The following is a 55,380-nucleotide window of genomic DNA, read 5'->3' on the forward strand; positions in this document are numbered from 1 at the left end:
AGGAGCGGCTCGACCTCGCGCCAGGCGTCGACGAACGGGCGCCGGAAGTTCCGGGTCGCGGCCCAGTCCAGTGCCCGCCGAAGGGACTCGAAGGCGCGCGTCGGGTTGTCCTGGCCGGAATCCACCACCGCCGCGAGCACGTTCGCCGCCACGATCGTCGACTCCTGATGGACGGTGAGGTCAGCCTGCAGCGCGGTGGTCAGCAGGCGACGCGCCTCGGTCGCCCGGCCCCGGGCGTACAGGAGGTGCGCGCGCATGGTGAGTGCTTCGGCGCTGTCCGGGACGAGGCGCGCCGCCCTCTCGACGGCGTCCGTCGCCCAGTCGTTCTCCCCCACGGCCAGCGCGAGCCGGATCTCCTGCGGGGTCGCGTAACCAACCATCGCCGGGGACACCTGATCGGCCATCGGGCTCGACCAGACCTCGCGGAAGTCGGCGACGGCCTGTCTGCGGGCCTCACCGGTCGACGCCTCGAACCTGGCCAGCGCATGCATGCTCCGAACACCGACCTCGACCTCGACGTTGCCGGCATCCGGGAGAGCGTGGATGGCTCGCCCGGCGTATTCGGCCTGGGTCTGGTCGTCACAGGTCTGGAACGCGGTCCACGCGGCGAGCAGGTAGGCGTAGGCGAGTCTCGGGGAGTCGGCCCAACCACGCGGGCTCGCGTACTCGATCGCCTGGCTGGTCCAGGACTGCGTGGCCGGGAAGTCACATGCGGCGCCGGTGATGCCCGACAGCTGGGCGAGGGTGGTGAGGACAGCCTCGTCGTAGCCCTGGGCACGGGCCAGTTCGAGGGCGTGCTCGAGGTCGGCGATCGCCCGGGTGTAGTCGCCGCCACGCATCCGAGCGGGTCCCCGCTGGATGAGAACGATCAGGTCGACATCGGGATCGCCCGAGAGCGACAGGTCGAGGATCCCGGTCGCTCGCAGTGCCTTGGCCACGTCGCCACCGAGCAGGGCCCGGCTGACGACGGCGGCGGCTCGCATGGCGGCCAGTCGTGCGTCCTCCGGTGGGCCGAGTCTGGTCAGCGCGGCCAGTTGCTCGTCCGCGGCCACGGGGTCCGAGAGGTCCAGCATGGCCAGCGCAGCGATCGTCACAACGCCTGGGTCCCGGCGGGCCGCAGTTCCGGCCCTGGTGATCGCGTCCCGAACCGTGGGCGCGTGACCCGAGAGGATGAGACGCAGTCCACGTGCGCGCAGCATGCGGACGAGGTAGTCGTCGTCGCCGGCCTGCAGGGCGTGCTCGATCGCGACGAGTGGCTGGTCGGCTGCATCGAACCAGCGTGCCGCAGCGGCGTGCTGGTGGCGCGGGGCCTCGACGTCCTCGCGGGCGAGCGCCGCAGTGAGGTAACTGCGCATCAGGCTGTGGTAGCGGTACCAGGACGTGTCGCCGGACTGGACCACCAGGGCGTTCTGTCGGCAGAGTCGGTCGAGGATCTTGCCGGCGTCGGCCTGTCCGGACAGTTCGGCCGCCAGGTCGACCGACAACTGCTCGGGTGTGCACGTCCGGAGCAGGAACTCGTAGGTGTGCTCGGGCAGGTGCTGGACCACCTCCGTGAAGAGGTAGTCGGCCACCTCGCGACGATCACCCTCGAACTGTGCCAGGAAGCCGCTCGGGTCACTCGACCCGGAGAGGGAGACGGCGGCCAGCCGCAGCCCGGCCGCCCAGCCCTCGGTGCGGCCGACCACCCGGGCGAGGTCCAGCGGTGACAGCGAACTGCCGACCCGCTCGAACAGTTCCGACGCCTCGGCCTCGGTGAACGCGAGATCGTCGGTGCGGATGTCGCGAAGCGTGCCGGTCAGCCGAAGGCGGTGCAGGTTCAGCTCCGGCTCGTGTCGGCTGATCAGAACGACGCCGAGGCCCGGCGGAAGGTCGTTGAGGAGTGACTCCAGTCCGGCCAGGACGTCGGCCGAACGGATCCGGTGCAGGTCGTCGAGGACGAGCCATCGCACCGGTTGGGTCGCGTCCAGCACCTCGGTCAGCGCGGTGATGAACCGTGGCTCGACGCGGTCTCGCGGCGGACTCAGCTGGTCGAGCTCGTCGGCGGCGTCCGCCGGTGCGGCTTCGATCAGGGCGTCGATGAGAGCAGACCAGAACTCGTAGGGACGATCATCGCTCTCGTCGAGGCCGACCCACGCCACCCTCTCACCCCGCTCGGCGGCGCGGCGGGCCCAGTCGACCACGAGGATGGTCTTGCCTGATCCGGCGGGCGCGCAGACCAAGGACACGGGGGTGGCGCCGAGGTGCAGGGCGGTGAGGCGCTCCCGCACGACGAGGCCGTCGGATACTCGTGGGACGCGAACGCGGGTGCGGGAGACGAACGCCCGGGCGCCGGCGTGGCGCTGCGCCGGGTGGTTGCGCGGCGCAGCGCGGCGTACGCCCCGCCCGCGCGTCGCAGGGCGCGACCCGGTAGACCCAGCCTGCATGTGGCGGAGCCTATCGCCACCGGGTCCGCGACGGGGTGACCGCCGCCGAGTGTCCAGTTGCTTGCCGCCATTCTGCCGCCGCCATGCCGCGCGGCGAATCACCCGCCGGGGGTGACGCGGCCGACCCGCCCGCGTCGAATCATTGCCGTGGACGTTTCCGGTCTCGCAGGGAAAGGGCATGGGCCATGACAGCCAAGGAATTCAACGGGGTCATCAACCTCGACGTGCGCGACTCGGTTCCGGACTGGTCGCCGTACGAGCTGACGAAGGCGCCGGATGGGGCGCCGAACGTGCTCGTCGTGCTCTACGACGACACCGGGCTCGCGTCGTGGTCGCCGTACGGCGGTCGGATTGCGATGCCGACGCTGGACCGATTGGCGCAGAACGGGCTGACCTACACGCAGTGGCACACCACCGCGCTGTGTTCCCCGACCCGCTCGTGCTTCCTGACCGGCCGCAACCACACCACGAACCGGGTCGCCGCCATCATGGAGGCCACCAACGGCTTTCCCGGTGCCGCCGGCCGGATCCCGGATGAGTGCGCCACGGTCGGTCAGGTCCTCCAGGACAACGGCTACTCCACGTTCTGGGTGGGCAAGAACCACAACGTGCCCGAGGAGGACAACTCCAGCGGTGGCAGCAGGTCCCAATGGCCCTTGGCGAAGGGATTCGACCGGTTCTACGGGTTCCTGGGCGGGGAGACGAACAACTGGTATCCGGACCTGTGCGAGGACAACCACTTCATCGAGCAGCCGTACACCCCGGAGGAGGGGTACCACCTGTCCAAGGACCTCGCGGACCAGAGCATCAAGATGATCCGCGACCAGCAGGCGTCGAACCCGTCACGGCCCTGGTACCTCTGGTTCTGCCCGGGCGCGAACCACGCACCGCACCACGCGCCGGAGGAGTACATCGAGAAGTACAAGGGGATGTTCGACGACGGCTACGACGCCTACCGGGACTGGGTCCTGGGTCGGATGGTCGAACGCGGCGTGATGCCGGAGGGCACCGAACTCACGCCGACGAACCCGTTGGCCGAGGAGGTCGCCAACGCGGCCGACGCAGTGCGGCCCTGGGACTCGCTCAGCGAGGACGAACAACGGTTGTTCGCCAGGATGGCCGAAGTGTTCGCCGGATTCTCGGAGTACACGGACGCTCAGGTGGGCCGGATCGTCGACTACCTCGAGGCGAGCGGCCAGCTCGACAACACCTTGATCTTCTACTGCGCGGACAACGGGGCGTCCGGTGAGGGGTCGCCGGACGGGTCGGTGAACGAGAACAAGTTCTTCAACAACTACCCGGACGACATCACCGAGAACCTCGCTCAGTTGGGCAACTTGGGCAGCCCGGAGACCTACAACCACTACCCCACGGGCTGGGCGGTCGCCTTCAGCACGCCCTTCCAGATGTTCAAGCGCTACTCGCAGTACTCCGGTGGTACGTGCGATCCGATGGTCATCCACTGGCCGAAGGGCATCAAGGCCAAGGGTGAGATCCGGCACCAGTACCACCACGCCACCGACGTGGTCTCCACGATCTTGGACGTGGCCGGCCTTGAGATGCCGGAGACCTACCGAGGAGTCAAGCAGGAGCCGCTGGCCGGCGTCTCGATGCGGTACAGCTTCGACTCCGCCGACGCACCGACGCAGAAGCACCGCCAGTACTACAACATGCTCGGAACCCGGGGGGTCTGGCAGGACGGCTGGAAGGCCGCGGCCACACATGCACCACTGACCGGCAACGGCCGGTTCGACGAGGACTCCTGGGAGCTCTATCACGTCGACGCCGACCGCTCGGAGTCCAGGAACCTTGCCGACCAGGAGCCGGAGCGACTGCGCGAACTGATCGCCGCCTGGTTCGAGGAGGCGGAGGCGAATCACGGGCTGCCGCTCGACGACCGGACCGCGATGGAGTTGCTGACGATCTCGCGGCCGCAGGCGGAACCACCGCGGACCCGGTACGTGTACTACCCGGGATCCTCGGCGGTTCCGGAGGGCGTCGCGGTCAACGTCCGGGGCCGCTCGTACAAGATCATCGCGGACGTCGATCTCAGTGCGGATGCCGAGGGCGTCCTGTTCGCCCACGGCTCGAGGTTCGGCGGGCACGCCCTGTTCCTCAAGGACCGCAGGCTCCACTACGTGTACAACTTCCTGGGCATCCCACCCGAGCAGACCTTCACCTCGGAGATCCTCACGCCCGGCCCGCACGCGCTCGGGATGGAGTTCGTCCGCGAGGGCGCCGGTCCGAACAAGGAGTCGGTCGGCACCACGAGGCTCTACGTCGACGACCAGGTCGTGGCCGAGGGACCGATGCGAGCCCAGGTCGGCAAGTTCACGCTCTGCGGTGACGGACTCTGTGTGGGCTTCGACAGCGCGGACTCGGTCAGCAGGTCCTATCGGGCGCCGTTCGCCTTCACGGGCGGCAAGATCCTCGGGGTCGCGGTGGACGTGAGCGAGGAGAGCTACCTCGACCTTGAGACCGAGGCGCTCGGGGCGCTCGCGCGGGACTGACACCTGCGCCCGTCAGGCCGGTTCAGAGCAGGCCGGCCTGACGGGCCAGATCCACCGCCTCACGGCGAGTCGCGACGCCGAACTTGCGGTAGACGGACCGCACGTGGGTCTTCACGGTGTTGATGCTCACCACATGGGCGTCGGCGATCTCCCGCATGGACAGCATCGACGGCAGATCCCGAAGCACCTCCAGCTCCTTGCCCGTGAGCACCAGGCCGGAGCCGCCGTCGGGCTGGGTACGGGAGTCCGCGAAGGCGAGAGTCTCGCTCACGAAGGTCTCGTACCGGCCGAATCGGCCCCGACCACGGCGGAGCAGGCTCGGTATCGAGGGCGCGGCGTCCAGGAGGCACCGCATCATCTGGTTCCGCTCGGCGAGGCCGAGCGCCTCCAGGAGCGCCTCGTGGCTGCGCGCCGGCCGCCCCGCGGCGTCGGCGAGGTGCGCGGTGATCGCCGCGGCGATCACCGCGGTCCTGGACGTGAGGAACCGGGTGTTGCGCACCCGGTCCAGGTCATCCCGGGCCGCGGCGTCGTGCCCCTGGTACACGTGCCGCAGCGCCCTGAACACCTCCACATCCGCAGCCCCGACGAGGACCGCTTCGACGCGGCTGACGATGGCCCCGGCCAGTTCGACCTGATGGCAGCGCAGTGTCACGAGCAGCTCGAAGCACGCGAACATCGAGACCGCCGCGGGCGGCAGGGATGGCCAGAGGCTGTTGAAGTCCTGGACGTGCGCGATCGCGGTGACGTCCAGGCCGGGGTCGGTCGCGCCCACGGTCAGGTCGTGGATGCAGAGGGTCGCGGCGGCGGTGAGCCGGTCGATGTCCGGGTCGGCGACCTCCATCGCCGCCCGGGCGTGCTCCGCCGCCATGGCGGTATCACCGTGCTGCCACGCCGCCAGGGCCAACTCGCTGTGCAACTGGCCCAGGCGCGGGTGCCGGTACCAGCTGCGCCGGTTCGCGAGTTCGATCGCTTCGGCCGCCACCGCCCGAACGGCGCGCAGGTCGGACCGGAACAGGGCGACGGCACTGAGCGCGCCCAGGGCCCGGAACAGCAGGAAGTCCAGGCCCCGGGTGCGGCTGATCCGGGCCAGGGACCGCGCCATCGTCTCGGCGGTGTCCAGCTCGCCGAGCATGGCCAGCGCCATGCTGCCGAGCGATCTGCCCACGAGCACCAGGTCGGGATCGACTCCGGTGGCGGCCTCGAGCGCCGTGAGCGCCCCGGACACCTCCTCCCGGCCGAGCGATCGGGTCCGGGCCGAGGCGAGCAGGGCGACCGCCCGGTACGCCTCGCGCCGGGGCACGTCGTCCGCGGCCGCATCCAGGACCGCGAGATCGAGGTGGGCAGCAGCGAGGTCCTCCTCGAGTACTGCGGTGAGCGCGGCGGCGCCGGCGACGGCCGGACGAGCCTGCATCCAGGTCGGCAGCGACCCGAGGATCTCGCGCATGGCCTGCGGCCCGTCGGTCGCGGTGATACGCACGCACGTCGCCGCGATCATCGACTCCACTCGGGACCAGTCCGACGCCGCGACGGCGTGCCGGACCGCACCTCGGACGTCACCCGCCGACTCGAACCAGTCGATCGCAGCCGCCTGGTGACGGCGGTGCCGGTCCTCGTCGCGACGCTGGGACTCGGCCCGGAGGTAGGTCCGCAACAGGGGATGGAGCTCGTAGCAGTCCGGCTCGTCGCGTACGGGGCCAACCAGCGCATTGGCCCGGACGAGGTCCTCGAGGAGCACACCGGCGTCGCAGCGACCGGTCAGGACCCGGGCGAGATCGAGGCTGATCCGATCGGCCACGGACACGTCGAGGAGCAGGTCGATCTGACCCTGCTCGAGGCTCGAGAGCACCTCTGAGACGAGGTAGTCCGCCACGGCCCGGTCGGTGCCCGCGAAGTTCCGGACGAACACCGAGCGATCGGCCCGACGTCCCAGGGCGAGCGCGGCCAGCCGCAGACCGGCCGCCCAGCCCTTGGTCCGACCGAGCAGGCTCTCGAGATCGGAATCGCTCAGGTCGATACCCTCGGCCCCCAACAGTGCCCGTGCCTCGTCGCGGTCGAACGCCAGCTCGGCGGACCGGTACTCGTTCGCCGAACCGTCCAGCAGGGCCGGGGACAGGAGTCCGTGCGGGCTGTGCCGGGCGGCGATCACGAGCCGCAGCCCGGGCCCCGCGAGGGACACCAGCGCACGGAGTTGGCGGCGCGCCTCGGTGTCGGTCCACTGATGGGCGTCGTCGAGGCCGACCCAGACCGGCGTCGGCAGTGCCGGCATCGGCGCCAGGGCCCGAGGACCCGACTCCTCCAGTGCGGCCCGCAATCGCTCGGTCAGCCCGACCTCCACGTCGGCCGGCATGGTTCCGGCCCGGATCGCACCAACGAGACTCGGCAGTAGAGTCCCCGCCACCCCCGAACCCGGCGCGGACAGACTCAGCACGAGCTCGCCGGCTGCCCGCCGGGACTCGAGCCACTGGTCGAGCACGGTGGTCTTGCCCGCGCCGGCGGGCGCCGTGAGCGCGATGATGTCCGCCCCGCCCGCGACCCCGGCCGCGAGCATCGAGAGCAGTCGGGTGCGTTCGACCCGTGCCGGGCCCCGGGCGCTGCGCGCCGACGGCGCGTGCCCAGCGTCGCTGGGCGTTCCGGTGGTCGTGTCGATCGTGGTCACAGGCTGGATTCCCTCCGCGTGACGAGCGTTCTCCCCGGTCACATCAGACCGCTGTCGCGGGCGCGGGGCCAGCAGTTGTGCGGTGTCAGAGGGGTCTTTCACCCCCGAGGGGTGAGGGAGGGACTGCGCGGACTTGGGACCGTGTGGTGTCAGTTCAGAGAGGAGGCCGCACGTGAGGTACGAGTTCCTGATCGCGGGCACGGTCTCCAAGACGGTCGAGGCCGCATTCCCGGAGCTGGCGGTGACGAGGGCGCCGGCGGGCGGCACGTCGCTGTACGGCCCGGTCGACGACGACGCCAGGGTCCGCGAACTGCTGGACCGGTTCGACGACCTCGGCATACCGGTCGTGGAGATGCGGCGCCTCCCGGACTGAGCCCGGCCGCCGCGAGCGCGCTGCCGATGCGTTCAGCGGGTCGGCGGAACCCCACCGGTCGGAGGCATCCCCGCAGGCGGCGTGCCACCGGGACGGCGCAGCGCCATGGCCACGGCGCTGCGTGCCACGGATGCCACCAGCGTCCCGATCGCGATTCCGATGACCGCGTTGATGACCGCCGTGGCGATCTTCGTGTCGAGTCCGGTGTCCGGGACGAACGGCATCACCACGGCGATCACGGTGGCCAGGCCGATGACCCAGCCGAAGAAGCGCTGGGGTTGCGGCGTGGTCAGGATCAGGACGTGCATCAGGCCCGTGGCGAGCAGGGCTGCGACGGCGGCGGCCCCGGCGTACCAGAACGTGCTCGCGTTCCCCCAGGCTCCATCGCCCTCGGGGGCCAGGATCGCGATGCCGAGGACGCCCCGGCAGATCACGATCCCGGCGACCGCGATCAGCGCGGCGACCAGTGCGGTGGCGCCGCCACCGGCCCAGAGCCGGCCGGCATCCACGGGTGGGTGGGACGGCGGTGTCGCGTTCGCCTGGGTCATGTCTGGGACCTCCCGATCCATGCAGGGACAACGGTCTGCCGCAAGACTGCCGGTGCCGGCGCGCGCTGGAATCATCCGAGCCGGGTGACTGACGCTCGGAACCAGCCCGCATCGCGCTCGCCGGGTCAGGTCCGCGCTCGGGCGATATCCTCGACGGTATGTCCTTCCTCGCGCGCCTCAAGGAGATGTTCGCCCGACCGGAGCCGGCTCCGGGACCGGGGGCGCGGCGCCCCAGCCACGCCCCGCTGCCGGCCGACGCCGGCCAGGAGGACCGCCTGCGGGAGAAGCTGGCGGGGGACCCGAACGACGTCGACGCGTTCAACGAACTTGCCGAACTCGTCCGGCGCCGGGCCGCCGAGGTCGAGCAGCCGGACCCGCTCACCGCCGAGACCGGCCCGATCCGGGCTCAGGCCGCGGACACCGCGCACTGGGCGCTCGCCGAGGAGCTGGCCGGCCGACCCACGGCCTGGTACCCGCTCGTCGAGCTCGCTCGACTGTCCCTCCTGGATGACAAGGAGGGTGCGATGCGCCGCCTCGGGGCCGCCTGCGAGCGGGACCCGAGCGGGCGGGCGCTCGTCGCGGGCGTCCGGATGCTCCGGGACGCGCACATGCCCGCGGACGCGCTCGGGCTGGGTGTGGGGCACTGGTCGCCCGCCGATCAGGACGCGGAGGCCGGCCGTCAGGTGATCCGGGCCGCGCTCGACGCCGGCCGCCCGACAGACGCCCGACGGCACCTGAGTGCCCTCGCCGAATACGGGGCGGACCGCCCCGGCACCGCCGGAGTGGTCGCCGAGCTGGAACCCTTCGTCGCCGCCGCGGAGGCGAGCACGCAGACCTCCTGAGCCCCCGCCGTCGGCCCTCTTCGACCTCAGCCGACCGGGTCGCCCCGCACGCCGAAACGGACCACCTCGACCGTGGCGGTCGGGGCCAGGTCCGGATAGTGGCCTCGGAGGCCCTCGCGCAGGCGCTCCAGCGACTCGGGGGAGTCGACCCCGGCCTCCTCCGGCCGGAGGAGATCGAGCCGGTGGGAAGCCACCGAGTGCACCTCTCCCGCGAGCGTGCGCGGCGGGTCGTCCTCGAAGACGAGGAGCGCAGGCCCGACGGCGACCGGATCGTCATGCCGGACGGTCACGGTCTTGCGGCCGGTCGCCACGTCGTCGTAGTAGCGCTTGTTGAAGCGCACCAGGCGCGCGGGTCGGGCGTCGCGGTGGTTGTAGGTCTGCGGTAGGAGTGCCCGGAGGGTGCGTAGCTCCGGCCCGTTCGCAGCGGGCACGGCCACCAGGATGTCCGGGTGGAGCTCGACCAGGACCTGTCGGCACCGGCCACACGGCTCGATGACGCCACGGCCGCCGTCGCCCGCTGCGGCGATGGTCAGCAGCGGGCCGGCGTCCGCTGCGGCCGCCACCCCGAGCGCGACCAGTTCGGCGCACGGGCCGCCGGTGAAGTGGTACACGTTGACGCCGGTGTGGATCCGCCCCCGGGTGTCCATCACGGCGGCCGCAACGGTGTGGTTCAGGTCGGCGCCGAGCCGCCCGGCCAGGGCCACGGCCGCGTCGACCACGCGGCGTTCGGGCTCGAGGAGGTCCATGCGGCCATCCTGCCGCACGGGGCCGATGCCCCACGTTCGGCGGCGTACCGCCGACCAGGGCGCCGTCGACGACGAACGCCGACCCCCGCCGTCGGGCGGCAGGGATCGGCGTCCGAAGAACGGAACCCGTCAGGCGATCAGGAGTCGCCCCCGGCGGTGCCGGTGGTGCCGGCGTTGACGTCCAGGAGCCGGTAGCGCTCCACGGCCTGGGCCGGCGCGGAGGCGTCGACCTCGCCGCGCTTGGCCAGCGCCTGCAGCGTGCGGGCCACGATCGAGTGGGTGTCGATCAGGAAGTGGCGGCGCACCGCGGGCCGGGTGTCGGAGAAGCCGAAGCCGTCCGCACCGAGCGTCCAGTAGTCGCCCGGCACCCACGCCCGGATCTGGTCCGGGAGCTGGAAGTCGTAGTCGGTGGAGGCGATGTACGGGCCACCGGCGTCCTTCAGCTTGGCGGTCACGTACGGCTCGCGCTGCTCGCCGTTCGGGTCGACGAACGCCTGCCGGTCCGCGGCGAGGCCGTCGCGACGCAACTCGGTCCAGCTGGTCACCGACCACACGTCCGCCTGCACGCCCCACTCGTTGGCGAGGATCTCCTTGGCCTCCAGTGCCCACGGCACCGAGACCCCGGAGGCGAGCAGCTGGGCCCGGGGGCCCTCGCCGTCCGCGGTGGCGACCTTGTGGATCCCGCGCAGGATGCCGTCGACGTCCACGTCCTCCGGCTCGGCCGGCTGGATCATCGGCTCGTTGTACACGGTGAGGTAGTACATGACGTTCGGGTCGCGAGGGTCGCCCTTGCCATACATCCGCTGCAGACCGTCCTTGACGATGTGCCGGATCTCGTACCCGTACGCCGGGTCGTAGGAGACCACCGCGGTGTTCGTCGAGGCGAGGATCGGGGAGTGCCCGTCCGCGTGCTGCAGGCCCTCGCCGGTCAGCGTGGTCCGGCCCGCCGTGGCGGCGATGAGGAAGCCGCGGGTGAGCTGGTCCCCGGCGGCCCAGAACTGGTCACCGGTGCGCTGGAAGCCGAACATCGAGTAGTAGAAGTAGAACGGCACCAGGACCTCGCCGTGGGTGGCGTAGGACGTCCCCACGGACTGGAACGCGGCCGCCGAACCGGCCTCGTTGATCCCGGTGTGCAGCAGGCCACCGGCCTCGGACTCCTTGTAGGAGAGCAGCAGGTCGCGGTCCACGGACAGGTAGTGCTGACCGTTGGTGTTGAAGATCTTCAAGGACGGGAAGATCGCGTCCAGGCCGAACGTGCGGGCCTCGTCCGGGATGATCGGGACGATCCGCTTGCCGAACTCCTTGTCCCGGAGCAGGTCCTTGAACAGCTGGACGAGCGCCATCGTGGTGGCGACCTCCTGCTGCCCGGAGCCCTTCGCGAGCCGCTCGTAGGACTTGTCCGCCGGCAGGGTCACCTCGGTGTACTTGCTGCGGCGCTCCGGCAGGAACCCGCCGAGCTGGCGGCGCCGGTCGATCATGTACTCGATCTCCGGAGCATCCGCGCCCGGGTGGTAGTACGGCGGCAGGTACGGGTCCTCCTCGATCTGGGCGTCCGTGATCGGGATCCGCAGCGAGTCGCGCAGGAGCTTGAGGTCGTTCTCCTTGAGCTTCTTCATCTGGTGCGTGGCGTTGCGGGCCGCGAACGAGGAGCCCAGGCCGTAGCCCTTGATGGTGTGCGCCAGGATCACGGTCGGCTGACCGGTGTGGTTGACCGCCGCGTTGTAGGCCGCGTACAGCTTGCGGTAGTCGTGACCACCGCGCTTGAGGGCCCAGATGTCGTCATCGGTCATCTTCGCGACCAGGTCCTTGGTGCGCGGGTCGCGCCCGAAGAAGTGCTCCCGGATGAACGCACCGTTCTCGGCGCGATACGTCTGGTAGTCGCCGTCGGGGGTGTTGTTCATCAGGTTCACCAGGGCGCGGTCCTTGTCCGCCTCCAGCAGCGGGTCCCACTCCCGGCCCCAGATGGTCTTGATGACGTTCCAGCCGGCGCCCCGGAAGAAGCCCTCGAGCTCCTGGATGATCTTGCCGTTGCCGCGCACCGGACCGTCGAGACGCTGCAGGTTGCAGTTGATCACGAAGGTCAGGTTGTCCAGGTTCTGCTGGGCCGCGAGCTGCAGCATCCCGCGGGACTCGGGCTCGTCCATCTCGCCGTCGCCGAGGAACGCCCAGACGTGCTGCTGCGAGGTGTCCTTGATGCCGCGGTACTGCATGAACCGGTTGACCCAGGCCTGGTAGATCGCCGACGCCGGGCCCAGACCCATCGACACGGTCGGGAACTCCCAGAAGTCGGGCATGTTCCGCGGGTGCGGGTAGGAGGACAGGCCGCCGCCCTCGTGCGAGAGCTCCTGGCGGAACCCGTCGAGCTGGTGCTCGGACAGTCGGCCCTCGAGGAACGCGCGGGCGTACATGCCCGGGGCCGCGTGCCCCTGGAAGTAGATCTGGTCGCCGCCGCCGGGGTGGTCCTTGCCGCGGAAGAAGTGGTTCAGGCCGACCTCGTACAGGGTGGCCACGGAGGCGTAGGAGGAGATGTGACCGCCGACGGCGACGCCCGGCCGCTGCGCCCGCGTCACCATCACCGCGGAGTTCCACCGCAGGTAGGAGCGGTAGCGGCGTTCGACGGCCTCGTCGCCGGGGAAGTACGGCTCGTCGTGCACGCCGATCGTGTTCACGTACGGGGTGGTGATCGAGGAGGGAACGCTCACGTCCCGCTCCCGCGCGCGCTTGAGCATGTTCAGGAGCACGTAGCGAGCCCGCGGCCCGCCACGTTCGTCGATCAGACCGTCCAAGGATTCCAGCCACTCGCTGGTCTCGTCGGGATCGATGTCAGGGACCTGGCTGAGAAGACCGTTGATAAGCGGTCCGGCCTCGTTGCGTGACGTCACGACTCTCTTCTCTCCGGCGCCTGGGTCGGCGCCACAGTTACAGCTGCCGCCCCCGACGGGCGGGCGGCACGTGTGGTGCGGTACTGACGATCCTATGGGGGACGCTTGGGTAAGTGGAGTCCGAAGCAGCAGATGTGACGCGACCGACAGTGGCCCACCATAGGATCGGGTCACCGCTCGGCCTTGCGCCGAGACCCGCCGTGCGGTGGGGTAGGACCTCAACCGCCGGAAGCGGCGGGAACGATGAGTAGTCGAGCAAACGAAGGAGTACCAGACGTGGAAGCGACCGCGGGTTCCGTGGGCAGTCCCTCCGGCAACCAGTCGACCTCGAAATTCGGGGTGGGCAGCGGGCAGGTCATCCAGGAGTTCGGTTACGACGACGACGTCGACGAGGACCTCCGCGCGGACCTCGAGCAGGCGTCCGGTCACGAACTCGTCGACGAGTACTACGACGACGTCACCGACGCCGCCATCCTGTGGTGGCGCGAGGACGACGGCGACGTCCAGGACCTCACCGACCTGATGATCAACGCCCAGGAGATGCTCGAGGGCGCCGGCCTCATCTGGGTGTTCACGCCCAAGTCCGGCCGGGACGGGCACGTGCCGCCCGGCGAGATCGACGAGGCCGCGAGCACCGCCGGCCTGCACGCCACCAGCGCCATCTCGGCGGCCGTGAACTGGTCCGGGATCCGGCTGACCGCGCGCGGACGCGGCAAGTGACCAACGTGCCGGAACCGGGCGACCTCGCTCCGGACTTCACGGCCGAGGACACCCACGGCACCCCGGTCTCGCTGTCCGCGCTGCGTGGTACGCCGGTGGCGCTGGTGTTCTTCCCGTTCGCGTTCTCGGGGATCTGCACCGGCGAACTCTGCGAACTTCGGGACAACCTCTCCTCGTTCGAGCGCGCCGGGGTGCGCCTGCTCGGGATCAGTTGCGACTCGAAGTTCGCGCTGCGGGCCTGGGGCGAGCAGGAACGGTTCGGCTTCGACCTGATCAGCGACTTCTGGCCGCACGGGCAGATCGCGCGCTCCTACGGGGTCTTCGACTCCGGGTCCGGCCTGGCCCTGCGCGGCAGCCTGCTCCTCGACGCCGACGGCGTGGTGCGCTGGTCCGTGCTCAACCCCCGCGGGCAGGCCCGCCCGCTGGCGGCCTACCTGCAGGCCCTCGACGACCTCGCCGCATGAGGCAGACGCGGCGACAACGACAGGTCGCCGCCGGTGCGGGCGGGGCGTACCTGCGCCCCGGGCCGCTCGCGCTGGCCCACCGCGGCGGCGCCGGCCTCGAACTGAACGTCGGGATCGAGAACTCCCTGCGGGCCGTGCGCAACGCCGTCGACCTCGGCTTCACCTATGTCGAGACGGACGTGCGCGCAAGCGCCGACGGCGTCCCATTCGTCGTGCATGACCCGGACCTCTCCCGGGTGGTGGGGTCCGCCGTCGACGTGCATGCGCTGAGCGCGGCCGACCTGCGGTCGGCCACGCTCGCCGGCGGCGAGTCCATCCCGACGCTGGCGGAGCTCCTCGAGGAGTTCGGCGACACCCGGTTCAACATCGACGTCAAGTCCGACGATGTGGTGGCGCCCGCGCTCGCGGTGATCGAGGCGCAGCGGGCGTTCGACCGGGTCCTGGTCGCCGCGTTCGACCACCGGCGGCTGCAGCGGGTCCGACGTGCGTACCCGGAGGCGGCCACCTCGGCCTCGCCGCTGGAGACGGCGTCCCTGCGGTGGGGCGTCGGCGGCACCCGGGCGCTCGCGGCCCGCAACGGCGTCGTGTGCCTGCAGGTGCCGACGACGTTCCGCGGCCGGCCGCTGGTGACGCCGGGGTTCATCGCGAACGCGCACCGGTATGGGCTGCAGGTGCATGTGTGGACCATCGACGACGCGGCCACCATGATCACCCTCCTCGACCTCGGCGTGGACGGCATCGTCGCCGACCGCATCGACGTGCTCAAGGACGTCCTCGTCGCTCGAGGCCAGTGGCCATGACGGCGGTGGAATCGGCCGGGGGCCTCGAGGCGGACGCACTGGACCTGTACTACGCCAGGATGTCCGCCTCGATCGGCGACAAGGCCGAGATGGTGCGGCACGTGCGGCCGGGCCGGGCCCTCGACGTCGGATGCGGCTCGGGGGAGCTGCTGGACGTGCTCGCCGCCGCCGGGCACGAGGTGGTCGGGCTGGACCCGGCGCCGGAGTCCGTGCGCCGGGCCGGAGCCCGCAACGTCCACCTGGCCTACGCCGACGAGGCCGCGGAGGTCTGCGGGCCGCACAGCCTGGACACCGTGGTCTGCTCCTCGGTGCTGCACGAGGTGTTCTCCTACGGCAATGCGGACGCGGTGGTCGGTCGAGAGTCCTCGGTCTCCGCGGCCCTGGTGGCGTTCCGACGGGCGTTGGTGCCGGGCGGCCGGCTGATCGTGCGGGACGGCGTGATGCCGGCGCCGGGGCCCGCGCGGATCCGCGTCGACGAGCCGGGCGCCGTGGAGCGGTTCCTACGGCACTCGCCGTTCCGGCGCGGCCACGGCACAGACCGTGAGATCCACCTCGAGCAGGTCGGCCCGGACGCGTTCGAGGGCGAGTTCTCCTCCGCGATGGAGTTCGCGTTCACCTACACCTGGGGCGAGCGGTCCTTCGCCCGGGAGGTGCGCGAGTTCTACGGGGTGTTCCGGCTCGCCGAGTATGCCCGCTTCGTGCAGGCCCACGGCTTCCGGCTCGTCTGCGCCCGCGAGTACGTGCAGCCCGGTTACCGCGATCATCTGGCCGGACGGGTGTCCTTCGACCGGGACTTCCCGGCGTCGAACGGGCTGTGGGTCTACGAGGTCGACGGCGGCGCGGGCCGGGAGCGGACGGTTGCTAGGATTGGTCCCCGCCAGGGCCTATAGCTCAGTTGGTTAGAGCGTCGCGTTTACACCGCGGATGTCGGGGGTTCGAGTCCCTCTGGGCCCACCGGTACCCGATCCTTGCCCGTCCTGGGGTCACGGCACGGGTCGGCGGAGGTCGGGCGATGGCGCCGAGCGAGCCGACGCAAGAGACATCACCCGGATCTGGCAGCAGGGCTGGGCCGACGCCCACCTCGCTCACGTTCCGGCCACCTTGGTGACGGCCCGGACCTCCGCCTCGCGGGCCGCCGCTGCCCAGCAGCGACCGACCGGCCGGCCGGTGATGACCTCCCAGGTCATTGCCCGGGTCCGCTGCGCCCGTGCACCCTGGGTCCTCCAGGCGGCCGCACAGGCCGCCGTCCCCTGAGGAGGCCGACATGTTGCTGATCGAGATCGCCCATCCGGCCGGCCGGCTGACGCCCGCGGACCACGACCTGCTCGGCGAGGCCGTTGTGGGGCTGTTCCTCGCTCCCGAGGGCCACGCCGAGGAGACGTCGGTCCGGGCGCGGGGCGCCACGCACATCGCGTTTCGGGAACTGAGCGGCTGGCGCACCGGGCACGGTGTACCCGCCGCCGACGCCGCGCCGCCGCTGATCATCACCGTGACGGTTCCGCGCTCGTGGCGCGACGAGGCCGGGGGCACGTTCATCGGTCTGCTGCGGCACGCCGTCAGGCGGTTGGACGACGCCCGCGGCTGGCACCGCACCGAGGGGAGCCTGTGGGTCCGGGTGGTCGGCGTGGCCGACGGTGACATCGGCCTGGACGGGCGGCCCGCCACCGGCGCGGACGTCGTGGACTTCCTCACCGAGGACTTCAGGTCCGCCCTCGCGAACGGGTCCGTGGCGCCGCCGCCCGCGGGAAAACTGCTCGACCCGGTCTGCGGGATGACGGTGCCCGACGGCCGGGGTGCCATCGTGCTCGAGCACGACGGGCGGCGGTGGGGGTTCTGCGCCGCCGGCTGCCGAGATGCGTACCTGCGCGAGCACCCGGCGGCCGTGGCCTGACCGACCGGCGCGTCGTCAGGAGCTGGCCCGGGTGCTCGACCCGGAGGTGGCCGTCGCGGACGGCGTGGTGGACCTCGAGGGCGATCCCGCGCTCCTGGCGCACTTCGTCGCCACCGTCACCGTTCCCTATTCCGCGGCCGTGGTCGGCTGAACGGAGCCCCGGCCGCGCTCGGGCCTGGCGGCCTGGAGGCGCGCCTTCTTCTGACGATTACCGCACGTGTTCATGTCGCACCACCTGCGGGTGCGGCTCTGGCTGGTGTCGAAGAAGGCAGCCCGGCAGGTCGGCGATGTGCAGAGGGCCAGCCGGCCATCCCGTGCACCCGAGAGAATGCCGATCGCGTCGGCGGCGATCACGACCAGGGCATCCTCAACGGACGGTGTCGAGCCGAGTTGCCAGCGCCGATGGCCCTCGGGTGTCAGAACGGCCGCGGCCCGGCCCTGGGTGCTGCAGTCATTGATGATCCGGACGGCGGGCGCGGGGAGTGGCTCTCGGCGCGCGCCCGCGGTGGCGGCGGCGTGGATCGACTCCCTGAGTTCCCGCGCGCGGTCGAGCTGGGCGTGGCTGCAGGACTCCACGGGCAGGCCGCTCACCGCCAGCCAGTCGCGGAGCCGGCTCGGCGTCGGAATGCGCTCCACGGCGACGCCACGTCGCTCGGTCAGGGTTGCCGTGAAGCTCGTCGCCAGCACCTTGCCGAGCCGGAAGTCGGGGAACCGAGCGGACATGGAACCACCTTAGCCGGTTGCGGTCTATGATCGCCCACTGGTAGAACCGTCTTAGCCGGTTCGCAGATTCCACCGGCTCACCGATGGCGAGGAGCAGTTCATGGACCGCCGAACCAGCGACGTCCAACCATTCGAAGCACACGCGAGCGACGCCGATCTCGCCGACCTGCGCGCGCGACTGGCCGCCGCGCGGCTGCCCGAGGCCGAGACCGTGCACGGGGCCGCGCCCGGTCGGCGCCGATGGGACCAGGGAGTACCGCTGGCCGACCTGGTGGACGTCGTGGAGTACTGGCGCACCGGGTACGACTGGCGCTCGTTCGAGACACGCCTCAACCGTCTCGGCCAGTTCCGCACGAGCATCGACGATCTGGGAATCCACTTCCTGCACCGCAGATCCACCCGAGCGGACGCCACTCCACTGCTCCTGACGCACGGATGGCCCGGCAGCATCGCCGAGTTCACCGACGTGATCGACGAACTCGCGGATCCGACGCACGCGGACGCGCCGGCCTTCCACGTCGTCGCCCCGTCGCTGCCGGGATTCGGCTACAGCGACAGGCCGGCAACCACCGGCTGGGGGACCGAGAAGATCGCGGCCGCCTGGGTCGAACTCATGGGACGGCTCGGCTATGACCGGTTCGCCGCCCACGGTGGCGACTGGGGAGGCAACATCACCACGGTCCTCGGCGGCCGGTTCCCGGAGCACGTGCTCGGCATCCACACCACGTTCGCGGAAGCGCCGCCCGGGTTGAGCACCGACGGACTGACTACCCTCGAACGCCAGTGGACCGAGGACACCCGCGACTTCTGGCTCCACCGCGCGGCGTACGCGAAACAGCAGGCGACCCGGCCGCAGACCATCGGCTACTCGCTCGTCGACTCGCCGGTCGGACTGCTCGCCTGGATCCTGGACAAGTTCGCCGAGTGGACGGATACCGAGGACAGCCCGTTCGAGACGATCCCCAGGGACCGGATCCTCGACGATGTCACCCTGTACTGGCTCACGCGCACCGGCGCGTCGGCGGCCCGGATCTACTACGAGAGCCACAACTCGTTGGACCCCGAACTGCGGGTCGACGTCCCGTCCGCGATCACCATGTATCCCCGCGACATCGAGAAGTGCCCGCGCCCCTGGGCGCGGGAACGGTACCGACAGATCGTCCGATGGAGTGCGCCCGACGCCGGTGGACACTTCCCGTCGCTGGAGGTTCCCGAGGACTTCGTCAACGACCTGCAGGGGGGTCTCGCGGCCGTGCTGGCGGCCGGCGGACGCCGGTCATGAGGTCGGCGACGTTCGTTCCTGCCCGCTCAAGCCCCGGGTTCGGCTCGGGAGCCGATCGCGTCTCCTCGATGGTCTGGACGTAGGTGAACTTCGGCCAGAACAGGTCGCCCGGGGCCGGCGATGAATCCGTCGAGGGAGATCGACATGTCGAGGATCGTCCTGGGCATTGAGTGCTCCTTCGCCGTCGCGGGTCGGCTTCCGGACTCCATCCTGAACACGATGGTAGGGCGCGGCCGCGACCCACGCCTGATCCGGTCGTGGCGGCTACCCCGCGATCAAGACCCGGGCGACCACGCACTCATAGGGCGCCATCCTCGGCCCCCGGGCGAGGCCGTGGGAGCCGAGCACCCCGGTCGCGGCCGGCAGGCCCCGGGGGCGCTTGATCGTGCGGTCGGTGAGGTTGACCTCGACGAGCCAGTCGTCGCCGTCGCCCGGGGCCGTGCGCACCCAGCCGAAGTACTCGCGCGAGCGTGGCAGCAGGGCACGGAACCCGCCGTCGGTCAGGGCCGGCTCGGCGCGGCGCAGCCGGATCAGGTCACGGTGGAAGGACAGCACCGAGCCCGGGTCCGCGCCCTGTTCGGCGACGGTGAAGCCGACCGAGTCCTCCCGGCCGACCTGCCACGGCGTGCCGGTGCTGAACCCCGTCGTCGGCCCGGGTTCCCAGCGCATCGGGACCCGGGCGTGATCGCGGGCCCCGGGCCGCACCCGGGCCAGGGCGTCCTCGTGGGCCACTCCGTCGGCGCGCAGTTCGGCCAGCCGGTTCACGGACTCGACATCCTTCAGTTCGGCCGCGGCGGCGAAGTCCTGGTTGATCGCCGCGATCTCCTGGCCCTGGAACAGGAACGGGGTGCCCGGCAGCGTCAGCTGGATCGTCGCCAGGGCCTTGGCCGCGGCGGACCGCAGCACGGGGTCGCGGTCGCGTGTGCCGAGCACCTTGGACAGCATCCGCGGGTTGTCGTGGTTGTCCAGGAACAGGGCGATGGCGTCGTCCGGTCCCAACCTGGCCAGATAGTCCAGGTAGAAGCCCTTGAGGTAGCCGAGGTCGTAGCGGTAGTCGTCCCAGCGGACCTTGCCCGGGCCGTCGAGCACGTCGAAATTGAACACCAGGTCGAGCTCGCGCCGGCGGGCGCCGCTGAGCAGCCGGGACATCTCCACCCCGACGCCGGGGGTCTCACCGACCAGCACGCCGACCGGGTCCGGTGGCTCGGGCACGCCGAGGGTGCCGTCGGCACCCCGCGAACGCACGGTCGACGGCGGTCGCGGGTCCTGGGCGGTGCGCGTGAAGCCCGTAGCGCGCAACTCGCGCAGGTACTCGTGCAGCCGCGGCCCGAAGAAGTAGTGCTCGATGCCGGGGAAACCCATCAGGGCACCGATCGCCTCGTTGCCGTCGGGCAGGCCCGGGCGCTTCGAGATGTAGTTGATGACGTCGAGCCGGAAGCCGTCGATGCCGCGGGCCCGCCACCACCGCACGATCTCGGCGACCTCGGCCCGCACCCGCGGGTTCTCCCAGTTGAGGTCCATCTGTCCCGGCGCGAACAGGTGCAGCGCCCAGCGTTTCGCCTCCGGCAGCCAGCGCCAGGCGCTGCCGCCGAAGAAGGAGGCCCAGTTGTTCGGGGGCGGCCCGCTGCCGTCCTCGCCCGGGACCCCGGGCTGCAGGTGGTAATAGTCGCCGTAGGGACCGTCCGGGTCGGCGACGGCGGCCCGGAACCAGGCGTGCTCGGCGGAGGTGTGGTTGACCACGAGGTCGAGGATGATCCGCATCCCGCGCTCGTGCGCGCCGGCGATGAGGTCGTCGAGGTCGGCCAGGGTGCCCATCTCGGACATGACCGCGCGGTAGTCCCGCACGTCGTAGCCCATGTCCTCGTTCGGGGAGTCGAAGATCGGCGACAGCCACACGCAGTCGACCCCGAGGTCGGCGAGGTGATCGAGGCGCGAGGTGACGCCGCGGAGGTCACCCACGCCGTCGCCGTCGGAGTCCGCGAACGAACGCGGGTAGACCTGGTAGAAGACCGCCCGCCGCCACCAGGGCGGCTGCGCCGCTGGAGTGCCCGACGGCGTGGGGTCGCCTCCGGACGCGGCGTCCGGCTCGTGGTGGTGGTTGTGGTCGGCGAGCACCGTGATCAGCGACGGGGCGAACTCCTCGCCGAGGATGGGCCGGACGAGCCGGGCGACGGTGCTCAGGCGCAGGTTCGCCACGACCGGGTTGCGCACCCAGAGCGACGACCGGCCCAGCTGCAGCAGCACCTTGTCGATGGCGTCCCGCCCGACCGGGTGGCCGTAGATCTCCTTGAGTCGCGTGTTCGCGTCAACGGGGGTCATCGCGGCCTCCGCCCGGTGGTGGCGCCTCGACGCCCAGGGCGAGCGGTGGCCGTGCTCCGGCCTCCCGAGCGTCGAGGTCTCCCACGATCGCCGCGTAGGTGGCCTCGTCGAGTCGGTAACGGCGCCGCAGTACCACCCAGCTGACGACGACGAGCAGGATCGGCAGCCCCATCATGGCGGCCCTGAACGCCGCGGCGCCGCCCGCCGTGACGTCCGCCGCGGTGTCGGCGTCGTTCACGCCGGAGAGGATCAGGGTCAGCCCCACGACGCCGGCCGCGAGCCCGCTGGAGGCCTTGTAGATGAACGGCTGCAGGGAGAACGTGACGGACTCGTTGCGCCGACCCAGCTTCCACTGCCCGTACTCCACGGAGTCGGCGATGAACAGCATCATGAGCAGCTGGATGAAGGCCTGCCCGCTGAACAGCAGCACCCCGGCGATGCCGATCCCCACCATCGTGGCGTCCGCGAGCAGGAACACGACGTAACCGGCCACGCAGAGCCCGCTGGCCAGCAGGTGCACGCCGCGCCGGGACAGCCGGGCGGAGACGAGGGGGAACACGAGCAGCCCGATGATCTGCGTGACGCCGAGGATCGCCGCGAACACCGAGTACATCCCCGCGTCGCCGAAGATGTAGGTGAAGTAGTACAGCCCGAGGCTCGTGGTGACCGTATAGCCGGTCATGAACGCCACCATCGCCACCGTGACCCACAGGAGCTGGTCGTTGCGGGCGATCACCCCGAGCAGCTCCCGGAGCGGGGTGGGCGAGATCGTCGCGACGGCGACCTGTTGGCGGGTGGCGACCAGCGTGATCGTCTGGAACGCGAGCATGATGACGACCACGATCACGGCGAGTACGAACCACGCGCGGTGGGCCGAGCCGAGCGCGTTCTCGAGCGCCTCGGTCACCGGCACCAGCGCCACGACCAGGGAGAACAGGCCCACGTTCGCGCAGACCCGGGCGACGACGCCGATCCGCTCGCGTTCGCGCTGGACCCGGGACAGGGAGGGCAGCATGCCGTAGAAGGAGATGTCGTTGACGGTGTAGGCGACCTCCCAGAGCAGGTAGACGCTCACGAAGACGACGATGAACCACGCCCCCTGGACACCCCAGTCGGAGAACATGAGCACCGTGGCCGCCGCCCAGGCCAGCCCACCGACGGCGATCCACGGCTTGAACTTGCCCCACCGGGACCGGGTGTTGTCCACCACGAACCCCATGACCGGGTCGTTGACGGCGTCGAACAGGCGCATCAGGACGAGCACCACGGTGATCACGCCCAGGGTCTCGTTGGAGACCCCGACCACCTCGGTGAGGTAGACGAGCAGGAAGAGGGTCACCATCGCGGCGACCATGTCCCGCCCGAGGGTGCCCAGGCCGAAGCCCCAGACGTTGCGTCGGTGCAGTGCTTCCGGTGCTTCCGGTGCGCCGTCGCCGCCGGGGGAGTTGTCCACGCGAGAAGTCTGCCAGCCCGCGTTGTCGAAATCGTCGACTCCGCTCCGACCTATGGTCATGACACGCAACCAGGCACCCACCGACCCGACCACCACCGACCTGCTGGGCTGGGTCCAGCACACGATCGAGCACCTCTGCGGATCCACCCAGGGGCTCACCGAGGCCCAGGTACGCACGCCGGTGGCGCCGTCCGGATGGACCGTCGCCGGCCTGCTCGGGCACGTCCACGACTCCACCATCTTCTGGCTCCACCACGTCCTCGGCGGACACCCGATGACGTTCGAGGAGGATCCGTGGGACAACGACCCGGACCTCCCGCTCGTGGCCCTGGTGGACCGTCTGCGGCAGGACACCGCCGCGGCGTGCGCGGCCGTCGAGCACCTCGGCAACGACACCGCGCCGCTTTGGTGGCCGGACGGTGCCTGGGGTGGCTACCGCCAGACCACGGTCCGGGGCGTGCTCCTGCACCTGCTGAACGACAACGCCGCCCACACCGGCCAGCTCGACATGGCCCGGGAGCACCTCGACGGCGGTGTCTGGGATCACGCCGTCGACGGCGTCCGGCTGCCCTCGAGGGGGTGACGCCGCTCGATGGCGATGCGGCCGGGGTGCCCGGGGCGGGTTGTGCATCCCCGCCCCGGCGAGGACGATCTGGATATCCGATCGGAAACACGAGAAGAGGTTCGTCATGGCCCGGCTCAACCCCTACCTCAACTTCACGGACAACGCCCGGGCGGCGCTGGAGTTCTACCACTCGGTGTTCGGTGGCGAACTGAGCATGAACACCTTCGCCGAGTTCGGCCAGGCGGAGGACCCGGCCGATGCGGAAAAGATCATGCACGGCCAGCTCGAGGGCGACGGTGGCCTCCTGCTGATGGCCTCGGACACCCCGGCCGGGATGCCGGTCTCCGGTACCGACGGCAACATCTCGGTGTCGCTCTCCGGCGGACCGGAGGACGACGCGACCCTGCGCCGTCACTGGGACGCGCTCTCCGGGAGCGGTTCGGTCACGGTGCCGCTCGAGGTGGCCCCCTGGGGTGATGCGTTCGGCATGTGCGTCGACGGCTTCGGGATCAACTGGCTCGTCAACATCGCCGGGAACACTCCGGAGCAGTGACGGACAAGGTCGACTTCAAGAAGAGCCTCGACGCCTACCGGGCCAGGCAGGGTGAGTTCCGGATCCTCGACGTGCCCGAACTGCAGTACCTGATGATCGACGGCCACGGCGACCCGAACACCTCCGAGGACTTCACCGCTGCCCTGGAGGCGCTGTACCCGGTGGCCTACAAACTCAAGTTCGCGAGCAGGACCGGCCTCGGCCGCGACTACGTGGTGATGCCGCTGGAGGGTCTGTGGTGGGCCGAGGACATGGAGGCGTTCACGTCCGCGCGGGACAAGTCCCAGTGGGACTGGACGCTCCTGATCATGGTCCCGGACTGGATCGGGCCCGAGCTGTTCACCGCCGCCGTCGAGCAGGCAGGCAGGAAGGGGCCTCCGGCCCGGCTCGCGCAGGTACGGCTGGACTCCCTGGCCGAGGGCCGGTGCGTCCAGACCCTGCACGTGGGCTCCTTCGACGACGAAGCCCCGGTCCTGCGGCGCCTGCACCACGAGTTCATCCCGGACAGCGGTCTGCGCATGAGGGGAACCCACCACGAGATCTACCTGACCGACAGCCGCCGAACGCCGCCGGAGCGGCAGCGCACGATCCTACGTCAGCCGGTCGTGCCGGCCTGAGGCTCAGGTCGAGTCCCGACGGCGCCGCTCCAGTCCGGAGAGCATCAGGTCGATCGAGAACGCGAACTCCTCATCGTCGTCGCAACCGCCCAGGCCGCCCTCGTGCGTGCTCGCCACGGCCAGTTCGGCCAGCCGCGGCAGTTCCCGGGTGAAGAACGCCAGTTGCGCCGCGGCGACCGCGGGTGGCGGCGGCCCGGCCGCGGCGTCGTCGAACAGGTCGTCGCTGAAGCCGAGGACCCGGCTGCCCAAGACGTGCAGCGCGTGGTGGGTCAGGGCCAGGTCGAGGCCGCCGGCCCGCAGGATCTCAAGCAGGGCGTTCAGGTGACGCAGGGTCGCCGGCGTGGGCTCGCGCCGGTCCTTGATCGCGCCGGCGGTCCACGGGTGGGCGAGCATGGTGCGCCGGGCCGAGAGCATCAGGGCGCGCGCGTCCACGACCCAATCGCCCGACGGCGTCGCCACCGGTTCGATGTCGCTCACCACCGCGTCGGTCATCAGCTCGAGCAGCCCGTCCTTGGTGCCGACGTGCCGGTAGAGCGACATCGGGTCGACACCGAGCTCGGTCGCGACACGGCGCATGCTGACGGCCGCCAGCCCGCCCTCGTCCGCGATGGCGATGGCCACGGCGACGACGCCGTCCCGGGTGAGTCCGGCTGGGATGGTCCGGGGCTGCTGCGCGCTCATGGCCGGACAGTCTAGGCCCGTGACGTTGACGCGGCTACACCGTAGGCCTACGCTGTAGGCCTACGCTGTAGGCCTACGGTGTAGATCATGATCGAGAGTCCAGTGAAGGGCGTATGTCATGTCGATCCAGAACCCGGCACCCCCGCTGCCGCCACGATGGTTCATCCGGTCCGCCTGGGCCGGGCACAAACTGCTGTACCGGGTCACCCGCCTCGGCCTGACCCGACCGGTCGACGGACGCAAGGCCGGCATCCTCCGGCTGCGCACCGTCGGCCGCCGCACCGGTGAGCCACGGGCCGTCATGATCTGCTACTTCCTCGACCATCCCGACGGTGCCGACCGCCCCGACCTCGTCACCCTCGCGATGAACGGCTGGGCACCGAGCCACCCTGCGTGGTGGCTGAACCTGCGGGCCAACCCCGAGGTCGAGGTGGACACGGTCGACGGCATCGCGCGTGTGCGGGGTCGCGAGGCCACCGGCGCCGAGAGGGACCGGCTCCTGGCCCGGTTCGACGACCACAGCGGGTGGGGCGAGGTCCGCAGATACGTCGCGGCGCGCCCGCACACGCCCGTCGTCGTCCTCTCGCCGCGCTGAACCACCATCGTCTCAGTCGGACTCGGCCGCCCGGCCCGCGAGGATTCGGTCAGTAGTTCTGGGAGTTGGTTCGCGTAGAGTTCCTCGCGCCCTCGGCCGATGCCGATCCGGCTGAGCTGCCGGCCAGGGACCCGGGCACGGTTCCCAGAGTCCGCGCCAGCGGGTTGAACGACTGCATCGGAACCTCTCAAGCAATTCTCCAAACACGCCAAACTGGGGCGAGGTTAGGTAGTTCAAGGGATCGTTGTGGGCCCAGCATTCCGTCACGCCAGGGCTCGACCCATCGACCGGCGAGAGCTGGCGCGCTTGTGCGGAACTGATCACCCGGCTCCGGCAACGCGAGCGAATTGCTCAGCTCGTCGCGAGCGCCCCGGGTCAAGGCGTGAGCAGGGTGCGGACGCGGTCGGCCCCCACTGCCAGCAGCAGCGTGGGCAGCCGCGGCCCGGTGTCCTTGCCGATCAACAGGTGGTAGAGGAGCTTGAAGAACTGACGCTGCGCGGCACCCAGTGCGGCCGCCGTCTCGGGGTCGGTCCTGCGGTCGGGCTTGAAGTCGGCGGCCCGGCCGGCCTGCACCTTGGGCACGCCGTAGACCTGGTGGGTCAGCCCGTCGAGCGACCACGCGTCGTCGATCGCGGGGAGCTCCGAACCCTTGCCGTCCAACAGGATTCGCAGCCCCTCACGTTGTGCGTCGGTCAGCGCGGCGAGCGCCTCGGCATCGGGAGACGCGCGCACGACCGTCCGGTCCTCGGGCGCCATCTGCGTCTCGACCCACGCGCTCGCGCGGTCGAGGCGCGGGCGCAGCTCGTCGAGGGAGGACACCGGGTCGGTCGGGTCGAGGGACCTCAGGATGCGCAGGGTCTGCTCGTCGTCGCCGGTGGTGATGTCCACGACCGACGCGATCGTGCGATAGGGCAGCGGGTGCGGCGTCATCGGCAGTTCACCGGCGGCCACCGACACCGCGCGAGCGTGCGCCGCGAGGTCGCCGGGCTGCGCCGAGTCGCCGGAAACCTTGCGCACCAACGAGTCCCACTCGTCGTACATGCGCTGGATCTCGGCGTCGAGCGCCACGTCGAACGCCTGGTTGGGACGCTTGCGCGCATAGAGCCAACGCAACAGCGGGGCCTCCATGAACCGCAGCGCCTCGACCGGCGTGGGCACACCACCGCGCGAGGAGGACATCTTGGCCATCCCGCGGATGCCGACGAACGCGTACATCGGGCCGAGCGGGCGCTCCCAGCCGAAGAGCGGCGCGATCTCCTTGCCGACGGCGTAGGACGAGCCGGGGCTCTGGTGGTCGACGCCCGATGGTTCGAAGGTGACCTTTTCGTACGCCCAGCGCATCGGCCAGTCGACCTTCCACACGAGTTTGCCCCGGCGGTGCTCGCGGAGCAGCACGGTCTCGGTGTGACCACAACGGCAGGTGTAGGTCATCTCGGTGGACGCGTCGTCGTAGGAGGTCACCGCCGTGAAGTCGGTGCCGCAGGAGGAGCAGTACGGCTTGTACGGGTAGTAGTCGGAGCCGGCCGAGCCGTCGTCCTCGAACGCGGCGCCGGAGCCCTCGACGGCCGCTGCAGCCGCGGCCACGTCGTCCTCGGAGAGTTTCTTCTGCCGGCCCTTCTGCTTCTCACCGCTCTGCCCGGGAAGCGTGCGGTACTGGGCAAGCACCCTGTCGATCTCCGCGCGCTGCGACATCGCGAACAGCACGTGCTCGACGTAGGCGCCCGAGGTGTACTGCTCGGTCTGGCTGATGCCGCGGTAGGTGATGCCGAGCTGGGCCAGGCCGTCCTCGATCTCCGCGCGGAAGTGCGCGGCCCAGGAGTCGTGCGGTGAGCCCTTCGGCGCGGGCACCGCCGTCAGCGGCTTGCCGATGTGTTGGGCGTACGACTCGTCGACCCCCTCGACGGCGGGCACCTTGCGGTAGCGGTCGAAGTCGTCCCAGCTGATGATGTGCTCGACCTCGACACCGCGACGGCGGATCTCGTCGGCCACGAGGTGCGGCGTCATGACCTCACGCAGGTTGCCCAGGTGCACCGGACCGGACGGCGAGATGCCGGAGGCACAGACGACTGGCGTGCCCAGCTTCTCGGCGGCCTCGATGGCCTCGTCCGCGAGTCGGGATACCCAGTCGTCGTAGTGCGCCTCAGTCACGATCGTGAAGTCTAGGCCGCACGCAGGCGCCGACCAGGCCGTGCTCGTACGCGGCGATGACGAGCTGGGCGCGGTCGCGGGCGTGCAGCTTGGACAGCAGGCTGCCGATGTGCGTCTTGACCGTGCCCATGGAGATCGTGAGGGCCCGGGTGATCTCGGTGTTGGAAAGGCCGCGGCCGACGAGGGTGAGCACCTGCGCCTCCCGGCCGGTGAGCGATGCCGGCGTGCTCGTGGGTGCCGACCGGCTCAGGTAGTTCTCGACGAGCCGGGCCAGGACGGTCGGCGCGAAGAGTGACTCGCCGGCGTGGGTGCGCCTGATCGCGTCGACGAGCCGGGCCGGTTCGGCGTCCTTGAGGAGGAACCCGCTCGCGCCGGCGCCCAGGGCCGCGTGGACGTACTCGTCGAGCTCGAACATGGTCAGCACCAGCACCCGGGTGCGGTCGAGCACGGGGTCGGCGGCGATGCGGCGGGTCGCCTCGATGCCGTCACCGTCGGGCATCCGGAGGTCCATGAGCACGATGTCCGGGCGCAACTCGCGAGTCCGTTCGAGGGCACCGGCGCCGGTGCCTGCCTCGCCGACGACGGTCAGGTCCGGAGCGCCATCGACGATGAGCCGCAGGCTGTGCCGGATCAGCGGCTGGTCGTCGACGACGAGAACCTGTACCGGCCCGGTCACGGTGTGCCTGCCGGCCCGGGGCGCTCGGGCAGCCGGGCGGTCAGCCGGTAGCCGTCGCCGACGCGCTCACCGAGCAGGGTGCCACGGAGGGCGTCGACGCGCTCGCGCAGGCCCGCGATCCCCGCCCCGGCGCCGGCGTGCGGCGCCCACCCGGGAGCCGGGCCGTCGTCGGTGATCGTGGCGAGCACGTCGTCGCCGGCGCGCGCGACCTGAACGCGCACCGCCGTCGGGCCGGCATGCCGGACGGTGTTCGTCAGGCCCTCGCGCACGATCGCGCACACGGTCAGCTGGGTTCCGGCCGAGACCTCGCCGAGGTCGGTGACCTCGAGCACGGCCTCGACCCCGCCGGCCCGGGCCGCGGCCACGATCCGCGGCAGGTCGGCGAGGGCCTCCGCGGGCCGTAGCGGCGCGCCCTCTCCGGGCGTGCGCAACACCGAGAGCATCCGGCGCAGCTCGGTCGTGGCAGCCCGGGCGGTCCGTTCGATGTCCGCCAGCGCGGCGGCCCGTTCGGTCGCCGCGGCCGGACCGGTGACGGTGCGGGCAGCGGCGGCGCGGACGGTGACCAGGCCGAGCCCATGGGAGGCCAGATCGTGCAGGTCGCGGGCGATCCGCAGGCGCTCGGCCTGGGCGGCGCGTTCGGCGGCCCACGCGGTTAGTTCGTCCTCGAAGGCGCGTCGCTCCTGCCGGGCTCGCCACAGGGCCCAGCCCAGCACGGCGGCGGCGAACACGGCGGCACCCAGCAGGACCGCCATCGCGCCGAACGGCGGATCGACGCCGACCGTCGAGAGCACGAGCGCCAGCGCCACGATCAGGCCACCGGCGACCAGCCAGACGCGCGAGCGCAGCACGGGGCGGTCGGTCTTGGGCACCCGGCCGAGTCTAGATTCCCCGTCGCGGTCGCACATCGGACCCGGGTCTGAGGGACCCGGGTGGCACGCCCACCGGCCAGGTTCGGACCCGGGGCCGATGTCGGCCGGGCGCGCTCACGATCGGATGGTCGGCATGCTCCTCATCGATCAGCTCGTCAAACGTCACGGCACCCGGACCGTGCTCGATCACGTCGGCTTCGAGGCCCACCCGGGCCGCGTGACCGCGTTCCTGGGCGCCAACGGTGCCGGGAAGTCCTCCACGCTGCGGATCCTGCTCGGGCTCGACCGGCCCGACGGCGGAACCGCCCTGGTCGGCGGCCGTCCGTACCGGAGCCTGCGCGACCCGCTCCGCACGGTCGGGTCGATGCTCGACGGCTCGGGGGCGCACCGCGCCCGGACGGCGCGCGACCATCTGGCCTGGCTGGCCCGCAGCAACGGCATCGACCGCCGCCGGGTCGGCGAGGTGCTGGACCAGGTCGGGCTCGCGTCCTCCGCCAGGGTCCGGGTCGGCCGGCTCTCGCTGGGCATGGGACAGCGGCTCGGGCTCGCGGCGGCGCTGCTCGGCGAACCGCAGGCGCTCGTCCTCGACGAGCCCGTCAACGGGCTGGACCCGGAGGGCATCCGTTGGATGCGCGGCCTCCTGCGTGACCAGGCCGCCGCGGGAGGGACGGTGCTGCTGTCCAGCCACCTGATGTCCGAGGTCGCCGACGTCGCGGACGACCTCGTGGTCATCGCGGGCGGGCGGATCGTGGCGGCCGGGACCCTCGCCGAGCTCACCGCCGGGTACGACCGGCTCGAGGACGCGTTCTTCGCGCTCACCAGTGGCGACGGGGGAGCGCGCCGATGAGCGTGACCGGCCTGCTCGCGGCGGAACTGCGCAAGACCGTGACGCTGCCGGCAGCCTGGGCGGGCATCGGCGTCGCGGTGCTCGGCTCGATCGCGCTCACGGTGCTCAACGCCGTGACGACCCGGTCCGCGATCGACGCCGGCACGCCGGAGCGGGTGGCGAACACGTCGGCGTTCGAGGCCGCGTTCGCCGCGATGCCGCTCGGCACCGTCGGTGCGGTGGTCCTCGGCGTCGTCATGATCAGCAGCGAGTACGCCGCGAACGCCGCCGACGCCGGCGGTGGACGGCAGATCACGGCCACGCTGACCGCGATGCCACGCCGGATGAGCCTGCTCGCCGCGAAGGTGACGGTGCTCGTCCTGCTCGTGATCGCCGTCGCCGCCGTCACGTTGCCGACCACCGTGGGGATCGCGAACGCGGTCATCGGTGGCGCCGCGACCGAGACGGTGACGCCCGAGCAGGCGCTGCTGCGCGGGCTCGGCGGAGCCCTCTACTGGGCGCTCACCGGACTCATCGCCGCCGCGGTCACCCTGCTGACCCGCAGCGGGCTGATCGCGCCGATCGTGCTGATCGCGAACAACTCGGTGGTGTCGGTCTCCTTGCTGCTGACCAACCTCACCCCGCTGGCGCACTGGTTGCCCGACCTGGCCGGCCGTCGGTTGTTCGCCGGCATGGACACGGTCGACGGCGGGTTGGCCGCCGGCCCCGGTGCGCTCGTCATGGCTGCCTGGACCGTGGTGTTCCTGATCGTGGCCGCGGTGGTCTTCCGGCGCCGGGACGCCTGATGGGCACAAGGGGCCTGGCCGCGGAGCTGGACAAGCTCCGGACGTTGCCGGCGATCGGGTTCGCCATCGTCGGAGCCGTCCTCACCGGCGTCGTGATAGCCGGCGCACTGGTCGCGTCCGCAGCCGCGGCGGGGACGCCGGCCTCCGTCGTCGAAATCGTTCTCGCCGCGGTCCCATTCGTGCAGGTGCCGATCATCGTGCTCGGTGTGTTGCCGGCGGGACAGGAGTACGACGGGCGCCAGATTGCCACGACGCTCGTCGCGATGCCCGACCGTGCGCGCGCGCTGGCGGGCAAGACCATGGCGGCGACCGCCGTCGTTGGCCTCGGTACGGCGCTGAGCGTCGGCGCGGCGCTCACGACCGGCGTGATCGCGGCCGGCGTCGCCGAGGTGACGCTGACGAGCGCAACCGCCCCGTGGCGCCTGGCCGGTGCAGTCGGCTACCTCACCATCATCGGCCTGCTCGCCCACGTCGTCGCCGTGGCGTTGCGGCAGCTGGTGCCAGCGTTGGTCGCGACACTTGCCCTGATCGTGGTCATCTCGCCGTTGTCGGCCGGCCTCACCGAGCATGCACGCTGGCTGCCGGACCGAGCCGCGTCGCAGTTGTACGCCGACACGGACGCGCTGTTGACCACGGCGACCGGGCCGTTGGGGGCGCTCGCCTGGATCGCCGCGATCGGGACGCTCGCGGCCGTCAGGTTCATCCGCCTCGACCCCTGACCCGCCGGACGGGTCAGCGGCGCAACCCCTGGGACGGCCGGCGCGACCGTGGCGATCGGGGCACGCGATGGGGGAGGATCGGCGCATGCGGGTCACTCAGTTGCGCGTCTACCCGGTGAAGTCCCTGGGCGGCCAGGCGGTGACCGACGCCCAGGTCGAACCGTGGGGCCTGGCCGGGGACCGGCGCTGGGGCATCGTCGACGAAGCCGGGAAGAAGGTCACGGCCCGCGAACTGCGCGCCCTGCTCGGGCTGCGCGCCGAGGTGATCGGAGCCGACGCGATCAGGATCCACGCGGACTCCGGGAGCATCGTCGTGCCCACCCCGCGCGGGTTCGCCCCGGTACCGGTCAGCCATGCCCGGCAGGGACTCGCCGTGCCGGCGCGGGACTGCGCCAGCGACTGGGTCAGTGCCCGCGTGGGCCGGCCCGTGCGGCTCGTCTGGCAGGAGGACCCGACGGTGCGCTCGATCGATGAGGAGCACGGCGGGCACCCCGGGGACTCGCTCACGCTGGCGGACGCCGGCCCGCTGCTATTGACGTCCGAGGCCTCGCTCGCGCAACTGCAGGACTGGATCGACGCCGAGGTCGGCGACCCCGACCCGGCCGGTCTCGACCCGAACGACCTGAGCGGTCCGGGTGTCGGCGGACCCGCGCGAGTGGGCGCCCCGCTGAGCATGATCCGGTTCCGCCCGAACCTCGTCATCGACGGCGAGGCGCCGTTCGCGGAAGACGACTGGCCGACCGTGCGGATCGGCGACCTCGAGTTCCGGACCTCCGAGATCTGCGACCGGTGCGTGATGACGACGATCGACCCGGTCACCCTCGCCGGTGGCAAGGAGCCGATCCGCACCCTGGCCCGACACCGCCGCTGGGACCGCAAGACCTGGTTCGGCACCCGACTGGTGCCCCTCGGCGTCGGCGAGCTGCGCGTCGGGGACGCGGTCCTCCCGGGCCGCCGAGCCTGACCACGTTCGTGTGTTGCGCCACTGACCCGTAGGGCGGGTCAGTGGCGCAACGCTGGAACGGTGCCGCGTCGGTGACCCGTGGGGCGGGTCAGTGGCGCAACGTGTCGCACCGGTCCTACGTCTGGTCCGGGTCCACCAGTTTGCCGCTCGTGGACAGTTCCGGGTCGGTGCAGGAGGACAGGTCGAAGCAGCACGGGCGGCGTTTGCCGGATCGGAGCTTGGAGATGCTGACCTCGACCCGGCGCTCGCGGGTCTGCGGATTCCTCGTGGCATTGACCCACCGGACCCACTCCCAGCGCGCCATCGGGGTGATGTCCGCCCAGACGCCGGCAATGTCCGTCGCCTCGCCGAGCGCCGACCCCAGATCGTCGGGGATCTCGGGCTCGGGCCAGTCCTTGGTCGGCTCGATCTCGACATTGACGACGTCGCCGGCCTCGAGACCGTGCCCGGTGTCGATCGCGAGCCAGTGTCCACGCCGGCCATCCGGCTCCACGACGGCGGCAACGGCAGAGCCGTTCAGCCGCACCCGCGCGGCCACCTGGCCACGGGACGGGAGTCGGGCGCTCGCCTCGCCGGGCAGTCGGACGAGTTCGCGGTCGCCGATGGTCTCGACGGGGGCCTCGAAGACGACATTGTGGGAACTGTCCGTGTCGTTGGCGCCGTGCGCCGTCTCCTGCGCTGTCATCGGTCTCACCGCTTCCTCTCGGTCCGCACCTGGAACCCATTCAGGCTACGTCCGGCGCTCGGTCCCGCGCTTCTTCGATCCTGACCGGTCCGCTCGGGGTGTCCTACTCTGGGCGGGATCGCTACGTGCAGTGGCCCGTCGATGGGGGTGCTCGGTGATTCCGACGCAGGCGCAGGCCGACCTGGTCCAGCGCGTCCGCGAACTGCTCGTGGGCGAACCGTCGACCCGCGAGGTGTCGATGTTCGGCGGCCGGGCCTTCATGGTGGCTGAGTCGATGGTGGTGAGCGCGCACCGGTCCGGGGACCTGCTCGTGCGGGTACCGGCCGAGCGACACGACGAGCTGCTCGCCCGGCCCGGGGCCGAGCAGGCCGAGATGGGAACCGGGCGGACGATGGGCCCGGGGTGGGTCACCGTCTCGGCCGCGACCCTCGAGTCCGTGGCGGACCTGTCCGCCTGGCTCGACATCGCGCTGGACCACAACCGGGCCGTGACCGGACGCGACGGCGGAACCGGGGCCTAGCGGGGTCCCGGCGGCACCTGTCCCGACTGAGCGCCGCGGTTACGCGCCATCGCCTTACGGGTCCAGGACGCGGTCAGGCCGACGAGGATCGTGCTCCCGACCACGGTGAGCGCGCCGATGAAGACGGTCGTCGCACCCTGCACCTGTGCGAGGACGAGGACGACCGCGCCGACCACGGCAGCGGCCACCTGGATGCCGGTCACCACGAGCACCAGCCCGCTGCTGGTCGGTCGGGGCCCACCACCGAGCACGATGAGCAGCAGCACCGCGGCCACCGCCGAGACGATGGCGATGGTCGCGGTGACGATGCTGACGAGCTCGTTCGGTTCGGTGGTGGCACCGAACAGGGCATTCAGTCCGAGCATGGCGCCGGCGAAGGCGATCCCGAGGATCGCGAACGCGATCCCGGCCGCGCGGGGTGAGATCACGTCAGACCACGAACTCCGGCCAGCGCGTCACGCTCGCGCCCGTGATCGACAGGCGCATGTTGTTCGCCTGGGTCTGGATCGTGTTGCCCAGGTTCCAGCCGGCGGCGAGGATCGCGGCGACCGCGACCCCGCCGGCCGCGATGATGATGAACACGCCGGCCGGGATGCCGACGATCGTGGCTGACGAGGCCAGGCCGCCGACGATGCCGGCGATCAGCGCGGCGAAGGCCCCGATGATGGCGCCGTAGAACACGAACATCGCGGTCCGTAGGGCGTCCAGTGCGGCGACGACCTTGGTGGCGATCGCCTCACCGATCGCCGCGATCGTGGCGTGTTGCTCGGTGGCCCGGTTCTTGTACTTGGTGGCCGCATCACCCACCCACGAGTCGTCGTCGGTGGCCAGTTGGCCGGCGGTGACGGTCGAGGCGATCGAGCCGGACGGCGTCGCGACCTTGCTGATCCAGTTCTCGCTCTGGGTGGAGACACCGGCCGGGTCGCCGAAGCTCTCGATGATCCGGTTGACGCCGGCCCAGAAGTCGTCCCACATCTGGATGACCTGCTGCCAGGCCCGGTCGATCTGGTCGAGGACCCAGCGCAGGGCGGCGGGGACGAAGGACAGCACGCGGTTCACGGCGTCGACGAACGACTGCCACTTCTGCTGGACCTGCTGGATCAGTCGGATGATCTCGTCGATCAGGTGCATGGGATTGTGCCTTCCTGGTGTGTCTGCAATCGGTCGGGTACGGCGGTCAGCCGTCGAGGGTCCACATCGATCGGTACTTGGCCGCCGCTGCCTCCTCGTTCGCCAGGTAGTCGGCGTGGATGGTCTGCAGCGTCGAGACGGTGGCGTTGAGTTCCTCGGCCCCGGACGAGGCCAGCGCGGCCACGTGGGCCCGGACCTCCTCGTAGGCCTGCGCGGCCGCGAGGTCGTTGCCGGTGAAGGCCAGCTCGCCGAGCGTCATCCCGGCCAGGTCCGTGGACATGGTGGTCATCCCGCTGGCGGCCTCCGCCCACTTGGTGGTGTCCGCGGCGAGGTTCTCCAGGGCGACTTCGAGATCGGTCATGGTGTGACTCCTAGCTGTGGAAGACGTCGGGCTTGAGGATGGCGGCCATGGTCTGCGGGTCCTGTACGCGCGCGGCGAACGCGTTGAGGTCGTCGACGGCGGACAGCGCGGTGGCCGATTCGCTGGCCGCCGCGGCGAGCCCGTTCGTGATGGCCTCGGTCAGGGCCCGGGAGATGTTGAACGCGTGCGAGCGGTCGGCGAAGTCGGGGTCGACGATCACCTGGACCAGGCCACCGGAGCCGTCCACGATGACCTCCACGCCCCGCTGGCGGTCCTGGCCGACCGAGCGGGCCTGGCTGCGGCTCTCGACCGCCGTCACGGCCAGATCGATCGCCTGCTGCAGCGACTCGAGCTGGTCGATGAGGCCGCGGGTGGCCGCCACGCCGTCGATCGAGGACTCGCCGACCAACTCCTCGAGCCGGGAGGCGTACTGCTCGTGCCGCGGAGGCAGCGGGCGGGTGCGCGGCTCCGGCTCCTCGTCCAGGTCCTTGAGCGCGCTGCCCCACTGCTCGGTCCGGCTCAGGCTCGCCGCGACGAACGCCTCCACGACGGCGGTGCCGAGTTCCTCGGCCTCGTACTCATCCGACCACGCCTCCAGGACCGCGACGTCGCGGAACCGGCCCTCGCCGTCGAGCCGGACGGTGACCACCTCGGCCCGGTCCCTGCCTTCGGCCACGTCGAGCCGCCCCTGGGAGGCTTCGATCCGTTGACTCATCCGATCCATGGAATCGCGAATATCCGCGAGTCGTTCCAGGTCCTCGTTGGGCATGCCGTTCAATCCCCTGTTCGATCAGCGACGGGCGTGACGTCCGTGACGATATCGGTGCCGAGCCCCGGGCGGAATGGGTCGACCTCCCCATCGGCCCCGTGGGCTCACGGACCGGATCTACTGGATCGCCGAGCGCCCCGGGATCAGCGCCGTGTACTTCCGACCCCCGCGTTTGGCGGCGAGCACCCGGTCCAGGCGCTGCGCCAGCCTGGAGATGATGATGTTCAGGATCACGTAGATGACGGTGATCACGAGGTAGGTCTGGATCAGGTCCCCGGTGTTGGCGACCAGGACCCGCCCGCTCTGCATCAGCTCGCTGTAGCTGACCACATACCCGAACGCGGTGTCCTTGACCACGATGACCGCCTGCGCCACCAGGGCCGGGATGACCACCCGTAGCGCCTGCGGGAAGATCACCAGCCGGAACGCCTGCGGCCCGGTCATCCCGACGGCGGCCGCGGCCTCGCCCTGCCCCCGCGGCAGCGCGAGCACACCGGCCCGGAACACCTCGGCCAGGGTGGCCGCCGCGCACAGCCCGATCGGGATCACCAGCTTCCAGTAGACGTCCGGGTTGATGCCGTACTGGGGCAGGGCGAACATGAAGATGTAGATGATCAGGAGGACCGGCACGGCCCGGAACGCCTCGATCACCGCCGTCGCCGGCCACCGGAACCAGGCGCTGCGGGACAACCGCCCGACCGCCAGCAGCAGCCCGAGCGGCAGCCCGATCGCGGCCGCACCGAGCGCGGCCAGCCCGGTGTTCGCGAGGGCGCGACCCAGGTAGCGGATCGTGGCCGGCTGCCACAGTTCCCGCCATTTCGACGGCGCCAGCTGGCCGCTGGAGTAGAACTGGTAGTAGGCGAGCGCGAACAGGCCGACGATGCCCACGAGCGAGATCACCGTGACGATCGCGATCCGCCGGCGCGCCCTCGGCCCGGCGGTGTCGAACAACGCGTGCTGCATGCTCATCGCAGCACCCGCAGCCGCGTCTCCAGGCGCGCCCCGAGGGCGGCCGCGCCGAGGGAGATGGCCGCGTACAGCACCGCCGCGACGAGGAACGTGGTGATCCCGAGCGCCTCCCGGTTGTTGATGTAGGAGACCGTGCCGGTCAGGTCCCGCACGCCCACCACGGTGGCCAGCGAGGAACTGAGCAGGATCCCGATGAACAGGGTCACGGTCGGCCCGATCACGGTGCGGGTCGCCTGCGGCAGGATCAGGTCGCGGACGATGCCGCCGAAGGTCAGCCCGATCGAGCGGGCCGCCTCGACCTGCCCGGCGCCGATGGCGTTGATGCCGGTGCGGAAGGTCTCACACGCGAACGCCGTGCCGACCAGGGTCATCGCGATGATCACCCCGGGCACGAAACCGGGGTTGAGGTTGATCTCCGGCAGCCCGTAGACCACCACGATCAGCAGGCTCACCAGCGGCACGTTCCGGAAGATCTCCACGTACACCGCGCCCGCCACCCGCAGCGGCGGGATCGGGCTGATCCGGAACGTGGCCAGGATCAACCCGAGCACTACGGAGGCGACGAACGCGACCGCGGTAAGCACCGCCGTCGTCCCCAGACCACGCGCCAGCGTGCCGAGGTACTCGGTCAGGATGATCTGCACGCCCGTCTCCTCCGGCTCACACGGGGGAGGTCAGGAACCCTCGACGGAACCGATCTCCGGGGGCTCGGGGGCGGTGTCGATGTCGGCGCGGTCACCGATGGTGATCTGCCACAGCTCGGCCCAGGTGCCGTCGTCGATGACCTGCTGCAGCCAGTCGTTGACGAACTCCTGGGCGTCGGAGTCCTTCGGCAGCCCGATGCCGTAGTTGTCACCGGGGCCGAACGGCTCACCGACGATCTGCACGTCGTCGTTGGTGACGACGGCGTTGAGCAGCAGGCTCTGGTCGATCACATAGGCGTCCGCGTTGCCCTGCTGGACGGCGGCCAGCGCCTGGGCGTGGTCCGGCAGCTCCAGGATGGTCGCACCCGGCGCGAACTCCTCGAGCACGGTCACCCCGGTGGAGGCGGCCTGGGTGGCGACGGTGGCGCCGTCGAGGTCGTCCAGGCCCGTGATCTCGGTGTTGTCGCTGCGCACCAGGATGCCGCTCTGGGAGGAGTAGTACGGACCGGCGAACGCGACCCGCTCGGCGCGCTCGGGCGTGATCGAGTAGGTCGCGAAGATGGTGTCCACGGCGCCGGTCTCGAGCAGGTCCTCGCGGGTGTCCACCGTGACCTGCTGCAGGTCGGTGTTCACCTCGCCGAGGATGTACCGGGACAGCAGCTGGGACAGCGCGGCGTCGAACCCGGTGGCCACGCCGGTGGTCGGGTCGAGCAGCGAGAAGAGCTCCGAGGTCTCGGTGCCGCCGACGGTGAGCACCCCGGCCTCGCGCACGGCAGAGGCCCATTCGTTGGCCTCGACGGTGGCGTCGTCGGCGACGATGCCGTTGTCGAGGAGCTGCTGGTAGGCGGACGTGTCGTCGCCGGATCCGCCGTCGGCGCCCTCCTCCTCCGGGCTGCAGGCGACGAGCGCGGCCGCGGCCAGGGAGAGGGCGGCGACCGTGGTGAGGCCGCGCCGGGTGGTCGATGGGATTCTCATGATGCCTCCGGATGGTGGTCGCCCCAGCGATATGCGTAGGAAGGCTACACAGGGGCGCGCCCGCCAGCATTCCACCGGAGCGGGTGCCGGGCGAGCGCCCGTGACCGGCCCGCCCAGCCCGTGAGACGGCGGGCGAGCCGCGGTGAGGGTGCGGAAGTGGTCGCCACTTCGTCACTCTCGGCGGCGGGTGGGTCGCCGGGCGGTAGGTTCGCCTCCATGGACCTGGCACTCTCGGACGTGGTCGCTGCCCTCGAGAAGCGCTACCCGCCGTCGACGGCGGAGGACTGGGACGCCGTCGGGCTGGTGGTCGGCGATCCGGACGCCCGGATCCGCACGGTGCTGTTCGCGATCGACCCGGTCGAGGCCGTGGTGGAGGAGGCGCTCGAGCGCGGCGTGGACCTGCTCGTCACCCACCACCCGCTGTACCTGCGCGGCGTCACGTCGGTGGCCGCGACCGACGCGAAGGGCCGCGTGGTGCACCGGCTGATCCGCGCCGGGATCGCCCTGTACGTCGCCCACACGAACGCCGACATCGCCGCCGGCGGCGTCAACGAGGCCCTCGCCGCGGCCCTCGGCCTGACCGGCGCCCGCCCGCTCGTGCCCGCCCCCGCGCCGGGCCTGGACCTGCTCGTCAGCTACGCGCCCCTCGACGTGGCCGAGGACCTCCGGCGCGCACTCGCGGGCGCCGGAGCCGGGGCGATCGGGGACTACGAGGGCTGCGCCTGGTCGGTGACCGGGACGGGTGAGTTCACGCCCAGACCCGGGGCGAGTCCGGCCGTCGGGCAGGTCGGCGCCCACGAACGTCTCGACGAGACCCGCCTCGAGATGGTGGTGCCCACCGGTGCGCGCGAGCGTGTGCTCGCCGCGCTCCGGGCGGCGCACCCCTACGAGGAGCCGGCGTTCTCGTTCCTGCCCACGCGCACGCCGTCGGGCCCCACCGGCAGCGGCCGGGTCGGCGACCTCGCCGAGGCGACCACGCTCGCGGACTTCGCGCAGACGGTCGCCCGGGCGCTGCCGGCGACGGCGCACGGCGTCCGGGTGGCCGGCGCACCCGGGTCGGTGGTGCGGCGGGTCGCCGTCAGTGGCGGCAGCGGGGACGCCTACCTCGGCGCCGCTGCGGCCGCCGGGGCCGACGTGTACGTGACCGCGGACCTGCGCCACCACCGCGCCGGCGAGGCGCTCGCCGAGCCGGGCGCACCGGCGCTGCTCGACGTGGCGCACTGGGCCAGCGAGTGGCCGTGGCTGCCCGGCGCCGCCGCGGACCTGACCGCCGACACCGGGCTCGCCACGCACGTCAGCACGCGCGTCACCGATCCGTGGACCGACCAAGTCGCGCAGGTCGCGGACACCCATGGGCACTGATGGACGCACGGGCGCGCGGGGTGTTTGATGGCTGCACCTGTCGATGCGGAGAGGTGAGCCGATGACTGAGCGGACCCTGATCGTCCTGCGGCATGCGAAGTCGGCCTGGGACACCGGCGAGCCCGACCACCTGAGGCCGCTGGCCGCGCGCGGGCTGCGCGACGGACTCGCGGTCGGCCGGGTGCTCGCGCGGTACGACCTCGACGTGGTGCTCTGCTCGACCGCGACCCGCGCCCGGATGACGTGGCTGCGCGCCGAGAAGGGCGGCGCCCGGTGCCCGGACGTGCGCCACGACGGAGGTCTCTACGGCGCGGACCCCGACGACGTGATCCGGCTCGTCCGCGGCCTTCCGGACTCCGCGCGGACCGCCCTGCTGATCGGGCACGAGCCGACGCTCGCGGAGTTCGTGCTGGACGTCGCGCAGCCGTCGGAGGTCACCGAGCGGATCGCCGAGAAGTTCCCGACGGCGGGCGTCGCGGTCCTGCGTTTCGGTGGCGGCTGGGAGGAGGTCGCCTCGGGCGACACCTGGGTGGAGACGTTCGAGGTGCCCCGCGGGCACTACGGCACCGACGACGATTAGGCTGGGCGTCACTCGAATACCGGAGGTCATCTGTGAGCACCGCCCCCGTCGCCGACCAGCAACGTCTGCTGGACGTGCAGGCCATCGACACCCGCCTGGCCCAACTGGCCCACCAGCGCCGGTCCCACCCGAGCCTGGCCACGCTGGCGGAGTTCTCCACCCGGGCCCAGGACCTGGAGCGGGTCCGCGCGGAGACCGCCGTGGTGGTCAGCGACACCCGGCGTGAACTGGTCAAGGCCGAAACCGACGTGGAGCAGGTCGCCAACCGGGCCGCGCGGGACCAGCAACGCCTGGACAGTGGCTCCGGGTCCGCGAAGGACCTGCAGGCCATGGCGCACGAGCTCGAGTCCCTGCACCGGCGCAAGGAGGCGCTCGAGGAGATCGAGCTCGAGGTGATGGAGCGGCTCGAGGCCGCCGAGGGTGAGATCAACGCGATCACCGATCAGGCCGAGGCACTGCGGGCCGACGCCCAGCGGATCGAGGGCGAGCGGGACGCGGCGTTCGCCCAGCTCGACGAGGCCATCGCGGCGGCACAGGCGGACCGGGCCGCCGCCGTCGAGGGACTCGACGCGAACCTGCTCGCGCTCTACGAGCGAGTCCGGTCCCAGACCGGGGGACTCGCCGCCGTCGCCATCCGCGGCGAGAGCACCGAGGGCGTGCAGCTCACGCTCAGCCTGACCGAACGTGCGGCCATCCGGGACGCGGCGCCGGAGGAGGTCATTCGGTCCGAGGACTACGGCTACATCCTGGTGCGGGTCTCCTGACCCGCACCGCCGCTGACGAGGGAGTCGATGATGCACGCGGACGTCGCAGGCCGAGGGGTCACAGGGGAGGGCGAACCGGTCACGGTGGCCCTGGTCCGGCACGGCGAGACCCCGATGACGCCCACCGGTGCCTACTCCGGATCCGGGGTGCCGGGGCCGCCGCTGAGCGAGGCCGGCCGGGCCGAGGCGCTGCGGGCGGCCACGATCCTGGGTCGGCTCGGCGGTGACCTGTTCGACGACGTGCCCCCGCCCACCACCCTGATCACCTCGCCGCTGGTGCGCGCCGAGGAGACCGCGAGGATCATCGGGGACCACTTCGGGCTGTCCGCGATCGTCGACGACCGCGCCAAGGAGTGCCATTTCGGGCAGTGGGAGGGTCTCAAGGAGGCGGAGATCGACGAGCGCTGGCCCGGTGAGCTCGACGCCTGGCACACCACCGGCACCACGGTTCCGCCGGGCGGGGAGTCGATCGCCGGAGTCGGTGAGCGCACCCACGCCCTGCTGCTGGACCTGGTCGCCGAGCACGCCGGGTCCACCGTGGTGGTGGCCGCGCACGCCGTCACGATCCGCAGCGTGATCGGGCAGTGCCTGCTCGCCCCGCCCGGCGCCTGGTGGCGGCTGCGGCTGCAGTCGGGGTCGGTGAGCGTGATCCAGGTGTATCCGGACGGGATGGCCAAGGTGCTGGTGGCGGGGTTGCTCGACTAGTCGGGCAGGTCTCGGGACGACCGAGCCGGTTCGCCTCGACCGAGCCCTCTGTGGCGGGCTCGGTCGCCGGGAACCTACTCGCTCACCGGAAGGCGGTCAGGCTGGACGGCGGACACGGTGCTGCCCGCGATCCGGTCGTAGTACGTCCGGCCCTGCCCGACCAGCACCCCGGCGATCATCACGCCGATGACCGGGTAGGTCAGGACCGTCGCGGCGATCGTGGCCGGGTCGCCGTCGTCGTAGCCCCCGAACGCCGCCCCGATCGCGACCGCGTGCCCGAGCTGCCACGGGATCGCGATCTTCAGGGTGTTGCGCAGCAGGGCCCGCCCGAACGGTACCGGTCCGCCGTCGGCGGTGCGCACCCGCAGGGCGAACCGTCGCTTGCCCCAGGTGGCACCGGCGGGCCCGGACTCCCGCCGCGCGGCGAGCACGGTCGCGAGGATCGGTGGCACGGCGCTCATCGCGAACACCACGGCCTGCTCCTGGCCCCACCCGGCGCTGCGGGCGACCAGGCCGAACGGCACGGTGGCCGCGGCGATGCCCAGGTAGCCCACGCAATCCAGGAAGTACGCCTTGCCGCGCCTGCCCGCCAGTGGGTTCATGACAGCCCACGCTAACAAGGGGCGCCCTCGGTGCGGCTCAACCGGAAGGACGATTCTCGTGAGGTGAGTTGCTTGACTCACCTTCGAGGCGGCGAGTACATTCGCTTGTGGTGAGTCGATGGTCTCACCTCACTCGAAGGAGACGCGCATGGGCAAGCTCATCTACTCGATGATCACGTCGCTCGACGGGTATGCGGAGGCCGCCGAGGGTGATCTCGGGACCGGGGCCGAGGACGCGGAGGTGCACACCTTCATCGGGGACCGCTTCCGGGACGTCGGCACGTTCCTGTACGGCCGCCGGATGTACGAGACGATGGTCTTCTGGGAGACCGCGCACGCCCAGCCCGACGTGCCGCCGCACATCCTCCAGTACGCCCGGGACTGGCAGGCGGCGGAGAAGGTCGTCTACTCCACGACGCTGGAGTCGGTGTCCAGCGCGAGGACCCGGATCGAGCGGACCTTCGACCCCGAGGCGGTGCGCCGGCTCAAGGCGGAGTCGGACCACGACCTCAGCGTCGACGGCCCGAACCTCGCCGCCCAGGCGATCGCGGCCGGCCTCGTGGACGACTACCACCTGTTCATCACCACGAGCGTGGTCGGCGGCGGCAAGCGCTTCTTTCCCGACGGCGTGCGCCTCGACCTCGACCTGGTCGAGCAGCGTTCGTTCTCGACCGGCCTGATCTACGCGCACTACCGGACCCGCTGAACGCCTCGCTGACGATCCGCCGACCGCGCGCCTCGGCGGCCAACAAGCGCGCCACGGGGCTCTCGGTCGGCTGGAAGGTGCTCGCGCGCCGCCCCGTGGTGCCCGCCGAGCCGGGTCACGCCAGGACGAGTTCGAGGGTGTCCGGGCCGGTGCGGCCGGTGCGGGGGAGCAGGCTCGCCTCGCGGAGCACGGTCGGGATCAGCTCTTGGGCCGCGGCGAGCACCTGCGCGGGGGTGCGCGGCGGAGCGCCGGGGCGGGTCAGCAGGTGGTGGGTGAGGACCCCGCGGGTGTGCTTGGCGAAGTGGGAGACCACGGAGGGCTTGCCGTCACGGATCTGCACCACCCGCACCGTGAACCAGGGCAGGCCCGACGGCGGCCGCCAGGTCGGCAGGTAGCTGGAGGACCGCGCGTCGATCACCACGCCCCAGTCCCTGCCGAGGCTCTCCCGGAGGGCGGGCGCCCAGTACTGGGTGAGTTCGCCGACTCCGGGCAGCTTCGCGCAGATGGACGTCCGGTAGGCCGGGATGCGGTCCGTGGGGGCGAGCACCCCCCACAGGCCGGACACGATCCGTACGGAACTGTTCGCCCGCCGTCGCGCCGTCCCGGTGAGCCCGTCCAGACCCGCGGCCGCGTACAGGACGCCCGTGTAGACCTTCGATGCGGGCGCCGCGTGGGCGGTCCGGAGCGTGGTGTTGTGCGCGATCTCGGCCGTGAGGGTCGGTGGCACGTCGAGGACGCGGGCCGCGTCCGGGCGGGCGCTGGCATCGATGACCAGCTCGAGCAGCCGCTCGCGCCGGTCGGTCAGTTCGGGGTGGCTGAGGGCCGTGAGGTCCACGGGGGAGCCGCGCCGGGGGCCGGTCTTGCCCTCGGACGGGGGAAGGAGGATGAGCACGGACCCAGGGTAGGCGGCCCGGCGGCTAGACTCGGACCTGGATGAGTCGGCCAGGCGGTCGCGTCACGGAGTGATCCGTGCCGAGGAACGTCCGGGCTCCATAGGGCAGGGTGGTGGGTAACGCCCACCCGGGGTGACCCGCGGGACAGTGCCACAGAGAACAGACCGCCACACCGGTTCGCCGGTGCGGTAAGGGTGAAACGGTGGTGTAAGAGACCACCAGCGCATCGGGTGACCGAAGCGGCTAGGTAAACCCCACCCGGAGCAAGACCAGACAGGAAGCGCTCGAGGGCTGCTCGCCCGAGCTTCCGGGTAGGTCGCTGGAGGCGTGCGGCAACGTACGTCGTAGATGGATGGCCGCCCCCGGGCCGTGCGCGGTGCGGGACAGAACCCGGCGTATCGGCCGGCTCATCCACCACCCTCCGGCCGCGATGCTGCGATCGCGGCCGGAGCAGCGTCTGCGACGCGCCTCAGACGCGGTTGCGCCTGCTGACGAAGGACAGGATCAGTCCGATGACGAGGACTGCGACGCCGATCCAGATCAGGATCTGCCCGACGCCGGCGAAGCCGATGATGGCGAGGACGACGCCGAGGATGATGAGCACGAGCCAGAGTGACATGGTCTGTCCTTTCGTAGTCCCCCTTTGCGGAATGGCCAGCATGGCGCTTCCGGCAACGTGCCGCATCCCGAGCCGTGCGCGGCCTACTGAGCGGACCGCTGCGGATGCGCCCGGTCGGCAACCGGATGACGATGATGGGTATGAGTCCCGATGTGAGGCCCCAGAACGTGCCCGCCCAGCAGCAGTCATGGCCCGGCAGGACCTCGGAGATGGACCCGCGGCCCGATCACGGCGAGGACGGCTACACCGGGCGGGAACGCCTGGTCGGCAAGAGGGCGCTGATCACCGGTGGCGACTCCGGGATCGGACGGGCCACGGCGATCGCGTTCGCGAAGGAGGGAGCCGACGTCGCGGTCGCGTATCTGCCCGAGGAACAGGTGGATGCCGAGGAGACCAGGGCCGCGGTGCACGCCGTCGGCAAGGAGTGCGTGCTGGTCGCGACCGATCTGCGGACCGAGCAGGCCAACCTCGAGCTGGCGGCCGCGGCGGTGGACGCGCTGGGTGGGGTGGACGTCCTGGTCAACAACGCCGGCTTTCAGATGGCGCACACCGGCGGGATCACGGACTTCCCGAGTGGCCAGCTGGAGCAGGTGTTCGAGACCAACGTGTTCGCGTCGTTCTGGCTGACCAAGGCGCTGGTGCCGCATCTGGGCCCGGGTTCGAGCGTCATCTTCACGACCTCGATCCAGGCCTTCGACCCGTCGGAGCCCTTGCTGGACTACGCGGCCACGAAGGCCGCGCTGAACAATCTGATGGTCAACCTGGCCGCCGAGCTCGGACCGAAGGGGATCCGGGTGAACGCGGTGGCCCCTGGTCCGATCTGGACGCCGCTGATCCCGAGTACGTTCGACGCCGCGAAGGTGCAGGACTTCGGGACCGATACCCCGCTCGGGCGGCCCGGGCAGCCGGTGGAGGTGGCCGCAGCGTTCGTGTTCCTGGCCTCCGACGAGGCCAGCTACGTCAGCGGCACCGTGCTCGGCGTGACCGGTGGCAGGGCGGTCTTCTGAGGAAGGCATCAACTCCGGGGCAGTACGGCCGCGGCGCGCTCGGGTAACGGGGGCGGCCGCGGAACCTGGCGCGGCACCGCAGCCCGCCGATAGCGTGGTGACCTTCGGAGGGAGACCACATGGCCACATCGGTGCTGGCTGGTTGGGCGCAGATCCGCGAGGACTTCGCCGCGTTCTATCGGGACCTGCACACCCATCCCGAGCTGTCCGACCAGGAGACCAGGACCGCCGGCCTGTTGGCGCAGCGCCTGCGTGATGCCGGGTTCGACGAGGTCGTCGAGGGGGTGGGCGGCACCGGCGTGGTCGGCGTGGTACGCAGCGGCGAGGGCCCGGTGGTGATGCTCCGGGCCGACATCGACGCGCTGCCGGTGCAGGAGAAGACCGGGCTCCCCTACGCCAGCACGGTGCGAGCCCGAGACGGTGACGGCGTCCAGGTTCCGGTGATGCACGCCTGCGGGCACGACATGCACGCCGCGAGCCTGGCGGCCGCCGCCACCCTGCTGGCCCAGGGCCGCGAGCACTGGCGCGGCACGGTACTGGTGGTATTCCAGCCCGCGGAGGAACTCGCCACCGGGGCCCGCGACATGATCGCGGACGGGTTGTTCGAGCGGTTCCCGAGGCCCGGCATCGTGCTCGGTCAGCACGTGGCTCCGCTGCCGGCCGGGATCCTCGGGTACGGCGTCGGTCCGGTGATGGCCTCCGCGGACTCGGTGAACGTCACACTGCACGGGCGCGGCGGGCACGGCTCCCGCCCGGAATCGACGATCGATCCGGTCCTGATGGCCGCGAACGTCGTCACCCGGCTCCAGGGCATCGTCGCTCGTGAAGTGCCGCCGGCCGAGTCGGCGGTGGTCACGGTAGGGCGGCTGCAGGCGGGTGCCAAGGACAACGTCATCCCGGACGTCGCCGAACTGGGCATCAACATCCGCGCGTTCAGCCCGGCGGTACGCGACCTGGTCCGCGCGGCGATCGAGAGGGTCGTGACCGGGGAGGCACAGACCTCTGGCGCGCCGAAGCCCCCGGAGTTCACCTGGTTCGCCGCGGCGCCTGCGCTGGTGAGTGATCCCGATGCCACCGAGACCACGGTCGCGGCGTTCGTGGAGCGGTTCGGCGGGCAGCGGGTGATGCGGATGCCTCAGGTGAACGCCAGCGAGGACGTCGGCGTCTTCGGCGAGGCGATCGGCGTGCCGACGGTGTTCTGGTTCTGGGGCGGTCTGGAGACGGAGTCGACGCTGGCTGCGTTCGCGCAGGGCCGCATCGACGAACTGCCCGGTAACCACTCACCGTTCTTCGCGCCGGAGATCGAGCCGACCCTGACCACCGGGGTGGAGGCGCTGATCACCGCCGCCACCACCTGGCTCGACCCGGCCCCGCTGTGAGGTCCAGGGAGGTCGTCGCGGTCAGCCGCAGCTAGGCGTCGTCCGGCAGGAAAGCCGCCCGGGCCCTTTTCCGGGTGCTGAATGGATGACGGCGGTCGTCCGGACCGCTCGACGTGCCCGTCGGCGCGTCGCAGGCCGACCTGGAGTTCGCTGTGGCTGACCTGGCCTTCGTTGCCCTGGAAGCTCGAGCCCGATCCTGCGCGGCCCCGGCACCTGATCACCGAGGCGGGGGTCGGCTACCGTCTGCAGCCATGACTCTCCGCTCACGAGGCTCGCTCGCCGCGAGCTCCCTCGCTCGGGGGAGATCTCCGGCCCGGCCGGGGGAGGGGGCCGCGCCGCGACCCCGGCAGCATGGGACGCAGGGATCGCCGGACGGCGGACCGCGCCACTTCTCGGCAGGAGACCGGTCATGATGCAGACCCCGCCCACGCTCACCACGAGAACAACCGCAGCTGGCCTGGCCGTGCCGCGGACCCGGTTCGCCGGCGCGGCGATGATGGCGGGCGCGGCCGTGTTCGCCGCCGCCGGGTACTTTGCCGGCGAGCCGTCCGGCACAGCGGCCTACACGGTCTCGAACGTGGCCGGCCTGATCGCCATCGCGTGCGTCCTGGTCGGGTTCGGCGGGTTCCGCCGCCGCTACCGGACCCTGCTGGGCCGACTCGGTGCTTGGGGCATCGGCCTGGTCCGCTTCGGCCTGCTGGCCACGGTCCTGGGCTATCTCGTGAACCTGGTCGGCCCGTTGCTGCCCGGACAGGCCGCGGCGGCCGTGGCGGTGGTCGGCATCCCGGCCTGGTCGCTGGCGCACCTGATGTACGTGGGCGCGACCGTGCTCGGCATCGCCTGCCTGCGGTCCGGAGCCGTGCCGCGCCTCGTCGGGGTACCGCTGGTCTGCGGCCTGCCGCTGCTCCTCGCCGGGGTTGGCCTCGGCCTGGCCGTGGGAGGGACGGCCGCCACCGTCATCACCTGGATCGCCACCGAGGGGCAGGCCGGTCTCGCCTGGTTCCTGGTCGGCCTGCAGCTGAGCCGGCGCGCCGCGAACTAGGGCGTCAGGCCGCCTACCCACGCTGCGACGAGCCGAGTCGTGGCCGTGGTCAGGAGGTGCCCGACATCCGGCACGGCCATGGCAGGGGGCAGTCCGACGCCCTCTCTGCGGAGGTGCTCCGGTGGGAGGAACGGGTCGTACCGGCCCGCGGCGATCTGGATCGGCGTTCCTACAACGTGTTCCAACACGTCCCGGGGCAGCGCGTGCGGCGCCAGCGACGTGTGGCTGTTCGCACCCACCAAGGTCATCCAGGAGATGAGCACCTCATCGACTGCTGCTCCGGGCGCACTCATGTGCGCCAGGAGCGTCCGAGTGGTCACGGTGTTCGGGCTGAGCATCCAGCGCAGGCTCGCCCACACGAGAGCCATCGGCACCCGAAGGCGGACCAGGCCCGCGGGTGAGATCAGGACCCGCCCGGCGATGTGCGGCGAATCAGCGGCCAGGGCGATTCCGCCACCGAGGGAGTGGCCCACCACGACCACCGGCGTTGCGAGTTCGCCCAGCAGCTCGCTCAGCCACGCGCCGAGGAAGAACAGTGGTGCGCTGTCGATCCGGAACGGGTGGCTCAGCCCGGGTTGCCCGGGGATGTCGGGGACGATGACCCTGGAGGTCCGAGCGAGGAACTCGATCTCGTCGAGCATGGAGGCCGCACAGAAGTTCGTGCCGGGTAGGAACACGACGGTCGGCCCGTCGCTGCCGGCACTCAGGAGATGCGTCCGGCCCGCCTTCGTCTCGCGGGTCTCGCGCTGGTGCGGGTGCGACCAACTCTCGATGCGTTGCTCACACCAGGCCTGCACGCGGTGTTCGGCCTCGGTCGACTTGTAGATGTACTTCACGACCGTCCCCCTGCCTCGTCCGAGCCGATGAAGGCGTCGATGTCGTCGGCGACGCCATCGCGGTTCATGTCAGGCTCCCGCGCGCGGCGCGCATCCCAGCGCAGCGAGATTGCGGCGAGGACCGCGGCGATGAGCGAAGCGAGCAGGATCGCCACCTTTGCCCCGGCGAGATCCGCACCCCCAGGAAAGGACAACTCGGCAACGAGCAGCGCAACGGTGAACCCGATTCCCGTCAACAATCCGACGCCCACCAGATCACGCACGCCGATCCCCTGGGGCAGTCGGAATCGCGTGAACCGGGTGATCAGAGCCGCGACGCCCAGGACTCCGATGACCTTGCCGGCCACGAGGCCGACCACGATGCCGATCACGATCGGTGAACTCAGAATGTCCCCGACATCGGTACCGACCACCGTGACTCCGGCCGAGAAGAACGCGAACATCGGCAAGGCGATACCGGCGGAGATCGGACGAACCCGATGCTCGTAGGCGACCGTGCGGGGCACCGGTTCACCATGTACCGCTGTGGCCGGGACGCAGAAGCCCAAGAGGACACCCGCAACCGTCGCGTGCACACCCGACTCATGCATGAACCACCAGGCCACCAGCGCGACCGGAATCAAGAACCACACTCGCGCGAACCGTGAGGTCACCAGCAGTCGGAACACGATCAGGCTCGCCACGACGGCCGCGAGCGGGGCGAGGCGCACGGTATCGGTGTAGAACACGGCGATCACGACGATCGCCAGCAGGTCATCCACCACGGCCAACGTCAGCAGGAAGGTCCGCAGCGCGAGCGGGAGGCCACGCCCGAAGACTGCCAGCACGGCGAGAGCGAACGCGATGTCAGTAGCCGTCGGGATCGCCCACCCCGCCAGCGCAGCGGGCTCACCCATGACCGATGCCACGAGCACGTAGAACACCGCCGGCACGGCCATCCCGCCGAGGGCCGCGAGCATCGGGACTGCCGCCTCACGCGGATTCGAGAGTGACCCCGCGCGGAACTCGTGCTTGAGTTCGACGCCCACGACGAAGAAGAACACAGCGAGCAGGCCGTCCGCGGCCCACGCCCCCAACGAGAGGTCCAAGTGCAGCGCGCTGGGGCCGACCTGCAGCGCGACGAGTTCCGCGTACCCCTCGCGCCATGGCGAGTTCGCCCAGACCAGCGCGACCATCGCTGCGGCCAGCAAGATGGCCCCGCTGGCTGCTTCTCCCGTGATCCACGTACGCAACCGCACCCTGGCATGCGTCATTCCACCCACAAGTGTCCCTTCAACCCGATCAACGAACCGTGCACAAACGCACTCGCCGACCAGACTTCCCGGCACACCAGCAACCACTGTAGACCCCGCGTGACCGCACACAAGAACACTGACGCTCGGGCAGCGCGACCCGCGGCGCGCCGCATCGATGCGGCGCGCGTCAGTCCGAGGGGAACGGAGGCCCCCGCCGGAACGGATGCCCCCAATGGGTTAGCGGTCGCGTGCCGCCAGTGCCGCGGCGCCGACGATGCCGGCGGTGTTGCGCAGCTTCGCGGGCACGATCGGTGCGCGGAGGTTCAGGAGCGGCAGGAACTTCTCGTGGTCCTTGGACACCCCGCCGCCGACGATGAACAGGTCGGGGGAGAACAGGAACTCCACGTGGGCGAAGTAGCGCTGCAGCCGCTCGGCCCACTCGGGGTAACTCAGGTCCTCCCTCTCCTTGACGGAGGAGGCGGCGCGGGTCTCGGCGTCGTATCCGTCGAGCTCGAGGTGGCCGAGCTCGAAGTTCGGGACCAGGACCCCGTCGTGGATGAGGGCGCTGCCGATGCCCGTGCCGAGCGTCATGACCAGGACCGTGCCGTCCTGGCCGAGGCCGGCGCCGTAGCGGGCCTCGGCGTAGCCGGCGGCGTCGGCGTCGTTGACCACGTGCGCGTCCCGGCCGGTGTACTTGCGGGCGATATCGGCGACGTTCGTGCCGATCCAGCGCTTGTCCATGTTCGCCGAGGTGATCGTGACGTCGTGCAGGATCACGCCGGGGAACGTCAGCCCGACCGGGGTCTCCTTGGGCAGATCCTCGAAGTGCTCGACGACCTTGCCGAGCACCTCGCCGACCGCCTCCGGGCTGGACTCCACGGGGGTGTCCAGCCGGAACCGCTTGGACAGGAGCTCCCCGGTGCGTAGATGCACCGGTGCCGCCTTGATGCCGGAGCCGCCGATGTCGATCCCGAACCCGACGTCGTTCGGGTGCACGTCGGCGAGGGTCAGATCACTCACGTTCTTCTTGGCCATGGCAGTCGGAGTCTCCGCTTCGAGGGGGTCGGCGCCGGCCCCCGCGGGCGAGGTGGCGACATCGGGCACGAGTCTAGAGGCGACACCGACCCTCGCGGTACGTGCCACAATCGACGCTGGCGAAAGGAATCGATGATGTCTGAGAGCGCTCCGCCGGAGAAGACGTTCTACTACAATCTGGAAACCGGAGCCGTCGAAGAGGGTCTGGTCAGCGACTGGAACTCACGGATGGGGCCCTACGCCACGCGCGAGGAAGCCGCCAAGGCGTTGGAGACGGCGCGGCTCCGGAACGCGAAGTGGGAGGACGAGGACCGGGCCTGGCGCGACAGCGACGATCCCGGTGCCCGGGACGAGCAGGACGAGTAGCACAGCAGAACAGGACGAACGAGCAGGACCGGTCGAGCCGGCCGGTCCCCGAGATGGCCGCGCGCCTGCGTGGCCGCACGGCGGAAGAAGCGAGATGCGGACGAGTTCACCCAGACGTCGGGGGACCCTGGTCGGCGCCGCCCTGGCGGGCGCTCTCGCATTGGCGATCACCGCCGTCGGGCCTGCCGCCGCCGACACCGACGACGACGATGTCGTCGTGAAGGTCAAGGCGCACACCACCAGGACCCCGCTGCTCGGCTGGACCATCGGCCTCGACCCTGGCCACAACGGCGGCAACGCCTCGCACGTGCTGGAGATCAACGAACAGGTCCCGGACGGCCGCGGCGGCTGGAAGCAGTGCAACACCACCGGCACCACCGCGCTGAGCGGGTACGCCGAGCACGAGTTCAACTTCGACGTGGCGGTGCGCACCCGGGCGGCCCTCGAGGACCTCGGTGCGACCGTGGTGATGACCCGCGAGAGCGACGACGGCGTGGGCCCGTGCGTGGACGTGCGCGGCCGGTTCGCCGAGGACAACGACGTGGACCTGATGCTCTCGATCCACGCGGACGGCTCCGCCGATCCCGCGATCGCGGGCTTCTTCGCGATCGTCGCCGACCCGCCGCTGTCGGAGTCGCAGGGGCAGCCGAGCCTCGAGCTCGCCCAGACGATGATCACCGCGCTCAGCGACGGCGGCTTCACCCCGAGCACGATCTACGAGGAGGCGCTCTCCCAGCGGGCCGACCTCGCCACCCTGAACTTCGCCCGCCGGCCCGCCGTGATGCTGGAGCTGGGGGAGATGCGCAACCCGGCCGAGTCGGACCTGATGAGCAGCGAGGCGGGCCGCCAGGCCTACGCGGACGCGCTCGTCGACGGCGTGCTCGACTGGGCCGGGCCGCACGACCCGCAGTAGGGAGGAGCGGGCGGCGCCGAGCCAGACGCCATTCGCGGCGCTCGTCCCGCCACTGCGCCTCCTGCAAGGCGCTTCCGCGGAAGCACATGGGTCAGTCCGGTACGCCCGAGGAAGGCCGGCAGGGAGGACTTGTTCGGGCGTGACGTTCGGCGCCAAGGGAGGCAAGGCCGATGCCCGACGGCGGGGCTACTTCGGGTGCATCTGCTGAACCGATCCCGCGTTGACGCCACTCCGGTGCCGGTCTACCCTCGGTGCAGCGCGAGCGGGATCGCGCCGAGACTCGCCGGAAGGCTCGAAGCCACCCCGATGACGTGGGTGAGTTGTCTTCAGACACCTACCGATGCTCGGCCCGTGCGAGTCCGGGCGACGAGCGAGGTGTTTCCGACATGAAGATCCTTCCCGACTCCCCGAACCTCGACCACCTGCGCCGCCAGGCCAAGGACCTCCTGGCCGGCCTGCGCGACGGCGAACCGACGGCGTCGCTCGCCGACGCCCAGGCCGCGCTCGCGCAGCAGTACGGGTTCCGCACCTGGCCGGACCTCAAGGCGGAGGTCGAGCACCGGCGCGGCTCCGAGGAGGTCGCACCGTCCTCCCTGGCAGCGGCGCTCGCCGAGCGCTACGACCTCGGCACCGTGACGGCGCCGATGCGTTCGGTGCAACGCTCCGACGACCTCGGCCGCCGCTGGGCACTCGACACCGACCGCGGCCGCTGGTCGGTGAGCTCGGTGGAGAGCTGGTGGCCGATCGTCGATGCCGACCGCGACGTCGAGCTCCAGGAGGCTGCCGCGGCGGCCGGTGTGCAGCTCCCGCTCCCGATGCGCGGACCGGCGGGCGCCGTCGTCGAGGAGATCGACGGCGTGCCGTGGCGGGTCACCCGGTGGCGGCACTCCGGTGCGCCGCTCGGCGCACCGGTGGCGGCACGGTTCACCTCCAAGGTCGGTGCCATCCTGGCGACGATCCACGGCCTCGGGTTCGAGGTCGACCGCATCAGCCCGTGGCACGCGGCGCGGTTCTCGGACGAGCCGTGGGCGCAGGTCGCGGTTCGGGTTCGCGCGGCCGGTGTGCCGTGGGCGGATGCGTTCAACGCGGCCACCCAAGAGCTCGAGCACCTCGCGGATCTGGGCTCGGCGCCGGTCGACCCCTCGACGGCGGTCCTCACGCACAACTCGCTGGGCCCGGCGAAGGTGCGGCGTGAGCACGGCGGAGGTCTCGTCGTCGTCGGCTGGGAGCATGCGGGTGGTCAGCCTCCCGCATGGGAGCTTGCCGACGTGCTCGCGACCTGGACGATCGACCCGAGCGGGGCGGTCAACGTCACCGGCGCGCGGGCGCTGGTCGAGGGGTACGCCGCCGTGGCCGACGGCGTCCCGCGCCTCGACGAGGCGGCGTTCCGCGGGTTCGCGATGAGCATGTGCAACTACGTGGCCGGCCAGGTGGACGCCGCGCTCGACGCCGATAGGGCGGCGACGACCACGCCGGGGCGCGGGGAGGTGGCCGAGCGCGACTTCACCGCGCGCAGCGTCACGCACCTCCTGACGCATCTGCCCCGCCGGAGCGCGTTCGCGCAGCTGCTCGAAGCGACCACGCTGGTGCGCTGAACCCCGCACCGGCGCACGGTCCGAGGCCGCGCTCGCGCCGGCGGGCCGCGCTTCGGAGGAAGCGCGGCCCGTCGCCGGACGCTTCCGCGGAAGCGGCTCCTGGACTACCGACCGGGTCGGGTGCTCCGGTCAGTCGCCGCCCGGGCGCTCGTAGTGCGCACTCACCGCCGCTGCCCGGCTGCGGAGAGACGCCCGCACCGACGCCGGGGCGAGCGCCTCGACGTCCGCGCCGAGCTGCCACAACGCCCACTCGGCGTGCCAGGCGTCCTGGTAGCTCACCTCGAGCCGGAGCCAGCCGCCCGGCTCAGGCTCCTCGGCGCGGACCGCCACCGCGGACTTCAGCAGGTCGTCACGCCGGGCCGGGTCCACCCGGACGAGCACGTTGATGTGAGCGCCGGACAGGAACTGCGCGCACCGCTCCCGCCAGACCCGCTCCAGGTCCACGTCGGCCGGCCGTTCCGCGGGCTCGGGCAACTGCTCGGCGGCCACCATCCGGGACAGCCGGTAGGTGCGGTTCTCCCCGGACCTCATCGCCAGCAGGTAGGCCCGGTCGCGGACGGTCACCAGCCCGATGGGGTCAATCGTGCGCCAGGTCGCCTCCTGCCCGGCGGCGGCGTAGTGGATGCGGAGCTTGTGCCCGGTGAGCACGGCCCGCCGCACCTGCGCCATCGTGTCCCGGGAGACCTCCTCGGTGACCAGCGGGCGGGAGAGCAGGTCCGTCTCCGGTTCGACGAGGAAGCGCTGCGCCGCGTCGGTCATGGTGGTCCGGTGGCCCTCGGGAAGTGCGTCGGCCACCTTCCGCACGGCCGAGGCGAGGGCCGAGCCGAGACCGAAGACCTGGGCACCGCGCGCGGAGCCGGCGGCCAGCAGCGCCAGCGCCTCGTCGTGGTTCAGCCCGGTCAGTTCGGTGCGGAAACCCGGTAGCAGGGCGAACCCGCCCTGGCGGCCGCGTTCGGCGTAGACCGGTACCCCGGCCGCCGAGAGCGCCTCGATGTCCCGCAGCACCGTGCGGGTGGAGACCTCGAGTTCGCGCGCG

The 55,380-nt window shown here is 71.3% G+C and carries 56 protein-coding genes, 1 tRNA gene and 1 other RNA gene (2 of these 58 only partly in view); 31 read left to right on the top strand and 27 right to left on the bottom strand.

Going from position 1 to position 55,380, the window contains the following annotated elements; genetic code table 11:
* Positions 1–2,423, bottom strand: the 5' portion of a protein-coding gene (locus EXU48_RS18970) for a LuxR C-terminal-related transcriptional regulator (RefSeq protein ID WP_165962894.1). The gene continues 286 nt to the left of window position 1, outside the view; only the first 2,423 of its 2,709 coding nucleotides appear in the window; the start codon lies at positions 2,421–2,423; its stop codon lies beyond the left edge, outside the window.
* Positions 2,424–2,608: 185 nt separating this feature from the next.
* On the opposite strand from EXU48_RS18970, the gene EXU48_RS18975 reads away from it, so the two are divergent.
* Complete coding sequence (locus EXU48_RS18975; RefSeq protein ID WP_207947823.1) at positions 2,609–4,933, top strand: arylsulfatase; 2,325 nt, start codon at positions 2,609–2,611, stop codon at positions 4,931–4,933.
* A 22-nt stretch (positions 4,934–4,955) separates the two neighbouring features.
* Here the strand turns inward: EXU48_RS18975 and EXU48_RS18980 are convergent, their stop codons facing one another.
* Positions 4,956–7,589 (bottom strand): LuxR C-terminal-related transcriptional regulator, encoded by a 2,634-nt coding sequence (locus EXU48_RS18980; RefSeq protein ID WP_133109264.1) that lies wholly within the window; start codon positions 7,587–7,589, stop codon positions 4,956–4,958.
* A gap of 172 nt (positions 7,590–7,761) precedes the next feature.
* Between EXU48_RS18980 and EXU48_RS18985 the strand changes: the two genes are divergently transcribed.
* On the top strand, positions 7,762–7,962 hold the full coding sequence (locus EXU48_RS18985; protein ID WP_165962895.1) for a hypothetical protein: 201 nt from the start codon (positions 7,762–7,764) through the stop codon (positions 7,960–7,962).
* 32 nt (positions 7,963–7,994) lie between these two features.
* Here the strand turns inward: EXU48_RS18985 and EXU48_RS18990 are convergent, their stop codons facing one another.
* Entirely contained in the window at positions 7,995–8,510 is a 516-nt protein-coding gene (locus EXU48_RS18990) for a DUF6069 family protein (protein ID WP_207947824.1), read from the bottom strand.
* Between the two features lie 158 nt (positions 8,511–8,668).
* On the opposite strand from EXU48_RS18990, the gene EXU48_RS18995 reads away from it, so the two are divergent.
* Entirely contained in the window at positions 8,669–9,352 is a 684-nt protein-coding gene (locus tag EXU48_RS18995; RefSeq protein WP_133109266.1) for a hypothetical protein, read from the top strand.
* A gap of 26 nt (positions 9,353–9,378) precedes the next feature.
* On the opposite strand, the gene EXU48_RS19000 is transcribed toward EXU48_RS18995, so the two are convergent.
* On the bottom strand, positions 9,379–10,098 hold the full coding sequence (locus tag EXU48_RS19000; protein WP_133109267.1) for an ASCH domain-containing protein: 720 nt from the start codon (positions 10,096–10,098) through the stop codon (positions 9,379–9,381).
* Between the two features lie 137 nt (positions 10,099–10,235).
* Complete coding sequence (aceE, locus tag EXU48_RS19005) at positions 10,236–12,980, bottom strand: pyruvate dehydrogenase (acetyl-transferring), homodimeric type (protein ID WP_133109268.1); 2,745 nt, start codon at positions 12,978–12,980, stop codon at positions 10,236–10,238.
* A gap of 276 nt (positions 12,981–13,256) precedes the next feature.
* Between aceE and EXU48_RS19010 the strand changes: the two genes are divergently transcribed.
* The 6 genes from EXU48_RS19010 (at position 13,257) to EXU48_RS19035 (ending at position 16,855) form a co-directional block, all read left to right on the top strand.
* Positions 13,257–13,700: a DUF3052 domain-containing protein gene (locus tag EXU48_RS19010; RefSeq protein ID WP_235857140.1), complete on the top strand. Its 444-nt coding sequence runs from the start codon at positions 13,257–13,259 to the stop codon at positions 13,698–13,700.
* Positions 13,697–14,164, top strand: coding sequence for a peroxiredoxin (locus EXU48_RS19015; protein WP_133109270.1), 468 nt, complete (start codon positions 13,697–13,699; stop codon positions 14,162–14,164). The genes EXU48_RS19010 and EXU48_RS19015 overlap by 4 nt, the downstream gene beginning before the upstream one ends.
* Positions 14,161–14,964 carry a glycerophosphodiester phosphodiesterase family protein gene (locus EXU48_RS19020; RefSeq protein ID WP_133109271.1) on the top strand — a complete coding sequence of 268 codons (804 nt, stop codon included), beginning with the start codon at positions 14,161–14,163 and terminating at the stop codon, positions 14,962–14,964. Before EXU48_RS19015 ends, EXU48_RS19020 begins: the two co-directional genes overlap by 4 nt.
* A complete protein-coding gene (locus EXU48_RS19025; protein WP_133109272.1) occupies positions 14,961–15,854 on the top strand; it encodes a methyltransferase domain-containing protein in 894 nt (297 codons plus the stop codon). The genes EXU48_RS19020 and EXU48_RS19025 overlap by 4 nt, the downstream gene beginning before the upstream one ends.
* Positions 15,845–15,918, top strand: a tRNA-Val gene (locus EXU48_RS19030). The genes EXU48_RS19025 and EXU48_RS19030 overlap by 10 nt, the downstream gene beginning before the upstream one ends.
* A gap of 310 nt (positions 15,919–16,228) precedes the next feature.
* Positions 16,229–16,855, top strand: coding sequence for a YHS domain-containing protein (locus tag EXU48_RS19035; RefSeq protein ID WP_133109273.1), 627 nt, complete (start codon positions 16,229–16,231; stop codon positions 16,853–16,855).
* Between the two features lie 126 nt (positions 16,856–16,981).
* On the opposite strand, the gene EXU48_RS19045 is transcribed toward EXU48_RS19035, so the two are convergent.
* Entirely contained in the window at positions 16,982–17,578 is a 597-nt protein-coding gene (locus EXU48_RS19045) for a CGNR zinc finger domain-containing protein (protein WP_133109274.1), read from the bottom strand.
* Between the two features lie 100 nt (positions 17,579–17,678).
* Here EXU48_RS19045 and EXU48_RS19050 point away from each other — a divergent pair, with 100 nt between their 5' ends.
* The gene (locus tag EXU48_RS19050; protein WP_133109275.1) at positions 17,679–18,860 is read left to right on the top strand and encodes an epoxide hydrolase family protein; all 1,182 of its coding nucleotides are present in this window, start codon (positions 17,679–17,681) and stop codon (positions 18,858–18,860) included.
* Positions 18,861–19,124: 264 nt separating this feature from the next.
* Here the strand turns inward: EXU48_RS19050 and EXU48_RS19055 are convergent, their stop codons facing one another.
* Both EXU48_RS19055 and EXU48_RS19060 read right to left on the bottom strand, forming a co-directional pair.
* Positions 19,125–21,179 carry an alpha-glucosidase gene (locus EXU48_RS19055; protein ID WP_133109276.1) on the bottom strand — a complete coding sequence of 685 codons (2,055 nt, stop codon included), beginning with the start codon at positions 21,177–21,179 and terminating at the stop codon, positions 19,125–19,127.
* Positions 21,166–22,632, bottom strand: a complete 1,467-nt coding sequence (locus tag EXU48_RS19060; RefSeq protein WP_207947825.1) for a glycoside-pentoside-hexuronide (GPH):cation symporter — start codon at positions 22,630–22,632, stop codon at positions 21,166–21,168. Before EXU48_RS19060 ends, EXU48_RS19055 begins: the two co-directional genes overlap by 14 nt.
* Before the next feature lie 58 nt (positions 22,633–22,690).
* On the opposite strand from EXU48_RS19060, the gene EXU48_RS19065 reads away from it, so the two are divergent.
* The 3 genes from EXU48_RS19065 (at position 22,691) to EXU48_RS19075 (ending at position 24,367) form a co-directional block, all read left to right on the top strand.
* The gene (locus tag EXU48_RS19065) at positions 22,691–23,215 is read left to right on the top strand and encodes a DinB family protein (protein WP_165962896.1); all 525 of its coding nucleotides are present in this window, start codon (positions 22,691–22,693) and stop codon (positions 23,213–23,215) included.
* 106 nt (positions 23,216–23,321) lie between these two features.
* Positions 23,322–23,750, top strand: a complete 429-nt coding sequence (locus EXU48_RS19070) for a VOC family protein (RefSeq protein WP_133109279.1) — start codon at positions 23,322–23,324, stop codon at positions 23,748–23,750.
* A complete protein-coding gene (locus tag EXU48_RS19075) occupies positions 23,747–24,367 on the top strand; it encodes a GyrI-like domain-containing protein (RefSeq protein WP_133109280.1) in 621 nt (206 codons plus the stop codon). The genes EXU48_RS19070 and EXU48_RS19075 overlap by 4 nt, the downstream gene beginning before the upstream one ends.
* Positions 24,368–24,370: 3 nt before the next feature.
* Here the strand turns inward: EXU48_RS19075 and EXU48_RS19080 are convergent, their stop codons facing one another.
* The gene (locus EXU48_RS19080) at positions 24,371–25,048 is read right to left on the bottom strand and encodes a TetR/AcrR family transcriptional regulator (RefSeq protein ID WP_133109281.1); all 678 of its coding nucleotides are present in this window, start codon (positions 25,046–25,048) and stop codon (positions 24,371–24,373) included.
* 118 nt (positions 25,049–25,166) lie between these two features.
* Between EXU48_RS19080 and EXU48_RS19085 the strand changes: the two genes are divergently transcribed.
* On the top strand, positions 25,167–25,643 hold the full coding sequence (locus tag EXU48_RS19085) for a nitroreductase family deazaflavin-dependent oxidoreductase (protein WP_133109282.1): 477 nt from the start codon (positions 25,167–25,169) through the stop codon (positions 25,641–25,643).
* Positions 25,644–26,018: 375 nt separating this feature from the next.
* Here the strand turns inward: EXU48_RS19085 and lysS are convergent, their stop codons facing one another.
* From lysS to EXU48_RS19100, 3 genes are read right to left on the bottom strand one after another with little or no spacing between them, the layout of a single operon-like run.
* Positions 26,019–27,791, bottom strand: a complete 1,773-nt coding sequence (gene lysS / locus EXU48_RS19090) for a lysine--tRNA ligase (RefSeq protein WP_133109283.1) — start codon at positions 27,789–27,791, stop codon at positions 26,019–26,021.
* Complete coding sequence (locus tag EXU48_RS19095) at positions 27,784–28,467, bottom strand: response regulator (RefSeq protein ID WP_133109284.1); 684 nt, start codon at positions 28,465–28,467, stop codon at positions 27,784–27,786. The genes lysS and EXU48_RS19095 overlap by 8 nt, the downstream gene beginning before the upstream one ends.
* Positions 28,464–29,336, bottom strand: coding sequence for a sensor histidine kinase (locus EXU48_RS19100; protein WP_207947826.1), 873 nt, complete (start codon positions 29,334–29,336; stop codon positions 28,464–28,466). Before EXU48_RS19100 ends, EXU48_RS19095 begins: the two co-directional genes overlap by 4 nt.
* Before the next feature lie 133 nt (positions 29,337–29,469).
* Here EXU48_RS19100 and EXU48_RS19105 point away from each other — a divergent pair, with 133 nt between their 5' ends.
* The 4 genes from EXU48_RS19105 to EXU48_RS19120 all read left to right on the top strand — a co-directional run bounded on the left by EXU48_RS19105 (position 29,470) and on the right by EXU48_RS19120 (position 32,651).
* Positions 29,470–30,183, top strand: coding sequence for an ABC transporter ATP-binding protein (locus EXU48_RS19105; RefSeq protein WP_133109286.1), 714 nt, complete (start codon positions 29,470–29,472; stop codon positions 30,181–30,183).
* Positions 30,180–30,968 carry an ABC transporter permease gene (locus EXU48_RS19110; RefSeq protein ID WP_133109287.1) on the top strand — a complete coding sequence of 263 codons (789 nt, stop codon included), beginning with the start codon at positions 30,180–30,182 and terminating at the stop codon, positions 30,966–30,968. Before EXU48_RS19105 ends, EXU48_RS19110 begins: the two co-directional genes overlap by 4 nt.
* Entirely contained in the window at positions 30,968–31,687 is a 720-nt protein-coding gene (locus EXU48_RS19115; RefSeq protein WP_133109288.1) for an ABC transporter permease, read from the top strand. Before EXU48_RS19110 ends, EXU48_RS19115 begins: the two co-directional genes overlap by 1 nt.
* A gap of 85 nt (positions 31,688–31,772) precedes the next feature.
* The gene (locus EXU48_RS19120) at positions 31,773–32,651 is read left to right on the top strand and encodes an MOSC domain-containing protein (protein WP_133109289.1); all 879 of its coding nucleotides are present in this window, start codon (positions 31,773–31,775) and stop codon (positions 32,649–32,651) included.
* Between the two features lie 115 nt (positions 32,652–32,766).
* On the opposite strand, the gene EXU48_RS19125 is transcribed toward EXU48_RS19120, so the two are convergent.
* Positions 32,767–33,336 carry a YdeI/OmpD-associated family protein gene (locus EXU48_RS19125; protein ID WP_133109290.1) on the bottom strand — a complete coding sequence of 190 codons (570 nt, stop codon included), beginning with the start codon at positions 33,334–33,336 and terminating at the stop codon, positions 32,767–32,769.
* Positions 33,337–33,490: 154 nt separating this feature from the next.
* On the opposite strand from EXU48_RS19125, the gene EXU48_RS25180 reads away from it, so the two are divergent.
* The gene (locus tag EXU48_RS25180; RefSeq protein WP_235857141.1) at positions 33,491–33,856 is read left to right on the top strand and encodes a TfoX/Sxy family protein; all 366 of its coding nucleotides are present in this window, start codon (positions 33,491–33,493) and stop codon (positions 33,854–33,856) included.
* Here the strand turns inward: EXU48_RS25180 and EXU48_RS19135 are convergent.
* The 7 genes from EXU48_RS19135 to EXU48_RS19165 all read right to left on the bottom strand — a co-directional run bounded on the left by EXU48_RS19135 (position 33,853) and on the right by EXU48_RS19165 (position 38,705).
* Entirely contained in the window at positions 33,853–34,284 is a 432-nt protein-coding gene (locus EXU48_RS19135; protein ID WP_133109292.1) for a hypothetical protein, read from the bottom strand. The two genes, EXU48_RS25180 and EXU48_RS19135, sit on opposite strands and share 4 nt — an antisense overlap.
* 1 nt (position 34,285) lies before the next feature.
* Positions 34,286–34,987: a hypothetical protein gene (locus EXU48_RS19140; RefSeq protein WP_133109293.1), complete on the bottom strand. Its 702-nt coding sequence runs from the start codon at positions 34,985–34,987 to the stop codon at positions 34,286–34,288.
* 46 nt (positions 34,988–35,033) lie between these two features.
* Complete coding sequence (locus EXU48_RS19145) at positions 35,034–35,348, bottom strand: hypothetical protein (RefSeq protein ID WP_133109294.1); 315 nt, start codon at positions 35,346–35,348, stop codon at positions 35,034–35,036.
* A 10-nt stretch (positions 35,349–35,358) separates the two neighbouring features.
* On the bottom strand, positions 35,359–36,063 hold the full coding sequence (locus tag EXU48_RS19150; protein ID WP_133109295.1) for a hypothetical protein: 705 nt from the start codon (positions 36,061–36,063) through the stop codon (positions 35,359–35,361).
* Positions 36,064–36,234: 171 nt separating this feature from the next.
* The gene (locus EXU48_RS19155; RefSeq protein WP_133109296.1) at positions 36,235–37,086 is read right to left on the bottom strand and encodes an amino acid ABC transporter permease; all 852 of its coding nucleotides are present in this window, start codon (positions 37,084–37,086) and stop codon (positions 36,235–36,237) included.
* On the bottom strand, positions 37,083–37,730 hold the full coding sequence (locus tag EXU48_RS19160; protein ID WP_133109297.1) for an amino acid ABC transporter permease: 648 nt from the start codon (positions 37,728–37,730) through the stop codon (positions 37,083–37,085). Before EXU48_RS19160 ends, EXU48_RS19155 begins: the two co-directional genes overlap by 4 nt.
* A gap of 30 nt (positions 37,731–37,760) precedes the next feature.
* Positions 37,761–38,705: a glutamate ABC transporter substrate-binding protein gene (locus EXU48_RS19165; protein ID WP_133109298.1), complete on the bottom strand. Its 945-nt coding sequence runs from the start codon at positions 38,703–38,705 to the stop codon at positions 37,761–37,763.
* A gap of 216 nt (positions 38,706–38,921) precedes the next feature.
* Between EXU48_RS19165 and EXU48_RS19170 the strand changes: the two genes are divergently transcribed.
* The 4 genes from EXU48_RS19170 to EXU48_RS19185 all read left to right on the top strand — a co-directional run bounded on the left by EXU48_RS19170 (position 38,922) and on the right by EXU48_RS19185 (position 42,116).
* On the top strand, positions 38,922–40,067 hold the full coding sequence (locus EXU48_RS19170; RefSeq protein WP_133109299.1) for a Nif3-like dinuclear metal center hexameric protein: 1,146 nt from the start codon (positions 38,922–38,924) through the stop codon (positions 40,065–40,067).
* A gap of 61 nt (positions 40,068–40,128) precedes the next feature.
* Positions 40,129–40,647 carry a SixA phosphatase family protein gene (locus EXU48_RS19175; RefSeq protein ID WP_207947827.1) on the top strand — a complete coding sequence of 173 codons (519 nt, stop codon included), beginning with the start codon at positions 40,129–40,131 and terminating at the stop codon, positions 40,645–40,647.
* 32 nt (positions 40,648–40,679) lie between these two features.
* Positions 40,680–41,411 carry a zinc ribbon domain-containing protein gene (locus EXU48_RS19180; RefSeq protein WP_133109301.1) on the top strand — a complete coding sequence of 244 codons (732 nt, stop codon included), beginning with the start codon at positions 40,680–40,682 and terminating at the stop codon, positions 41,409–41,411.
* 27 nt (positions 41,412–41,438) lie between these two features.
* On the top strand, positions 41,439–42,116 hold the full coding sequence (locus EXU48_RS19185; protein ID WP_235857142.1) for a histidine phosphatase family protein: 678 nt from the start codon (positions 41,439–41,441) through the stop codon (positions 42,114–42,116).
* A gap of 74 nt (positions 42,117–42,190) precedes the next feature.
* Here the strand turns inward: EXU48_RS19185 and EXU48_RS19190 are convergent, their stop codons facing one another.
* Positions 42,191–42,718 (bottom strand): RDD family protein, encoded by a 528-nt coding sequence (locus EXU48_RS19190; RefSeq protein ID WP_133109302.1) that lies wholly within the window; start codon positions 42,716–42,718, stop codon positions 42,191–42,193.
* A 148-nt stretch (positions 42,719–42,866) separates the two neighbouring features.
* Here EXU48_RS19190 and EXU48_RS19195 point away from each other — a divergent pair, with 148 nt between their 5' ends.
* Positions 42,867–43,424, top strand: coding sequence for a dihydrofolate reductase family protein (locus EXU48_RS19195; RefSeq protein WP_133109303.1), 558 nt, complete (start codon positions 42,867–42,869; stop codon positions 43,422–43,424).
* A gap of 115 nt (positions 43,425–43,539) precedes the next feature.
* Here the strand turns inward: EXU48_RS19195 and EXU48_RS19200 are convergent, their stop codons facing one another.
* Entirely contained in the window at positions 43,540–44,316 is a 777-nt protein-coding gene (locus EXU48_RS19200; RefSeq protein ID WP_133109304.1) for a YaaA family protein, read from the bottom strand.
* A 42-nt stretch (positions 44,317–44,358) separates the two neighbouring features.
* Here EXU48_RS19200 and rnpB point away from each other — a divergent pair.
* Positions 44,359–44,731, top strand: an RNA gene (gene rnpB / locus EXU48_RS19205) — RNase P RNA component class A.
* A 55-nt stretch (positions 44,732–44,786) separates the two neighbouring features.
* Here rnpB and EXU48_RS24600 read toward each other — a convergent pair.
* A complete protein-coding gene (locus tag EXU48_RS24600; RefSeq protein WP_165962897.1) occupies positions 44,787–44,936 on the bottom strand; it encodes a DUF4175 domain-containing protein in 150 nt (49 codons plus the stop codon).
* A 140-nt stretch (positions 44,937–45,076) separates the two neighbouring features.
* On the opposite strand from EXU48_RS24600, the gene EXU48_RS19210 reads away from it, so the two are divergent.
* From EXU48_RS19210 to EXU48_RS19225, 3 genes are all read left to right on the top strand, one after another.
* Positions 45,077–45,943 carry an SDR family oxidoreductase gene (locus tag EXU48_RS19210; RefSeq protein WP_235857143.1) on the top strand — a complete coding sequence of 289 codons (867 nt, stop codon included), beginning with the start codon at positions 45,077–45,079 and terminating at the stop codon, positions 45,941–45,943.
* 119 nt (positions 45,944–46,062) lie between these two features.
* On the top strand, positions 46,063–47,322 hold the full coding sequence (locus EXU48_RS19215) for an amidohydrolase (protein WP_133109305.1): 1,260 nt from the start codon (positions 46,063–46,065) through the stop codon (positions 47,320–47,322).
* A gap of 409 nt (positions 47,323–47,731) precedes the next feature.
* On the top strand, positions 47,732–48,364 hold the full coding sequence (locus tag EXU48_RS19225) for a hypothetical protein (protein ID WP_133109306.1): 633 nt from the start codon (positions 47,732–47,734) through the stop codon (positions 48,362–48,364).
* Here the strand turns inward: EXU48_RS19225 and EXU48_RS19230 are convergent.
* The 3 genes from EXU48_RS19230 to ppgK form a co-directional block, all read right to left on the bottom strand.
* Complete coding sequence (locus EXU48_RS19230) at positions 48,361–49,200, bottom strand: alpha/beta fold hydrolase (protein ID WP_133109307.1); 840 nt, start codon at positions 49,198–49,200, stop codon at positions 48,361–48,363. The genes EXU48_RS19225 and EXU48_RS19230 overlap by 4 nt on opposite strands.
* Positions 49,197–50,540 carry a Na+/H+ antiporter NhaA gene (nhaA, locus tag EXU48_RS19235; protein ID WP_235857144.1) on the bottom strand — a complete coding sequence of 448 codons (1,344 nt, stop codon included), beginning with the start codon at positions 50,538–50,540 and terminating at the stop codon, positions 49,197–49,199. The genes EXU48_RS19230 and nhaA overlap by 4 nt, the downstream gene beginning before the upstream one ends.
* A gap of 132 nt (positions 50,541–50,672) precedes the next feature.
* On the bottom strand, positions 50,673–51,470 hold the full coding sequence (gene ppgK, locus EXU48_RS19240) for a polyphosphate--glucose phosphotransferase (protein WP_133109308.1): 798 nt from the start codon (positions 51,468–51,470) through the stop codon (positions 50,673–50,675).
* Between the two features lie 135 nt (positions 51,471–51,605).
* Between ppgK and EXU48_RS19245 the strand changes: the two genes are divergently transcribed.
* The 3 genes from EXU48_RS19245 to EXU48_RS19255 all read left to right on the top strand — a co-directional run bounded on the left by EXU48_RS19245 (position 51,606) and on the right by EXU48_RS19255 (position 54,344).
* Positions 51,606–51,836, top strand: a complete 231-nt coding sequence (locus tag EXU48_RS19245; RefSeq protein WP_133109309.1) for an SPOR domain-containing protein — start codon at positions 51,606–51,608, stop codon at positions 51,834–51,836.
* A gap of 94 nt (positions 51,837–51,930) precedes the next feature.
* Positions 51,931–52,749 carry an N-acetylmuramoyl-L-alanine amidase gene (locus EXU48_RS19250; protein WP_133109310.1) on the top strand — a complete coding sequence of 273 codons (819 nt, stop codon included), beginning with the start codon at positions 51,931–51,933 and terminating at the stop codon, positions 52,747–52,749.
* Positions 52,750–53,135: 386 nt separating this feature from the next.
* Entirely contained in the window at positions 53,136–54,344 is a 1,209-nt protein-coding gene (locus EXU48_RS19255) for a phosphotransferase (protein WP_133109311.1), read from the top strand.
* Positions 54,345–54,473: 129 nt separating this feature from the next.
* On the opposite strand, the gene EXU48_RS19260 is transcribed toward EXU48_RS19255, so the two are convergent.
* Positions 54,474–55,380, bottom strand: the 3' portion of a protein-coding gene (locus EXU48_RS19260; RefSeq protein ID WP_133109312.1) for a helix-turn-helix transcriptional regulator. The gene runs 71 nt beyond the window's last position; 907 of the gene's 978 nt are visible here — the last part of the coding sequence; its start codon lies beyond the right edge, outside the window — the gene reads right to left on this strand; the stop codon is at positions 54,474–54,476.

The sequence above is a fragment of the Occultella glacieicola genome, from assembly GCF_004353825.1.
Lineage (GTDB): Bacteria > Actinomycetota > Actinomycetes > Actinomycetales > Beutenbergiaceae > Occultella > Occultella glacieicola.

Bases quoted from the DNA above. Each gene is read 5' to 3' on its own strand.
- EXU48_RS19170 (WP_133109299.1), top strand. From the start codon at position 38,922: ATGGACCTGGCACTCTCGGACGTGGTCGCTGCCCTCGAGAAGCGCTAC.
- EXU48_RS19255 (WP_133109311.1), top strand. From the start codon at position 53,136: ATGAAGATCCTTCCCGACTCCCCGAACCTCGACCACCTGCGCCGCCAG.
- EXU48_RS19070 (WP_133109279.1), top strand. From the start codon at position 23,322: ATGGCCCGGCTCAACCCCTACCTCAACTTCACGGACAACGCCCGGGCG.
- EXU48_RS19155 (WP_133109296.1), bottom strand. From the start codon at position 37,086: ATGAGCATGCAGCACGCGTTGTTCGACACCGCCGGGCCGAGGGCGCGC.
- EXU48_RS19145 (WP_133109294.1), bottom strand. From the start codon at position 35,348: ATGACCGATCTCGAAGTCGCCCTGGAGAACCTCGCCGCGGACACCACC.
- EXU48_RS19175 (WP_207947827.1), top strand. From the start codon at position 40,129: ATGACTGAGCGGACCCTGATCGTCCTGCGGCATGCGAAGTCGGCCTGG.
- EXU48_RS19225 (WP_133109306.1), top strand. From the start codon at position 47,732: ATGATGCAGACCCCGCCCACGCTCACCACGAGAACAACCGCAGCTGGC.
- EXU48_RS19150 (WP_133109295.1), bottom strand. From the start codon at position 36,063: ATGAGTCAACGGATCGAAGCCTCCCAGGGGCGGCTCGACGTGGCCGAA.
- EXU48_RS18990 (WP_207947824.1), bottom strand. From the start codon at position 8,510: ATGACCCAGGCGAACGCGACACCGCCGTCCCACCCACCCGTGGATGCC.
- EXU48_RS19080 (WP_133109281.1), bottom strand. From the start codon at position 25,048: ATGAGCGCGCAGCAGCCCCGGACCATCCCAGCCGGACTCACCCGGGAC.
- EXU48_RS19190 (WP_133109302.1), bottom strand. From the start codon at position 42,718: ATGAACCCACTGGCGGGCAGGCGCGGCAAGGCGTACTTCCTGGATTGC.
- EXU48_RS19045 (WP_133109274.1), bottom strand. From the start codon at position 17,578: ATGTCCGCTCGGTTCCCCGACTTCCGGCTCGGCAAGGTGCTGGCGACG.
- EXU48_RS19250 (WP_133109310.1), top strand. From the start codon at position 51,931: ATGCGGACGAGTTCACCCAGACGTCGGGGGACCCTGGTCGGCGCCGCC.
- EXU48_RS19120 (WP_133109289.1), top strand. From the start codon at position 31,773: ATGCGGGTCACTCAGTTGCGCGTCTACCCGGTGAAGTCCCTGGGCGGC.
- EXU48_RS24600 (WP_165962897.1), bottom strand. From the start codon at position 44,936: ATGTCACTCTGGCTCGTGCTCATCATCCTCGGCGTCGTCCTCGCCATC.
- EXU48_RS18975 (WP_207947823.1), top strand. From the start codon at position 2,609: ATGACAGCCAAGGAATTCAACGGGGTCATCAACCTCGACGTGCGCGAC.
- EXU48_RS19140 (WP_133109293.1), bottom strand. From the start codon at position 34,987: ATGCACCTGATCGACGAGATCATCCGACTGATCCAGCAGGTCCAGCAG.
- EXU48_RS19185 (WP_235857142.1), top strand. From the start codon at position 41,439: ATGATGCACGCGGACGTCGCAGGCCGAGGGGTCACAGGGGAGGGCGAA.
- EXU48_RS19110 (WP_133109287.1), top strand. From the start codon at position 30,180: ATGAGCGTGACCGGCCTGCTCGCGGCGGAACTGCGCAAGACCGTGACG.
- EXU48_RS19050 (WP_133109275.1), top strand. From the start codon at position 17,679: ATGGACCGCCGAACCAGCGACGTCCAACCATTCGAAGCACACGCGAGC.
- EXU48_RS18995 (WP_133109266.1), top strand. From the start codon at position 8,669: ATGTCCTTCCTCGCGCGCCTCAAGGAGATGTTCGCCCGACCGGAGCCG.
- EXU48_RS19115 (WP_133109288.1), top strand. From the start codon at position 30,968: ATGGGCACAAGGGGCCTGGCCGCGGAGCTGGACAAGCTCCGGACGTTG.
- EXU48_RS19035 (WP_133109273.1), top strand. From the start codon at position 16,229: ATGTTGCTGATCGAGATCGCCCATCCGGCCGGCCGGCTGACGCCCGCG.
- EXU48_RS19215 (WP_133109305.1), top strand. From the start codon at position 46,063: ATGGCCACATCGGTGCTGGCTGGTTGGGCGCAGATCCGCGAGGACTTC.
- EXU48_RS19195 (WP_133109303.1), top strand. From the start codon at position 42,867: ATGGGCAAGCTCATCTACTCGATGATCACGTCGCTCGACGGGTATGCG.
- EXU48_RS19000 (WP_133109267.1), bottom strand. From the start codon at position 10,098: ATGGACCTCCTCGAGCCCGAACGCCGCGTGGTCGACGCGGCCGTGGCC.
- EXU48_RS19085 (WP_133109282.1), top strand. From the start codon at position 25,167: ATGTCGATCCAGAACCCGGCACCCCCGCTGCCGCCACGATGGTTCATC.
- EXU48_RS19055 (WP_133109276.1), bottom strand. From the start codon at position 21,179: ATGACCCCCGTTGACGCGAACACGCGACTCAAGGAGATCTACGGCCAC.
- EXU48_RS19020 (WP_133109271.1), top strand. From the start codon at position 14,161: ATGAGGCAGACGCGGCGACAACGACAGGTCGCCGCCGGTGCGGGCGGG.
- EXU48_RS19025 (WP_133109272.1), top strand. From the start codon at position 14,961: ATGACGGCGGTGGAATCGGCCGGGGGCCTCGAGGCGGACGCACTGGAC.
- EXU48_RS19105 (WP_133109286.1), top strand. From the start codon at position 29,470: ATGCTCCTCATCGATCAGCTCGTCAAACGTCACGGCACCCGGACCGTG.
- EXU48_RS19245 (WP_133109309.1), top strand. From the start codon at position 51,606: ATGTCTGAGAGCGCTCCGCCGGAGAAGACGTTCTACTACAATCTGGAA.
- EXU48_RS19210 (WP_235857143.1), top strand. From the start codon at position 45,077: ATGAGTCCCGATGTGAGGCCCCAGAACGTGCCCGCCCAGCAGCAGTCA.
- ppgK (WP_133109308.1), bottom strand. From the start codon at position 51,470: ATGGCCAAGAAGAACGTGAGTGATCTGACCCTCGCCGACGTGCACCCG.
- EXU48_RS19125 (WP_133109290.1), bottom strand. From the start codon at position 33,336: ATGACAGCGCAGGAGACGGCGCACGGCGCCAACGACACGGACAGTTCC.
- EXU48_RS19065 (WP_165962896.1), top strand. From the start codon at position 22,691: ATGACACGCAACCAGGCACCCACCGACCCGACCACCACCGACCTGCTG.
- EXU48_RS19165 (WP_133109298.1), bottom strand. From the start codon at position 38,705: ATGAGAATCCCATCGACCACCCGGCGCGGCCTCACCACGGTCGCCGCC.